The organism is Paenibacillus sp. GCM10027630, from assembly GCF_042676305.1.
Classification (GTDB): Bacteria; Bacillota; Bacilli; order Paenibacillales; family NBRC-103111; genus Paenibacillus_S.
Genome location: NZ_JBHTGY010000057.1, coordinates 230,685 through 271,821, shown reverse-complemented (window position 1 = coordinate 271,821; position 41,137 = coordinate 230,685). Strand labels below are relative to the sequence as shown.

The following is a 41,137-nucleotide window of genomic DNA, read 5'->3' as shown; positions in this document are numbered from 1 at the left end:
GACATCACCACTTTCCAAATTATTTACTATATTATATCAAATTAACGCGGTGAATTGGTGAATTATATTAAAGAAAAAAAAGACTGCCGAGACTTTCTCGACAGCAGGAGTTTTTCCAGTTAGCTTGCTTTAAAACGATTTCCAGGCTGGATTAACGGGAGGATTTCCATCTAACGTCTTTCATTCAGTAGTCACAAGAGAGTCCTGATCTCCCCTACAATGAAATTGAACATCTGTCCTCATTTCATGAATTACTTACACAGAATTAGCAAGAGCATTCCCACTTTAAAGTGCTGCAAAGAACTTAAACTTTCTACCCGGATGAAAAAGGGAGGCATTATGCCTCCCCCAGTAGCTCCAGCAGCTCTTGCTCGTTATCGATGACACGAATGCCCAACTCCTGGGCTTTGGTTAATTTGCTGCCGGCACTTTCTCCCGCTATGACGATGTCTGTTTTTTTCGAAACACTTCCGGTAATCTTCGCACCCATAGCTTCCAGCCGTTTGCCCGCTTCATCGCGGCTCATTAAGGTTAAAGTCCCTGTTAGCACAATGGTTTTGCCAAAGAAAGGATTATCCGTATTGGCGATAACCGGAGCTTCTTCACTTACGGGATTGACTCCAGCCTGGATAAGACGCTCTATACTGCTCTGCATAACGGGGTCACGGAAAAAGCCTACGATGCTTTCAGCAACAATGCCTCCAATATCGTTCAACGTAATAAGCTCCTCCGGTGTAGCTTCCATCAGCTTATTCAGGCTGCGGTAGTGGTCGGCCAGCACCTTGGTCGTTGTTTTCCCCGTATTAGGAATACCCAGCGCAAACAAGAATGAAGCCAGATCACATTGCTTGCTCTTCTCAAATGCAGCCAGCAGCTTCGTTGCTTTCTTCTCTCCAAACCGCTCCAGCTTGATTAAATCGTCAAATTGCAGATGATATAGATCTGCAGGGTCCCGCACATCCAGCTCTTGATACAGCTGTTCGGCAGTCATAATGCTGAATGTGTCGATGTCCATCGCGTCTCGCGAAGCGAAATGCGTAATCCTCCCAATCAGCTGAGGGCGACACTCCAGTCTGTTTAAACAAAACAAATGTGCTCCCTTCAGCTCAAGCAAAGATCCGCACGAAGGGCAATGTTCAGGGAATGGAATCTCTTGACCATCCTGCTCCTCCGTTACTTTGCCAAGAAGCTCGGGAATGACGTCATTGGAGCGACGAATATAAACTTGACTGCCTAATGCATGCCTCAAGCCTTTGCGCTCAATGTCACCGATGTTATTTAGAGTACAGTTTTGTACGGTGACTCCAGCTATATCTACCGGCTCCACCTTGGCCACAGGCGTTATTTTACCGGTGCGGCCTACCTCCCATGAAACGGAAAGCAGCGTCGTTACAGCTTCTTCCGCCTCAAATTTAAAGGCTACAGCCCATCGCGGAAATTTATCCGTGTAACCCAACACCTCGCGCGTACGCATATCGTTAACCTTCAAAACCAGGCCATCTATCAGAAAATCAAACGTGTGACGCATAGAGGCTGTGTTATCCAGTTCTTGCACAACAGCTTCAATTGAATCATAGAAATGAATGAACGGACTAACCCTGAACCGGCTGCTGCGCAAAAACTCGACCATTTCCTGATGGTCCTTAAATGCTAGGCCATCCGTATAACCGACATTGTAAAAATAAGCGTTAAGCTTCCTTGATGCCGTCACCTTAGGATTAAGGTTACGCAGTGCACCAGCCGCTGCATTGCGCGCATTTTTCAAAAGGTCTACTGCCGTTTTATTGTATTCCTCCAGAACGGACAAGTTCATGATCCCTTCGCCCTGAATTTCAACAATGCCGTCACGATAAGGTATCTCCATTGGAATAGAGCGGATTGTTTTGACTTGGGCCAAGATACCTTCCCCAACCGTCCCGTTACCGCGTGTAGCCGCTTGTACCAGAACCCCATGATCATAGGTAAGGTTTAAGGTAAGGCCGTCAAATTTAAGCTCCATGACAAAGGTTGGCGCAGGCAGCTGCTCCTCAGGATGCTGGGTATTGTACTCGTTAACCAGCTTCTGAACACGGTTGTGCCAGAGCATTATTTCCTCATGGTTCTGCGCCTTATCCAAACTCCACAGACGTGCCCTGTGTTTATGCTCATCAAAGCCTTTCAGCAATTGATCGCCAACTCGCTGTGTAGGGGAGCTAGGGAAAATCACGCCCGTCTCCCGCTCCAACGCCACAAGCTTGTCGTACAGCTTATCCCATTCGGCATCAGCGATGCTCGGTTGGTCTAATGTATAGTATGAATAGTTATGATGGTTGATTTCTTCGATGAGGGCTTTCATAGCCTCAATGGCATCCTGCATAAAGAAAACCGTCCTCTCCTAAATAAAAGCATTGGCGAATAACAGTGTACAACTGCTGTGTTAACCTACTACAGGGCTGCTAGCTTTGCTTCGTAATCGGAGCAAACTTGGCGAGAAGTCTCTTCACTCCGACAGGCGCAGGAAACGCGATCTGCAGCTCGGTATCGTCGCCGGTGCCCTTCTTGGCGACGACAGTGCCGGTGCCCCACTTGCCATGGGCGACTTTATCGCCCATCTTGAATTCGGGCACCGATCCGGCGGCAGCGCCGCCCGCACTTACCACAACCGGCCGGGCTGCGCCGGTTGGAGCTGCGCTTCCGGGAGCTGAGGCCCGGAAGCTAACGGTTTTGCCGCCGGAGGCGGGAGCCGAGGCACTTGCGCTGCCGAAGCTGCCTGTGGAGCCGTAGCGGCTCTCACGGCCGGCTGAGGCACCGCCCGAGCGGCCGCCGATGGTGCGGCCAGGCGAAGCCAGCTCCAGCAGCTCCTCGGGGATTTCCGTAAGGAACCGCGAGGGAGCGTTCATGTTGGTGCGCCCGAACAAGGTGCGCATTCTGGCGCAGGTGAGGTAAAGCTCCTGCTCAGCACGGGTGATACCCACATAAGCCAGCCGGCGCTCTTCTTCGAGCTCCTCATTATCATTGGAGGCACGACTGTGAGGGAACACACCTTCCTCCATACCAATAATAAAGACAACGGGGAATTCCAGCCCCTTAGCGCTGTGCATAGTCATCAAGACGACAGCATTACCACTGTCCGCCTTATCCTCTTCTGTTTTGTTCAACGAATCGATGTCCGCAATCAACGCCAGATCGGTAAGGAAGGAGATAAGCGTTTTGTCCTCGTTGCGCTTCTCAAAATCCAACGTAACGGACAGAAACTCATCGATATTTTCCAGCCGCGCTGTTGATTCAATCGTTTTTTCACGTTGAAACTCGAGCCGGTATTGGGTAAGCTCCAGCATTTTTTCAGTCAATTCCGTTACAGACAAATAATCGACCATACGGTTCAGGTTGTCGATCATTTCGCGAAAGTCAGCCAGTGCATGCTTAGCCTTCGCTCCAATCTCCATGCCGTCTACTTCTTCTAAAACTGTGAACAAGGAGACGCCTCTGCGTGCTGCTGCATCCGCCAGCCGTTCAACGGTCGTATCGCCTATGCCCCGTTTCGGTACATTTACAACCCGCACAAAGCTAATGTCATCATTGGGGTTGGAAATAAGCCTCAGGTAAGCAAGTATATCCTTAATTTCTTTACGATCATAGAACTTGACGCCGCCAACGATTTGATATGGAATATCCGATTTAATCAGTATTTCCTCTATAATACGCGACTGAGCATTGGTCCTGTAAAGAATGGCATGATCTTCATATCTTTTGCCGCTAGCTACATGTTTATTAATCTCACTTGTAATAAAGTACCCTTCTTCATGCTCGGAATCAGCTTGGTACATACGTATTTTGCTTCCGTCACCCTTGCTCGTCCACAGATTTTTCGCTTTGCGGCCAGCATTGTTAGCAATTACTTTGTTGGCTGCATTCAAAATCGTGGAGGTAGAACGGTAATTCTGCTCCAATAAAATAGTTGTCGCCTTCGGATAGTCCTGCTCGAAATTGAGGATATTGCTAATATCCGCACCCCGCCAGCGATAAATCGACTGGTCACTGTCTCCGACGACGCATATGCGGTTGTGCTTGTCCGCCAGCATTAAACAAAGCATGTATTGAGCACGGTTCGTATCCTGGTATTCGTCAACATGGATGTATTGGAACTTGTTTTGGTAAAATTCCAACACCTCGGGCTCTTCCTTAAATAGACGAATCGTCGTCATAATCAAGTCGTCAAAATCCAGCGAGTTATTGTGTCTCAGCTTTTTCTGATACAGCTTGTACACTTTGGCCACGACACCATCGAAGTAGTCCCCGATTGTACCTTCAACCATCTCCGGAGTTTTCAACTCGTTCTTGTAGCCACCCATTGCGGCCTGAACGGCTTTGGGCTCAAACTTCTTGACATCGATGTTAAGCTCCTTCATGCAGTTCTTAATTACGGATAATTGATCACCGGAATCAAGTATGGTGAAATTGTTTGTAAAGCCGATGCGGGAAATATCCTTGCGCAAAATACGCACACACATGGAGTGGAAGGTGGATACCCAGATGTCCCGGCCATTCGGGCCGACCAGCTTGCTCACCCGTTCCTGCATTTCACGTGATGCTTTGTTTGTAAAGGTGATTGCCAGTATGCTCCATGGCGCAGCCTTTCTTGTTGCAATTAAATAGGCGATCCGGTGCGTCAGCACTCGGGTCTTGCCGCTGCCCGCTCCAGCCATTATTAGAAGCGGACCGTCGACTGTCTCGACAGCTTTCTTTTGCTGAGGATTCAAAGAATCTATAGATGCAAATAAATCGATGGTTTCATTCATAATATCTAATCCCTTCGATAACGGTTTCTCATATGAGTTTATTATTAATAAAACAATGAATGGAATGATTATAGTAAAAATGAATTCGTTTTAAATGGATTTGACTGCCTGCACCGTGGCTAACGCCTGTTCAAACTGCTCATAAACCACATTTCCGACCACAACGGTATGGGCTGCCTTGGCTGCTTCCCGCGCTTTATCTGGACCGTCAATGCCGCCCCCGTAAAAAAGTCTTGAGCTGTGCAACAAATCTCTGGCGCGCGATACGATGTTCATATCTCCAAACACCCCGCTGTATTCCAGATAAACAATTGAACAATGAAATAACCGATCCGCCATTCGCACGTATGCCTCGACGTCCTTCGTATCAAGCTGGGTATCAGCTTCTGTAATTAATGCGGCAGTGGAGTCCCCATTCAGCATAATATAGCCTTCGGTCCTTACTTGCTGCCAATCCAGAATAGCTCCATATTCGCGAAGCGCTTGATGATGATGCCCTACGATCCATTGTGGATCCCGCGCGTTCAATACAATAGGTATAAAAAATAAATCATAGCCCGGGACAATAGCTTCTTGATTGGAGACCTCCAGCACACAAGGCACTTCATATCTACGGATTCTCGCAAGCAAATCAACCGTATTATCATAGGTAACACCTGAGGACCCGCCGACCAGAATTGCATCCGTTCCTGATAAACAAAGACGGTCCAGCTGATCGTCTGAAAGCTCCCGGTCAGGATCCAGCTTAAAAACATGCTTCCATTGCTTCATATCCAATAACAAAAGGCCGTGCCTCCCAGCAATACTTAGTCACTCTATTTTAATGAAGCGACGTATCATTTTTGTTCTCTAAAAATTAGTCTAAGCTACCCCTGAATCTGTGTCAAATTTGTTTTGGGGGAACACTCCTTCGCATTATACACTCTCTTTCATCAATGGGAAACAACGGAAAAATGTGCTAATTCATAATGCCGGATATCCTTTATCCTTTCATCTGTCGAGCAGATAACCTTGGAATCGCTAATACATGCTTGCTCTTACTGTTTTATAAATTCTATTAAAAAAGGTCCCTACTCTTGAATATTTGCAAGAGTAAGAACCACCGCTTTAAATGAATTAGAACATGAACACAGCCGCCAAGAGCACCCCTATTATACGACCGCTCTAGCTTTATCCTTTTTTAACCTTTGAATTAAATAAGCAATTTCCAAAATCAGGGCAACCCGGCCATTCCCAAGAATTGTAGCTCCAGCGATAAAAGGAATTTTCCCCAGAAACGTCCCTAGCGTTTTGATCACAATTTCCTGATTTCCCATCAGCTCATCAACCGCTACCGCCAGCTTCTTTTCTGCTGAGCCCACTATTACAACAGGGATGAATTTACTTTGAACCTCCCCTTTTGAATAGTGAAGAGCATCACACAACCATACAAGAGGGATAACCTGATTGCGGATTACAATGACGCTCTCCCCTTGTACGGTCTGAATCTCTTCCATAGGAACACGGACAATCTCAATTACGTTATTCATTGGGATTACAAAATCACGGTCGCTGACCTTCACCATCAGACCTGTAATAATCGCAAGTGTTAACGGTATGCGAACTGTAAAACAAGTACCTACATCAGGAGTGGACTGAATATCTATTAGTCCATTAAGTCTCTCGATCTGATTGCGGACAATATCCATTCCTACACCGCGGCCGGACACCTCGCTAACTGAAGCCGCCGTCGAGAATCCCGGCTGGAAGATTAAATACATTGCGCTGTGATCAGAAAGTCGGCCCGCTTCCTCCTCCGAGATGATCCCCTTGCGCAAAGCAGAAGCTTTAATACGCTCCGGAATGATCCCCGCTCCATCATCTTCTACAGTAATAACAACCTGATTATCCTCATGATACGAGTTTAAACGGACACGGCCTCTGGCTCTCTTGCCTTTACTTAAGCGCGTCTCTGCAGATTCAATACCGTGATCAACCGCATTGCGGATTAGATGAATTAAGGGATCCCCTATTTCTTCAATAAGCGTCCGATCGAGCTCCGTTTCCATCCCTTCTAACACTAACTCGATTTCTTTGTCCAGCTTCTGGGAGAGATCCCGAACCATCCTCGGAAAACGGTTGAATAGATGCTCGATTGGCAGCATTCGTGCTTTCATGACGCTTTCCTGTAGCTCTTCCACGATACTGGACATATGATCCGTTATGTCGCTAAGTCTCTCCACAAATTCTTCGTTCGCAAACCGATGAGACACTGACTGCTTAAGCTGGGAGAGAGAGGTCTGGTCAATGAGCAGCTCTCCCACCAGATTCATAAGATGCTCCAACCGCTCTACACTCACACGAATAGTTTGGGGCGCCTGCTTACTTTTTTCTTCTAATACGGCTTCCTTGGGGCCAGGCAAAGGCTGGCTCTCCTTTTTACTTAACGGCTGCTTGTAGGATTCCACCTTAGCAGACCTGACATCCGTTAGAATTGACGCCTGATTCTGCACGTCTTTAATATCCAGAGAAGTGCTTATCAAAAATACGGATTCCGAATAGCCATCTTCCGCTGCTGCTCCTTCTTGTTTAAATAAGGCAGATGGCTCCGATACAATAATAGCTCCGTATTGGGCAGATATTTCTTGAGCAATCAGATGGAAGCGTGCGGCTTTCATGGGGCAATCGTCCGCCAGGCTTAGCTGGATTTTCAACAGGTGCAGCCCTGATTCCACCGCTTCCTCCAACCGCAGTGATTGTTCCAAGGTAAGCTCCGGCAAATTCCTCCATTTGGGGAGAAGAACTTCTGTACCTTTGGTGAAATTCTGAAGGTCGTATAACAGTTTGGAAATATCCGAATAAGTATGGCCCCGCATATATTCATCCCGCAACGCTTTCAATACATCCAAAGCACCAAACAGCAAATTAATAAGACGGGAATCTACCTCAAGCTTATTTCCCCTAACCATATCCAACAAATGCTCAACCTCATGAGTTAAAGATTTCATCTCCTCAAAGCCCATGGCAGCTGAAGAGCCCTTAATGGTGTGAGCGGAACGGAAAATGGATTGAACTATTTCTTCCGATGCGTCCTTTTCCATAGAAAGCAAATCTTGCTCCATACGTTCAAGCTGATCCACCAGTTCTTCAATAAACGCTTCCCGGTAGGCTGATAGGTCTTCCATTAGTACCCGCCTCCTTTTAGTCGCGCAGCAGCACTTCATCCAGTTTTAAAATACCGACCAACTTCTGCTCCCGAAGTCCAATCCCGAGAAAATAGGCTCCGCTTACGCCTGCTACATGTTCAGGCGGAGGCTGAATATCAGTAAATGTAGTTACTTTGTTCACTTGGTCCACAATGATTCCAACCGATTCTTCCTGGTGCTTAACGACCACAATACGTGTAGCCTTGGTAAAGGTCTGTTCAGGCAAACCAAACAAATTCCGAAAACTGATTATGGGGACAACCTTCCCCCTTAAGTTGATTACGCCCTTCACATACTGTTTGCAGTGAGGGATTTCAGTGATGGTCTGCATCTTGATGATCTCATGAATTTCTTCAATTCTGACGGCATAAGCTTCAGCTCCGACAGTCATCTCAATGTATTGGTCCTGTTGTACCGTTGCCATAGGATCACATCCGCATAGTTAAATTTTAAAAATGGAAATGGAGGAATTAAGCTCATCCGCAAGCTGCGCCAGCGACTGACAAGTTGCTGCGGTTTCTTCCGACGCTGCCGCCGATTCCTGACTGGAAGCGGATATTAACTCTACAGATTGCATAACCTCGGCTGCTTGCGCCGCTTCTTCTTCACAAGCCGCCGCAATCTCATTTACCTTCTGGGAGGAATCATTCACCATTCTGATAATATTCTGAAAGGCAACGCTTGTTTGTGAGGACTGAGTCACACTGTCTGTAACAGCCGTTACACTTTGTTTCGTATTAGACTGCATAACTTTAATGATGGCCGATATTTCTTTGGTCGCTTCGCTGCTTCTCTCAGCCAGCTTGCGGACTTCATCGGCTACCACAGCAAACCCTCTGCCTTGATCGCCTGCTCTAGCCGCTTCTATAGCTGCATTCAGCGCAAGTAAATTGGTTTGATCGGCAATATCGTCTATAACTTCAATAATGTCGCCTATTTTCAAAGAATCCTCTTCCAAACGGGCCATTGTCTGACTTACAGCCTGCATTCCCACGACGGATGCTTGCACCACAATATCACCTTCATTTGCTGTCTTTACCGTTATGTTCGATAATTCAGCAGCTTGCTCAGCGCTTTCGGCAACCGAATTAATCGCCACACTCAGCTCTTTAAACAATTCCGTAATGGATTGGGCCGAATGAGCTTGATTCGTACTGCTGCCGGCAATTTCTTGTGTGCTTGCAGAAATTTGCTCAGAGGCTGCCGCCACGCTTTGGGAGGATTGTATAACGCCTCCAATAAGATTGCGCAGGCTATTGATCATTTGATTAATAGAAGCAGCTAACTGGCCGACCTCGTCCTTCGTATCAATGTTGGCTTTCTCTTGCAGATCACCGTGAGCCACCTTCGCCACCAAGCCTACAATTCGAGATAGCGGCCGCGCAATCGATTGGGCTATCCCATACCCCATCAATATACTAATTAAGAAGGCTGCAATAACCATAATGATTGTCATCATTCGCGCAGATGCATAAGCTTCAGCGGATTGGGTATTCGTCCCTTCAGCCAGCTTCACATTAATATCTATCAGCTTTGATAAGCTCTCTCTGACCTTACTTCCTGCAGCTGTTAATTCTGAGCCTTGAAACTTTATGTAATCCGTTTTGTCCTCTTTATCAGCCAGCTTCATGGCAGTCTCCAGCGTTTTCAAATAAGCCGTAAATACAGTATCAAAATTTTTGAGTTGATCTTTCTCTGGTTGGGTAAGCTTTGTACTGCGGTAAACTTCTATTTGCTCCTGTATTTCCTTCATGTATGTTTGAATATCTGTCTGAAATTTATCTCTATCCGACATAGTAGCAGCCAAGCTAATGTCACGTGCTGCAACACGGCCATTTTGATAGCTATTTAAACCTGACGATAACCTTTGGATTGATGTAAGATTATTATTATACATTTCCTGGATATTGTTGTTCATCATGCTTAGATTTGAAATCGCATACATTCCGACAACTGCTACAATAATTGCTACGGTTACAAATGCGGAAATTAATTTTACCGACGTCTTCAAGTTCATAAACCACTTCATAGTATCACCCTCTGTAAAATAGTTGTTTTGCCGCAAATGATTTCTACGTACGCCTTACTCGATAAATCCACCGGTCTTCTTCTGGTTAGTTGGCTAGTTGGTTGGTGTGCTCGGGCATCATCCTTTGCAGCAAATCCATATTTCGACTAAATTCGACATTTTACAGCAATTTTAGATAAATATTATCACGCTAAATCGTTATTTTCAAGTCCCGAATTAGTCATTTGGACCTAATTTATTATTAAAAATTTATCTTTTTTTATTTATCATTTATTGCTTCGAACTATCCGACAGTCTACAACAACGATACCCCCCTGCAATATGCAAGGGGGTATCGTTTGTCGTATTGGAAATCCCAATGTTAGATAAAGCTTTTACCCGTCGATTCAGCGGATCGGTTCTGATTCTGAGAGGATGCCGATGTCAAAGTGCTTTCATTCTCATCGGACCCATGCCAATTGAAGCTGTTACCGCCCCGCGCACCCGTAGACGAGCTAAATGTATCCTGTGCGTTTTTGGAGAAGGATGTATCCGCGCTGCTGCTGTACTTATTTGTGTTGTAATCTTGATTAGCCGCAGCCGAGATTGACGCTTGGCCAATTCTGGCCGTTGAGGAGCTGCTGAAATCTTGCCCTCCTGTAAAAGAGCTCTTCGCACCTGAATAATCGTTAGCCTCACTTTGTGAGCCTGATGATTGATTTTGGCTGTACCCGGTATTCGTATTTTGCGAAAAACCAAGTCCGGAGTTATGGATGGCTTGATTAAAGTTCTGATTGAAGCCCGGAGTGCTGCTGATGCCTTGGCTATAGTTTTGTCCATAGCTCTGTCCCTGGCCGCCTTGTGCCGGAAGGGATTGAGTGTATGGCTGGTAAGATGGCGCTTGAGTCGATTGCTGATAAGGCTGCGAGGACTGGAAAGCGGTATTAACATATTGCTGCTGCTGCTGGAATCCGCCCGCTCCCGCAAAATGGCTCTGCAGCGATTGTTGGACAAAAGACTGAAGCTGTTCCGCCTTTTGAATTTGCTGTTGAAGCTCTTGCTGAATTTCCTGCTGATCCGCAGCTTTAATCGGACCGTAACCACTTAGCTGAGACAATACCGTAAATAGCTCCGCCTGATCCTGCATCGTGTGCTGTGCAATCGTCTGGAAAGTTTGGCGAATGGCCGGATGCGATGATTCCAAAGCAGCGGTTGTATACTCACGCGCCGTTCGCTTTAATTCGGACAGCACCAGATTACCCCAGTCCTGATCTTTAAGCTGTGTATTCTGAGTTTGATTACTTTGCTGATTATATGAGTTGGTAAGTGTTTGCTGATACATAGCTGCACCTCCTGTGCGATTAGTGAGTCAATTGCGATTGCTGCTGCAATGTTCTAAGAAGTTGATCCGTATGCTGCAGACGGTCTTGTGCAAGCTGAATCAGTACCTGCTTCAACTGAGGGGATTGACTGTCGGCTGCGGATTGTACGGCTAGTTTGGCCAACAGGTCCTCATTTTTTAAGCAGTCTGTTATGTATGCCAGTTCTTTGGAGCTGACCATATTTCCTTGTTGCTGCTGTTGCTGTTGTTGTGTATACATCGATTTACCTCCTTTCGTGTTGTCAAAAGTAGGTTGTCCAGTTTGTGGAAGCCCTATGCATAATTTCCTTTTCCTTCTAAGCAAGTTATATTCCCAAGCTATCTTATAGTAACCATGCAAAAATGAGGGTTAAGTTTGGCATGCACAATGTTAAATCAAGCACATTAGTCTTGTAAAACCGCGCTACTAGCGCATTGTTTAGCAAGAAGTTAAATCCAGTGTCTGGCTTGAACCCGCGATAAGATAGATAATATGGCAAGTGACTAAGATAAATTTAGAGAAAAAAGGTGGAGAAACCAATGAACAAACAAAAAACTCTGGCGTCCCTAAGTGTACTTGCCATGGCCGGCTCGATAGTTGCAGGCTGCGGCGGTGGAAAAGAATCAGCAGCAGGCAGCACCATTTCAGATACAACTCCATTCCCAGTTTCAATAGCATTGACGCAAGTAGGAGATATTCCGAGCGATGGGAATGAAATCAATCAAGCCATTGAAAAATACACAAATACAAAGCTTAATATTCAATGGATTCCGAACTCAGCTTATGACGATAAGGTTAACGTTATGATCGCATCCAGCGAAATGCCTAAGCTGCTTAAGGTCCAGTATGTACCTAATATCATCAGCAACATGCAGTCTGATTTGTTCTGGGAAGTTGGTCCTTATTTGAAGGATTACAAAAACCTGGCTGCTCAAAGCGAACAGTTTTATGACAACATTAAAGTGGATGGAAAAGTATATGGCGTTCCTGTTTTCTCCGAAATTGCCCGTGCTGCGATCGTTTACCGTAAGGATTGGCTCGATAACCTTGGGTTGAAGGTTCCTAAATCCGTTGACGACTGGTACAATGTAGCCAAAGCTATGACGTTAAACGACCCGGATAAAAACGGTAAAAATGATACTTACGGCGTCGTCTTGTTTAAAAGGTATAACGAAGGCCAAACTTCTTTGACCACCCGCTTTGCAGTTGGTATGGGAGCGCCTAACAAGTGGGAAATCACCAAGGATGGAAATGTCCTCCCAGAATTCATGTCCCCAGAGTATACCGATGTTTTGAAAATGTACCGCAAGCTTTATGATGAAAAGCTGCTTAATCAAGACTTTGCCGTTCTGGACTCAACAGAAGCCGATAAAATGTTTGATTCCGGCCGTGTAGGCATCAAAATTGCCGTTGCCACAACAGCTAAGAGCCAACAAGACCGCCTGTCCAAAGTCGATCCTAAAGCTGTGGTTGACGTAGCTCCTCTCGAAGGGCCGAAGGGCATACGCGTAGCAGGTCAAACAGGTAACTCCGGCATTTATGTAATCCCGAAATCCTCTGTAAAAACAGAAGCCGAAATGAAGCGTGTTCTTAAATTCCTTGATCAGCTAATGGATCCGGAAATGGCTACATTGCTAATGCGCGGAATCGAGAACAAACACTATGTGAAAACATCGGATAACCGTACGGAATTTACAGATTTCACTGCTTTCCAACGTGAGGTTAAGCCTTACCGTGATAATTTCCCATATATCGAAGGTTATAACGTTCTTCCACTTAAAGACGTAGCTATCGGGGAAAAAGGAACTAAGCTTACTCAAGAAAACATGAAAAGTGCAGTTCCGAACCCGGCCTTGACGTTCATTTCAGCTACGTACAGCGAGCGCGGCAAAGAGCTGGAGCAAATGATTTATGACGCTCAAACCAAATACATCATGGGTAAAATAGATGATGCCGGTTATCAAGCTGAGATCGAGAAATGGAAGAAATCCGGCGGACAGAAGCTGATGGATGAGTATAAAGCTGAAAACGCCAAACGTACGAAGAAATAGGAAAAGTGATATTATAAAAAAGAGTGGGGCACCGATTGGCGGTGTCCCTTTCTATCATTAGAAAGAGGAGAATCTATGCGACAGTTAACAGTGGCCCTTGATGGCAGCGGCGATTTTAATTGTGTACAAGAAGCTATTGATGCAGTGCGGGTTCATTGGCAGAGCGACACCCGTATACTCATTAAAAACGGAGTATATCGGGAGAAAATCATTATCCCCGATAACAAAACAAGGATATGGTTGGTAGGAGAAAGCCGCGATGGCACCCTTCTTAGCAATAATGAATATGCCCGTATTGTGGGGACTGATGGAAAAGAGATTGGAACTTTCCAAACCCCTGTATTAACGATGGCAGGGGATGACTGCCGGTTGGAAAACTTAACCGTTCAAAATACAGCCGGATACGGCCATGAGATCGGACAAGCGCTCGCGCTTTATATAGCAGGAGACCGCGTTAACGTGCATAATGTCTCGCTGCTAGGCAATCAAGATACCTTGTATACGTGCAAAGGGAGGAACTACTTTCGGGGCTGCTATATTGAAGGACACATCGACTTTATATTCGGCTCAGCAACTGTTGTGTTCGATGAATGTGAAATACACAGCCTACGGGATGGCTACATTACTGCCGCTTCCACCGAGCATTACAGGCCTTACGGCTACGTGTTTCTGAAATGCCGTTTGACTGGGGCTGCAGATAACGGGACCGTATTCCTGGGACGGCCATGGCGTCCACACGCTCACACAGCATTTATTAATACCTGGATGGGGGCTCATATTCATGCAGAGGGCTGGGATCATTGGGATGATCCCAACAATGAGTCAACCGTGCGGTATTACGAATACGGCAGTACAGGTCCCGGAGCCAATCAGTTTTCCCGGGTTGGCTGGTCCAAGCTGTTGACGCAGGAAGAAGCCGAGCAAATGACCCCAGCGCATATACTGGCGGGTATCGACGGCTGGAATCCGAACGAATGAAAAGCCAGGGATAAATAGTCGCATTTTTCAGGGACGAAACAGGCTGCTATCTATATAACCTAAAAACATCCCGACTCCAACGAAACAGGAGATCGGGATGTTTGATTTGGATCGAAACGATTACTTGGTTGGCAGCTCCATTGGAGCAGCCGGTATAGGACTCGCAGGAGGTGCTTCCGTCCCCGGTGGCTGCGGCAGCTCTTTATTGGCCAGCTCCTGGATGGAATCTAGAGGCAGGGCATAGGCCCACTCTGCGCCCTCTTTTACGAACCATACATTATCTTGCTCGACTTTACCCAAATATACAGTCGTTATCTCCTTTTGGGAGGCATCTACCGATTTGACCTCTACCCTCAGCTCAGGCGAACTCATATTGATGCCGCTTGACGGACGGGCAGGCTGTTCGGTGGAAAGAAATTTCAGTCTGTTAAGATACTGACCTACATCTGTTCCCTTCACGACTTTGTCATCTAGTTTCCAGTCGGACTCGAATGATTTTTTGTCGGCATCCGTTTTCGTAATCGCCCATTTCTCACCCTTCCAAGCCACGCTTAAGCTGCGGACCTGGTCATACTCCAGCGTAACCGGGCTTTTCTCCATGAAATCAAGCTGAGTCATAGCGAGCGGCTTGGTCTGGGAATCGCTCAGCTGGAAGACTTCCGGAGATCCGCTGAGCATCGCATAGCTAAAACCTTTTATAGCTACCGGAGCACCTACACTGATCGTATAAGAGGTGCCGTTATTCAGGCTCACCTTGAACTGTTGGCTTGGCTTATCCAGTCCAAATTGCGCCAGATCAGCTGCATTAGCATCAACCGTCTTGTCTTTGCTAAGCGCGTTGAACGATTCCACCCAGCCATCGGCACCATAATCATTAAGGGGCAGCGGGGACGGCTTGTTCATTGTCCATTTGCCATCTTTACGCTGCAGCTCGATTTCGCTATCCTCAGCTTTAATCGAAAAGCTCGCCACCTCGTCCTTGTTGACCTTCACAAGCGAAGCAGCAGGAGCCTTGCTTTCCTTGAAAAAGTCTTTGCTGGAGGCGTACCAGAAGCCACCTATACAAATAATGACCAGCAATAGTGTCGGAATCAGCCGTTTCATCCTTTTCTCCTCCTCCACCAAATCGTACCTCCGACGATCAGGAAGAGCAGTGGGAATAACAGCACAGTACCATAAAATATTGAACTTGCCTGACTTCCTGTGATCATCGCCTGCTTGATCGCGTCTCCCTCACGTGGACGGATCGTAACCTGATCCTTCTGCTCTTGCAGCCAGCCAACGCTGTTAAGCGCGAAATCGCGGTTGCCTTGCTGTTGAATCACATTGTCAACGAGGAAGGATGAACCGCCCAGCACAACAGCTTTCGGCTTGTTCTCTTTCGTTTCCGCGACATAGCCAAGGTTTAGCGGGCCCTTGATATCCTTCTCATCTTTGACTGTACGGCTCTTCGTTAATGTCTCAATATCCGTTTCTCCATAAGCGTTCTCTGTAGTCTTCAGGATCACCGTAGTTGTGTAATCAGTCACAGGCTGATCCGAGCTCAAAGTTACTGCCAGGTTCATCATAGTCAATAAATTGTAATCCTGAAGCTTTCTCGTAATGGCATGGGAACCATACTCCGGAATGATCGTCAATGGGTCGAATAATTGGCTCTGCTTGGGCTCAATAGCAATGGCATGCTGATCCTTAATGCCATACTGTGCCAGCAATCCATCTATATTTTTCCATTGCGTTGCCATGTCTTTGTTAAAGCCCAGTGCCGCATAAAGCTTGCCTTTCCCCTTCAAATATTCCTTAATGACGTCACTTTCTTTATCACTAATGTCATTCTGCGGGCCTATGAGGAACAAAACCTCTGCATCGTCGGGAATCTTGCCTTCACGAAGCAAATTCAATTCCTTCACTTCATAATTTTCGCCTTCCAGTCCACTGCGCCACAGATTCAGCTGATTCAACGGAATCTCGTTATGACCGGACAGGAAATAGAGCTTGCTTTTTTCCTTGACGTTTAAATTAACCAGAGCTTGAGTCAGCTTCTCTTCCCCGCTGAACTTGTACTCGCCCTGCTGCTGTCCAGGGATAAACATGTCAGCATAATACAACGTTTTCTTCACTGTTCCGCTCTCTACCACAAGCGTTCCGGACGGATCGACATCATATTGTTTAGCTAAAGCAGGCTGTTTGACAATATCGTATTGGTCGAACACGATTTTGCTATTGCGCTTCTTATATTCCTGTACCAACTCATCCACTTGGCGTTTAATATAAGGGTCCGTCTGGTCACTCGTTAAAGAGATCATATGCACATCTTTATCTAGCGCCTTCAAGGTTTCCGTTGTTTTATCGGATAGCGTAAACTTTTTATTTTGCGTTAAATCGATCTGCAAACTTTTCGTGGAGTTTAGAAAAATCGTCAGAACGATAAAAATACCGATCACTGCCAGTGACAATACAACGGCATTCGTACCGCGAATCCACTTATTCAATACAGTCCCCTCCTTATCTCCAGCGCTTTCTTTCAAGCACTTGTATGCTTAATATGATAAACACGATGATCAAGGTCACATAAAACAGGACATCGGAGAAATCGAGAACACCCTTTTGTAAATCAGTGCTCCGGTTAATAATGGAAAACGTTCCGAGATAGTCCTTGATTTTACCGCCTACACTATCGCCCAGCCACTCAATAGTCCAAAACATCAGCAATATCGCAAACGCTGTAATCCCGGAAACCATCTGATGCGCAGACAGCGATGAGGCGAACAAGCCTACAGCCATCATAGCTGCGCCTACTAAAAACATGCTCAAGTAGGAAAGCCACAGCACCGGTTGATCCAAGGTTCCATAAGCGCTCATAATCCATGGATACAGAAGGCAGCCGACAACGAGAAGAAGCTGTACTACTAACGCAGCCAAGTATTTACCCAAAATAATTTCAGTAATACTGACAGGAGATGTTAATAGCAGCTCATCCGTCCCTTGACGAAGCTCATCGGAGACCAAGCGCATAGTTAGCAGTGGGATAATCAGCAAAAACACAAAGGTTACGGTACCCACAACCGGACGGACATCAATGACGTTGGGAGGGTACAAAAAGTTGGCACTGAAAAAGTAGCCCGAGATCAGGAAAAAGAAAGCAAACGCCGCGTAAGCGGTCGGGGAGTAAAAATACATTTGCAGCTCTTTTTTGCAAATCGCCCAGGTTCTACGCATGAGGAGTCTCCCCCTTATCGTTAGTATCTATTAAGTCGGACGAGCCGGGAGAATCAGAGGATGAGCTTGAAGCCCCGCTCCCAGTCGCGGTATCCATCGTTTCGTTCGTGGTCAGCTTGAGGAAGATGTCTTCCAGACTCAAGCTTTCCTTCTTCATCGCGAGGATCGGATACCGCAGCTCAGCCATGCGGTAGAAGATGGCCTCGCGAATGTCCGCGCGGTCCGCCGCGGACACGAGGACCTTGACGGTCGGCGCCACAGCACCGTCCGCCTCTGCAGGCCACGCCGCAGGCTCGGCCTGCTCTTGCGCGCCCACGCTTTGCTCGGGCGCGTCTTGCTCCGGCTGCTGCGATAGCGCAGCCGTTGCACTTGCTGCCGCGCCAGCAGCGGCAGCGGGCTCCTCCGCCAGCGGCTTCACGCTGGCGACCTGCGGCAGGCCGCGAAGCTCGGCCAGGATGGCCTCGCGCGGCCCTTTCACTTCAAGCGAGACTTCGAACGTCTCGCCCATCGAAAGCGCCAGCTGGTCAGGATGCCCGTCCAGCACGATGCGCCCCTGATTAATAATTAACACGCGATTGCACAGCGTGTTAATCTCAGGCAAGATATGTGTGCTGAGCAGCACCGTGTGGTTCTCCCCCAGTTCGCGAATGAGCTGACGAATTTCAATAATTTGCTTCGGATCGAGACCCGAGGTCGGTTCATCGAGCACCAGCAAATCAGGATTGTGCAGGATAGCCTGCGCGAGTCCCATCCGCTGCTTGTAGCCTTTGGACAGTCCGCGGATAACTTGCCGCTCCCGTCCTTGCAGACCAAGCCGCTCGATAACCTCGCCAATGCGATGCTTCTGCTCCTTCACCGGTATGTCACGCAAATCTGCAATAAACTGCAGATAAGACTGCACCGACATTTCAGGGTACAACGGAGGTGTTTCCGGCAAATAGCCGATCTTCTGCCTTGCTTTCTTCGGATGATCCGCCATCGATAGCCCATCAATTGCGATGGAACCATGGGTCGGATTCAAATAACCCGTAATCATCCGCATCGTGGTTGTTTTACCCGCGCCGTTAGGCCCCAAAAATCCAACAATCTCGCCACGCTTCATGGAGAAGTCGATGCTGTGAACCCCTCTTTGGTTTTCGTACAATTTACTAACCTGTTTTACTTCAAGCACGTCTTACAACCTCCATTCGAAACAAAATGTTCTACTATAAGCCATGTCCATTTTGATAGCAGCTTAACCACCCACAAAATATACAAGAGAAACAATAATGTAAGATTAAGCCAATCTGAAAATCAGCTTAAAATTATGTGTCTAAATCGTGAACAATATGAGGCGTAGAAAAACTGTACAAAAAGTTCTCAGAAGAGTCTATTCCAAGCTTTGGGCTGCTTCTGCATATCGACTTGTTCTCGAGTATTTATACTTGATCTTTTTGTAAGTTATCAAGTACACCCTTCACCCGTTTTATAGACATTTCTCGGGAATAGAGAATACACTATTTATTTAGCAGGAGCTCTTCTGGACACTACAAAAAATCTGAGACATTATAATAGCTGGAATTTCTCAGGTTAATGGCTCCGGCTAACTGCCTTTCTACCCCTATAACTTGAAATCCTCATGCTAATTCCGTCCTATTCGGTCAATTAGTCAAATCATGGAGGGATTAGCAGGAGATTTTCCTGCTAGATTGACCCTTAGGACTATTCTAGTTAAACTAGCTGGAGGATTTCCTGTTAACCCATTTTTTTCTGGTTGTAATCACCGAATCATAGTTCTCTATGTTTTAATAAAGCCGCTGCCTAGAAAAAACATATTATCTTTTATATCTTGAGGATACGCGGCTAGCTATACCTTTCTCAAAAAGAGTATGTTTATCAATACTGCTGCCAAACTGCATACCCACTTCAACTTTCTGCTCAACAAAAAAAGACGCCACTTTTCAGCAGCATCCACTTGATTCTATATACTAATTTCGTTTTAATCATATTTCAATCGGCCATACCTGCTAACCTCGCAAAATCAAATATTTATTGTCAGCTCACACAATTGGGGTTCGACCGACCGCCATGCAACGCCGCAACGCGCCCCCGGGATTCGCGCGCGTTGGAAATTGCTTGCTCACTTCGTCCGCGCTATGCGAATCATATCTTTGCGCTGGTATACACTGCAGATCATCCCCACCGCCGCCAGTTGTATGAGTAAATGGCTACCGCCATAGCTTATAAATGGAAATGCAATCGAAACGATTGGCAGAATTCCAAGCGACATTCCAATATTCCAAACAAATTGAATAGTGAAAAGTGAACCTAAACTGGTGATTAGCATTTTACCGTACGAATCCCGGATTTGTGAGGCCATCCTCGCCAGCTGCACTACAAATAATATAGCAGTAAACAATACGAACGCTCCTGCAAACCAGCCTAAACTGTAAATAATATAAGTAAAGACAGTATCGGAATAGGCGTAGGGCAGCGTTCGGTTAAAAGAAGCAAAGCCATGTCCCCACCAACCGGCTGAGCGGATAGCATTATCGATTTGTATGTACATCCAGCCTGCATCCGGGGAGACCGCATCACGGTGAAGAAAAGCCTCCAGTCGCTCTCGTCCAAAGGGACGTATCAGAATGAAGCTGACAGCTATGCCAATCAAAGCAGCAGCTTGTGGAACAATGAATCGCCAGCTTCGGCCGGATACAACTAATAGAAGCAAATAAGCCACAGTATAAGTAATAAGTGCAGAAGTAGCTGGGGCCAGTACGTATAATAATACCGGTAACCCTATAAACAAAATAACTTGCAGCACATATTCATACTTACGTTTACTTGCACCTTTATGTGCTAACATTCCAGCAACCGCTATGAGAAGTAAATAAGGGCTCGTTCCAACTATATCGATAACTAAAGGACCTACTGACAAATAACTACGGGCGCCATTAACCTGCGGTCCCCAACCGATGGCAAAAATCATAAGTAATAGAGTGCCCCCATATAACACTGACGAATAGCCCAGCAGCTTGCGGTAATCGACCCGAGTCAACACTAGCAATATAAGTAGCCCAATACCAGTAAAAATGGCTTTGCTCATGAACATACGTTCATTGCTCATAGGGGTCGACTTTGACGCGTAGCTGAGATCTAAAGCGTACATAGTTACCAAAGCAACCGCTATTAATACCGTCAGCCAACTGAGCAACCCCCAAGGGATGCTTGGTTTATGGATCTGGTTAAGTCCCGCGGCAACTGCAGTAGAATCCCCCATCTGTTCGATAGCGAGGCGAGCGGCTGCTTCCTCATCCATCCCCAGCTCCCGTTTCTCCCATACCAGTTCTTCCAGATGCCCCTCCAACTCCAGCCGAATTTCCTTACGAAGCTCCCTGGCTTTAATTTGCTTGCAAACCTCATTCAAATACTCAAGCACCACAGGATGCTGGTCCCTCATACTTGCCCCTCCCCCAACACACGATCTACCGCATTGCGAAACAGCCGCCATTCCTGCTTTTTCTCGTGAAGCTGCCGTCTGCCGGAATCCGTAAGCCGGTAATATTTCCGTTTACGGCCTTCAGCCTCCTGCCAGTAAGCCTCAACCCACTGCTCCGCTTCCATCCCGTGGAGGATAGGATACAGTGTACCTTCCTTAAGAGCAAACGTGCCGTCCGAGCTTCTCTCCAATTCTTTAATCAGCTCGTATCCATACAGATCCTGCTTGTCCAGCAGGGTTAAAATAAGTGTACCTGTACTTCCTTTGAGAAGCTCTTTACTCACTTTCAAAACCGGCCACCACCTTTTCTAGTTCATACATAGAATTGATATGCATCGTATATCTATGTATAGGATTATAAACGAATTCACCCTTCGTTGGCAAACGTTAGTTTCTACCCTATCCGGATAAGCTTACGAGCTATACATAAGAAAAGCTTCTGATCGAAGCCATTTCGATGAAGATACATTCGTGTCTAAGCTGTATTTTCTTGCAATATCAGGCTTGTTCAGCTCCGCTGAAAACTTTAAAGTCTGATATTAAAAGAAAAACCGCCAGTTCACACAATCCTTACAGTCCTTTTATGTGCATACTCGTATGTGTGTGCTTGAGGAGGGAATCCGGTGTGGGATTCCGACTGCTCAGTGGCGTGTCTTCATCCTTTTAGCGCCGCGAGCTGCAAATCACTTTCTTAGACGGAAGTGAGGTGCGCTATTTCATTGATTTAACGTTATTATCCAAGTGAAACGGAACTAGGATCCCTTATTTGCTTCAAATATCGCATTTCTGTCTATTAAAGTCAGAATAACGTATCGTAGTTCCGCGACTTCATGAAATGGGATGGGTTTTCAACAAATAGAGCATTGACGTTCCGTTAGTCAACAGAATTCATGTTAAATGGATCCAAAGACATAGTCATAGTATACAATGGATGAAAATGTTCATCATGTCCACCTCCGCAAGAGAGAGCCTTCCCCTATACTATATTTAGAGTTGGCTTTCCGTACCGGATTGAAGACCCATAGGCTCATCGTAATCTATTGGCTTCCTTACGTTCGAGTCCAACCTCTACCTTACCCAAAATTGAAATAGGGGTAAGCTTCGCTCACCCCAAAAAATATGCTAATAAGCAGCTTACAAGATTTGCTCTTGTAAGCTGCTCTATTTTTCAATCAGATGATCTCGATTACTTCACCAGCTGTCCTCGGGTCACACCCAGTTGATTGGTGGCTTTCAGCTTTTTCCACACTTGCGTACCGCTAATTTCACCGCGAAGCGCACGCTGGTATAGCGAAATGACTTCATGCACCTTATCAGCCGTTTCCTCCAAAAACTCTATTCGGAATGACGCCACTCCCAGCTCCATAAAGTTGCTTACATATTCGGCCCCGGACTGGTCAATCGCATTGTAAACAGTGTTGCGGCAGCCTTCATCAACTCTTACAGGATGCGACATGCCTACTCGGTCTTGCAGCGATACACGGTGGTCCTCACAAGGGCGACCGCAGTTCGTATAGTCCGTGCCCTCGCTTAAGAAGGTACAGTAGACGCAATGCTCCGTATGGAACATAGGCATATGCTGATGTATGACGACTTCCAATTGGGAGGTGTCCGTTCTTCCAAGCAGGTCAACCATCTGCTGGATATTCAGATCGTACGACGGTGTTACTTTGTTCAAGCCCGCATCGAGGAATAAAGCCGCCGTTTTATGGTTAGCCACATTGAGCGAGAAATCACCAATTAGTTCCGGGTGTTTCTCATCAGGATGCTCTAGCCGCTGCTTCAAATAGTAGTAGACAGCGCCTGTATTGCGGACCAGAACGGCGTCTGGCTTCAGGTTCGTGATGTTTTTGAAATAGCCGGTTTCTCCCGGCATATGAATACGCGGAGTCGCCAGCGCAATCCGCTTGCCGGCATTTCGTGCGGCTTCGATTGCAGCCGGGAATTGCTTGATAAACTCAAAGTCGGCATAGACCATGTCGACCTCCGTCTCCAGCGCGGCATGCACCTGCTCCAGTGTACGGCACAGCGCAGTCAGCTTCACAGCCGGGACTTCCGGCAGCTGCGCCGAAGCCGTAGCCGTACGTGCAGGCACATCCGCATATGCGTTAACGCGGTGCTTGACGTAGGCTCGCGGCTGGCGGCGCTTCGCTTCCAGCAGTTCCACCGCGCGACGGCGCATCCCGTTCAGCTCACGCATCGGCACGATCAGCTCTCCGTTCAATTGCACATCAAGCTGTGCAAGCTCGAACACGGTGCCGCCTAAACGGCCGAATTGATCCTCGAACAGTGCAGCGTCCATCGGACGCTTCTCCGCTTGCACAAGAGGCAGCTCGGACTCAATAAGCTCAGTATGGCCCGTCTGATCGTCGGTCCACCAGCTTTTAAGCGGCTGTCCCAGCACTCCTGTTACACGAACCGACACAGGGAATGTCCAGTAAGGCTTATCCGTCTCGAATGACTGGCGGAGCCTTTTATCCAGATGCGGGTCGTTGGTTTTCCAAATCCGGTCGCCTACATGCAGCCTTCCTAAATCAACATCGTTGCGTCCAGGTACAATTTCGATCAAGCCGCCTGGTGCCTCACCCTCCAGCTTGACTCCCTTGCGGCGAATGTCGTAGACACGGCCGCCTTCTTCTTTTTTCGTTGGGTCGCCCGCGTCAAAACAAATCCCATCTCCACGCTTCAACGGTGCTTCCAGCTCACATATTACGCCATCACGCAAAATTTGCTTCACGCGACCCAGAAACACGCCCCGGCTTTTGGGATAAGTACCCTCGACCAGCTTCTTATTATCAGTACCCTTCAGGAAGCCGTAGGTAAACCCGCGAGAGAAGCTTTGCTCCAGCTCACGCAGCTCTTCTTTTGTTGGTCTTGCGTCCCCATTCTCAAAATAACGGTCGATCGCATGGCGGTATTTACTGACCACGTTAGCGACATATTCAGGACTTTTCAATCGGCCCTCGATTTTAAAGGAAGTCACTCCCGCTTCGATCAGCTCCGGCACCAGCTCTAGCGCAGCCAAATCTTTTGGTGACAGCAGATAGGCGATATCTCCCATTGGCTTTTGTACGCCATCTATCATCAGATCATACGGCAGACGACAGGCTTGCGCGCATTCCCCCCGGTTGGCTGAGCGTCCGCCCCACATTTCCGAGGTTAAACATTGACCCGAATAAGAGACGCATAACGCACCATGCACGAATACCTCCATAGGCAGCTTCGCTTGATCCCCAATTTGCTTGATCTGCTTGAGGTTATTTTCCCGACCCAAAACGACTCTTTCGATGTCAAAAGGCTTAGTAAACTCCACCGCTTCAGGCGATGTAATCGTCATCTGAGTAGAGCCGTGAATCGGAAAATCCGGAGAAATTTCGCGGATCATACGAACCAAGCCCAAGTCTTGAACAATTACAGCATCTACGCCAGCGTCAATACAGGCCTCGATCAGTTCTTTGGCCTCCCGCAGCTCTTCTTCAAACACCAGAATATTGAATGTCAAAAAACCCTTCACTCCATACAAATGCAGGAACGACATAATATCCGGCAGCTCATCCGTATGAAAGTTATTAGCTCTTGCTCTAGCATTAAATTTTTCTACGCCAAAAAAAACCGCATCAGCCCCATTTGCAACGGCAGCCCGCAGACAATCCCAATCTCCGGCCGGAGCCAAAAGCTCCACATCTGTTTTTAAAATTTTCGTCATGCTAATTCCTCCGAATACTCTTCCATTAATGATTCTTATAGTTTAACAGAAACAGGACCGGTAAAGCCAATGAAACCGAAATTTGGAAACCAGCTTCGTTATTCGTCTATCATCCTAACCGACATTAAATCTCATATTTAGGCATAATATGCTGGAAAATACCTTTTCTTGTCTATTGTACAGGAATGAATTATAATTTGATCCACATACTAGCTGCTTGATATTAAGGAGAGGAGCTCCTTACGATGCTAAATGACTTTGTAATGAATGCAGCTTTGTTAATTGCTTCTTTCTTCATTATAGGGCAATTATTTAGAAATAATCCTCTGCAACACACCTCACTGTTAAAAACACAATCACTCATTGGTATTTGCTACGGCCTTCAAGGGATTCTGCTAATGGTATATACAATCCGACTTGATGCCTTAACTATCATGGACCTGCGTCACATTTCGATTATGATAGCTGCTTTGCAGGGCGGGCTGCCAGCGGCACTCATCAGCTCATTTATTATGGCGATCGCTAGAATTGGACTATTCGGTATTAGTTTCTCCTCTGTTGCAGCTGCGACTTGCATGCTGTTAATCGGTATCGGATGCGGCCTGCTGCTGAATCGGGTAAAGCCTGCTAGACTGAGTTTCCCTCTATTAAATGTGGCTTGCCTTCTTGTTATCTCTGCTACTATCTACATTAACATGTCCTACGCCGGTCTAAGCATATCCGGGCTTTCATCGTTATTGATATTTCATTGGCTGGCAGCACTTCTATGCGGACAGCTAGCTTACTATCTCTACCTATATATATATCGAATGAACACCGTATTTTTTAAACTTCAGGAAAGTGAGAAACGGTACCGTTCGCTTATCGAAAAGTCTCCTGACGCTACTATAGTCCATAACGACAGCTCGATTTTGTTCATCAATGGAAAAGGATTGCGACTGCTAAATGCGGCATCTTCCAAAGAAGTGATCGGAAGGTCTCTCCAGCAATTTATCCATCCCCTCTATCATAACCAAACACAGCAACAGCCCCTGGAACATCTAAAAGCGACGGCTGAAGCGGAACTGATAGAACAGAAATATATTCGGTTAGACGGTGTAGAAATTGATGTTGAAGTATCCATGTCTTCTATTGCCTATAATAATCAGCCTGCTTATGTAACAACAATAAGAGATATAACCGATCGTAAAATTACCGAACAGAAGCTGCAGCAAGCAATGACGGCGTTACAACGCCTATCCAACCTGGATGGATTAACCGGGATAGCTAACCGTCGCTCCTTCGATGCGTTTCTTGAAGAATCCTGGATAACCGCAATGAAAAAGGACGAGCCACTCTCCGTAATTATGTTCGATGCAGACGAATTCAAAGCCTACAACGATACTTACGGGCATCAGGGGGGAGATGATTGCTTACGCAAGTTGGCTGAACATACGGAACAAGCACTCACTCACCACAACTACATGGTTGCACGCTATGGAGGGGAAGAATTCGCCGTCATCCTTTGCAACACAGACTCGGACGCTGCCTATCATATCGCTGAGCAAATACGCAGCTTCATCGAAGCATTAGCGATTCCGCACAGCAGCTCCAAGGTTTGCAGCCTCGTAACCGTTAGTCTTGGGGTGGCAACTATTACGCCCCCATTCTATATATCCCCCAAAGAGCTGGTAGGACAAGCGGATTCCGCTCTATACCGTGCCAAATTGGAAGGCAGAAACCGAGTGGTGGTGCACGATGCTTAAGCCAAATGGATGGCAAAACTTCGCTGTCTGTTTGGAGTCAATCCGCGTCGATGTGCCTATGCCAGGCTTGCTGTTAGGCCGACAAAAGTTAACAAAGCCCGACATCCATGCTATAATGGCAGGGTAGTCCAACCAAGCTATTTTCTAAATTGAGGGATATCCTTGAAAGTTTCTATTACCAGAATTACAGGCGGCATCATTGCTGTCCTGCTGATCTTTGTATGTGCGCTAACACTGTTTGACAAAGAACTGTCCATACGGATGCTATATGTTTCGAACGGCGACAGCTTCGACCCTGCAGCCTATGGCCAATTACATCAATCACTGGTCGCCAACCTTGAGCTTGAACGACGACCAATGGAGAAGCTGACGCTCCGACAATTACAAAAATATCATTCTATCTATCTGGATCCCTCTCTTCATGAAGCCTTATCTAAGCAGCAGTTGGAATTGCTGCAAAGCTATGTGGCTAACGGAGGGCATCTGTTCTTGGAAAATCGTTTGGCTGCAGACTTTCCGCTTTCCTTTATCGGCGCTAAGCAGTTGGTGGATATCGTTCCGCCGGCAGCAATGATCGCGAGCAACGGAAAGAAAGCTTCAGATGGAGCCTCAGCCTTCACATATCCTGAGGTAGAGCTGAATTTGCAAGCTTTGCAGCAGCTGTTCAAGCAATTTATGGATAATTACATTTCCCATGACGGACTGGCTGATCTCAAGCAATACTCCTGGGGAACAGGAATCATTCCATCTACAGCGGAACCGATAGTTCTATTGTATGATTCAGCGCTGTCCGCATTGAACCGTTATGGCAAAGGAACCGTGATGCTCAGCAGTGCTCTGCTTCCCAACCGGTATCATATTACCGGCTACGATATGAGCAGCGGCATGGACCCAAGCCTTGGCTTTGCCAAAATAGCGGATGAGGCTAATAACGCCAAGAAGCCTGCACCCGGCGCTCTGTACTTTGACCGCAGACAATTGCCGCTAGAGCCCTATTTCGACTTTACATACGCTGCAGGAAGCGCGCTATTCCGCAGCGAGTATGCTGCATTCGTATCTAAAGAAATGCTCGGTTACAGTGTAAAGAAGGTTCTGGGCCCTTATGGTCGACCGGCCATGGCGCATCAGAACCATTTTGAAGCGATTGAAGCGATTCGAGATGGAGAAGGCATCCAGTGGGCTGAGCTTCTGAAGAAATACAATCAGGTGCCTTCCTTTACACTCGTTCGTTCCGCTTTTCATTGGGGGCGCTGGCAGGAATCCGTCTCTGTTCATCTGAACACCGGCAGCAATGAGAAGCCGCAGTTTCACGGAGAAACACCGAATTCTTTCTACTCCAGCGGCACCCGCATAATGAGCGGCGATAAGCCGGTTCAGTTGGCTCTATATCCAGATTACCGCTCGCTCGGTGATCCTATTCAAGAGCCACATCGCGCCTATCCGGCGCTGGCGGATCTGAATGGCGACGGCCGGCCCGAGCTTCTCGTAGGGTCGGCGGATGGAAGCATATACGTTTACTCTAATCTCGGAACGCAGCCGGACGCTTATACCGGGCAGATGCTGACCGGCAACGTCACTGCACCCGATGCCTTCGGTAAACGGGAGCCCTTGCGGCTGAGCGACGGTCAGCCGCTGCAAACCGGAGCCTACGCCAGCGTCGCGGCGTATGACCTCAACGGCGACGGCCGGCCGGACCTTGTCCTTGGCCGCGCCGATGGTACGCTCGCCGTCGCCTACGGCCAGGCCGGCGGCACGTTCACTGCGCCCGTCCCGCTGCTGGCGGGCGGCAAGCCGGTGCGCGCTGTAGCCCCGGTGGCTCCAGCGCTGGGCGACGTCACCGCCGACGGCGTTCCCGACCTTGTGGTCGGGGATGCCGCAGGCGGTGTGACGCTTTACCGCGGCCACCGTGCAGCGCGCGCGGGTTCCTCCGGCGACGCTGCCGCGGAGCCGCTTACCTTTGACGCGGGCAGCCTGCTGTTCACGCTGCCTGTCCCATTCGCCGCGCCGTCTATACACGACGTGAACGGCGATGGCCGACCTGATCTTGTGGTCGGCAACAACGAAGGCGACCTGCGCGTGTACCTGCAGCAGGCCGATGGCTCATGGCTGCCTTCCGGTGTACTGGAAGGCGCCACGACGAACCAACTAGGCAATCGAGCTCTCGTTGGCGGACATAATTCAGTTCCCTTATGGTACGACTTGAACCATGACGGCAAAGACGATCTGATCGTCGGACAATTGGAATTCGGCCTGCCTACTACTGTAGACGATCCGAAGTTCCCTTACGCCGAACAGTTGAAGGCGTTTGTTCAATATAATAAAGATAACTACCTGGAGCTGTTTCCGCATATTTTCGTCCATAACTTTACAAGTGAACAGCAAGAAAAAGACGAAATAGCCTTGCAGCGCAAATCTTTCGACAAACTAGGCATTCCATGGAACATGCCTGGAACCAATCAGCATACCTGGCGGATCAATAACCCGGATCGCACGCAAACATTGCGTAACGAACGGGATGCCGGTATCTGGTATAACTTTGGCTTTAAGCCGTCCAGTGCTCCCGACGACCCTCGTCTGGGCTTAGCCTACAATTGGGGCATGCCGTTTCTTATGACGGACCCGGCAACCGGACAGCCTTCCAGCCCGCCAATGCTGCTTAGCACACCGGCGCCTGTGCTAAGGCTTGACCCAACTTACTCGACTGAGGATTTGTTTCAATCGTACATTGACTTAGATTTGCCGATTGATTACTTTGAGCATATTGAATATCATTTCCCTACTCGTGTTGGGGAGCTGCTCGAATTCGTCAAATACTTGGATCAAATCCGCAATAAGTACAGCTATAATTTTATGACGGAATCACAGATGGCACGTTCGTATTTAAACACATTAACGAGTCGTGTCACAATAACGAGGCCATGGACGGATGTAGTGTTCGACCGATTAAAGAGTATCGTGGGTATCCACACAGAACCATCGATTTACATTAAACCAATAACGGATAATGTACCGCAGCAAGCAGCGGAATATAAAGGAACACTAGGTCTGTCCATCGAACGCGGACAAGCTTATGCACAGCGTTCCCTGCAAACAGACTCTGATATTTCCGATTGGCGCAACAACAAGCTTTATCTTGGAGTGCCGGAGACTACAAAAATCCGCTTCTTAGCCAAGAAAGCAGCTGCTGCTGATGCTTCTTCCAACAATGCTTCAACCGCTACAGATGCAGCACCTGTCCACATCGTTCAATCGCCTGATTCGGCTGAACCGCATATGCTCCGTTCGAATGTGCCTTATAAGTTGAAAAAGAATAAGAACAGCTGGACCTTGGAGCTCAACGCAAACGGTATGCAGCAGGTGCAGCTGCGGAGCTCGAAGCCGCTTGTGATCGAAGGTGAGCAGCTGCAAATCAGCCAACAGGAAGCCGAACAAACGTACACTATTACGCACTTCGGAGCTGCTACGACAATCACTATACGTTTTTAAATCGGCCATTAAGAAAACCTCTAACGAGGCCTTTCAAAGATGAGCGACCGCGATTCATTTATAGGTTTTATTGTAATATCAGAATAAGGAGGCTTAACCCATGCAAGACCTGCTGGAACAGCTTGAACTACATATCCGCACACGTTATGAAATTGAGGCGGATGATGATGATTTTACGGTTGATGTACATTTGTTCGACTACGGTTATATTGACTCAATTGGCGCTACTGCGTTGATCGCCCACATTGAGAAAACCTATAGCATCCAGGTGACGAATCAAGACCTGATGCTGTATTCTATGAATACAGTGCGAGAAATCGCCGATTTCATCCACAAAAAGATTGCGAGGTAATCAATTATGGAATGCGTCGTATCCCTTGAGGGACTGGCATCCAGCCAGCATGGCCAGGTGAAGTACGCCGCCGCCTTCATCGATGAGAATATCCGGGACATCCGGATTGATAATAACTCCATTTATATCACTCACGAATCCGCCAAAAGCAATGAAGCTATCGAAGCTCAAGTACGCCGCCTGATCGAGCGTTTCTCCCATGGCGATTTCGGATTTAAAGAAAACATATTGTTCGAGAACAAGGTCGCCACTCCTTACGAAGGCGATATCATCTCGGAGCTTGTAGACCGCAAAATCATTAAGATTCTGGAGCCCGGCTTGTTCATTTTCCGTGAGCCCTTCTCAAGCTTGATGCGCTTCCTGGATTATTCGTTTGTTACGAAAGTCGCCAACCGTTTCACCGAGGTGAAGGAAGAATCCTACCCGGCCGTGATTCACTGCGATACACTCAACAAGACGAATCATTTCACATCGTTTCCCGAGCATATTCATTTCTTGACTCATCTTCGTGAGGATTTGGATATTATCGAGTCATTCTCCCAATCGATTCGCGATGCAGGCGGCTGGAAGCAGGATGCGCCACTGGATCTTAATGCGAATATGCCTACACCTAAATTTACAATGAATCCTTCTACATGCTATCACTGCTATGAAGGCTTACAGAACGAGACACTTGAAGGCGATGGCCTCGTAGTAACTGCAATCTCCAAATGTCACCGTTTTGAATCACGTAACCACAGCGACTTCGGCCGTTTGCTGGATTTCAGCATGAGAGAAATCATATTCGTAGGTAAACCGGAGTTTGTAAAAGAAAATCGTCTGCGCTCTATCGAATATATTAAAGAGCTCGCAGTTGAATGGAATGTAGACAGCTTATTTGAGATTGCCAACGATCCGTTCTTCACGAACGATTTCCAAACAAAGGCATCCTTCCAACGCAATCAGGAAATGAAATATGAGCTGCGTTTGAACATACCTTACATTAATAAATCAATCGCCTGCAGCTCTGTTAACTTCCACAGCAACACGTTCGGCACAGCCTTTAATATTAAAATGGGCAAGCGCAACGCGGTTACAGGCTGCGTAGGCTTCGGTATCGAACGCTGGGCATTCGCTTTCCTTGCGCAATACAGCTTAGATGAGGCAGCTTGGCCTGCTGCTTTCCGTGAGCAATACCATGCGTGGCAGCAGAAATCTCTGTAAGTATGAAATCTTAAAAAAATGTAGGTTCCCCTATGAAACTGATATCTTTTTTCCGTAAAAACAGCTTTGTGCTGCTGCTACTAGCCGCGTTTGTACTGTCGGATCTTCTCATTACCTCGTGGGACCCGATGGTTACTTCGCGGCGCTTTTATAAGAACGATTTTACCAAAACTCTATATCACCATCAGTGGCAGGACAACGGTTCCGTATTTTACGGCAATTCCTCGGTAACGGGCGCCTTTGTGGAGAAAGACTCCAAGTCCGGGCTCGTTGAAATGGGCCTCTCCTACGGGAAACTCACTGATCTGAAAGCCATTCTGGAGCAGAAGCTCTACCATTTCGAAGGACCGCTTGTTATAGGTATTGATGTACATACGATGCTCGATAGCCTTGAAACAGATCCAACCTACCAATGGTTCAAGCCATGGTATCAGCCTTATGTGTATACATACCGTGACTACTTCCGCGATTCGGGGACAGAGCTAGCACGTCAGCTCTACAAAGGAGCGGTGGAGCTTAACCGTACACAGCTATTAGCCTATGAGCCTCGTTGGATCGATAAAGAACTCTATTTCGGTCATAAAACCGATGCAGAGCTCAAGACCAAATGGAATGATTACGAGCAGCGTTTCGGCTGGATGAACCAGCGTGACTATAAGGATAATCTGCAGGCCCTTGAATGGATTTTACAATATGCTAAAGATAACCAGCTCCCGCTGCGTGTAGTTTGGATGCCATGGAATAAAGGGTATGCACTTCCTAAGTATATGCCTGGACTTCAAGAAGACGTGAATCGCCGTCTTACGGCTTATCAGGTACCCGTACTTGACCTGCTGCAAAAGTATGATCCAAAATATTTTCATGATCTAGTCCATTTGAGTCGCCAAGAGGGCGCTCCTGTATTTACGAAGGAGGTTGACGCATGGCTCCTTTCGCTCGCAAAATCCTCCAAATAATCATCTATACAGCCATGCTGATCATGGTTTTGATTTATTTTACCGGTAAGGGACTATTTATTTACGAAGGATTCTAGAGGTACGTTTGCACACTTTCCTAGAAGCCCCCGATTTTTTCACTAAGGGAGTATCGCTATGTGGTATTTGAACATGAACGCGGTAGTAGCGATGATCGGTATGGTCCTTATTCTGGCCCTAACCCGTTGGTGGCCGCATAATAAGCGTATATTGCTGCTCGCGTTCAATCTTTGTTTCTTGCTGGTGTTCAGTAAGAAGCTTTTTGTCTTTTATGTGGTCTATACTCTGCTGAACTATCTGGGCTTCCTCTTTTTATGCCATGTCACCTCTTGGCGCAAGGGATGGTTTATTACTCTCATCGCGCTGAATGTAGCAGGGGTTTGCTGTTTAAGGCTGTTTGGTATGAAGGTGTTCGAGAATCCGCTCTTCGACGTGGTCATTCTGCTCGGACTCGTTTACAATGTGCTGAAAGTCATTGATGCTTATTATTTCGCCTACTTTTTCGGCAAGGAAGCCCGAACGCCTGCACTCGATTACGCTAACTACATTTTGTTTGTGCCAACCTTTACTTCCGGCCCCATTCTTAAGTTTCGCGACTTTATGGCGGACACCAAGCAGCCTTATAAGCTAAACTCGGGACAGGTCGAGGATGCAGTCAAACGAATCATTCTGGGCATGTTTAAAAAGATTGTGCTCGTCACCTGGATGACCGACTTGTTTAACCAGATGCAGCAGCAGGAGCTGCACACCCATGAATCATTGTTTCTGATGATTTGGTTCTATGCGCTTATCTTCTTCGACTTTTCCGGTTACTCGGATATTGCAATCGGATTTGGCCGGCTGATGGGCTACAACATTCCGGAAAATTTCAAGAAACCATTCCAGTCACCCACGCTTACCCAGTTTTGGCGCAATTGGCATGCAACACTTGGCGATTGGTTTCGTGACCATATCTTTATGTTCTTTTCCCGCAAAACCCCAAGCAAAGCAACCGCAGCCTGCTTATCCATCCTCATTATGGTGCTGATCGGACTGTGGCATGGTTTCAGCTGGCTTTACTTTTTGTACGGCTTGTACCACGGCATTGTAATGGCCCTTGAAAATCTGTTAGGAAAATCTACGGTCAACAAGAAAAAGGTCAGCAAAACCTATTTCTTTACCCGCTGTGCACTTACTCAATTGATTGTTACTGTTTCTGTTATCATTTACAGCGGCAGTGAGGAAACTGTGTTTAAAATTTACCGTGGCCTATTCAATTGGCCCTTCTAATTTCACATTAAAAAGAGGAAGTTCCCATGCCGTATGTTACGGAATGAGTGCTTCCTCTTTTTTCATGCCCATTTATCTCAATGTCTTATGTCTTAACCAAGCCTAGCCATGCAGAGCCAAGCAAACTCTATCTGAAGTTGGACTAGCCTTAGAATATAGATACGCTTCATTCCCAACGACCTCTATACGCTCCAATTGCTCTAGATCGAATACGGTTCCGGGCCCCCCAGTCATTTTCCTCGTTTGCAGTACTTGAATGAGCCTGGGAATCATTTTATGATCGCTTGATAAGAACGTTACCGGAATTTCCATATTTTCAAGTTTGATTCTCACGCCGATTCTCCTTTCTCTGTGGATTTTACATTTTCGATCTTTGAAATTTGATGCGTTGCCGTGAACAACGATTCCGAACGGTCGCTTATATGGGCTTGCAAGGTAGAACAATGGATTTGACTTTGGCTGGCCGTTATAAACACTTCTCCGAGATATTGATAGACCTGATTGTGATCCTTCTTGTGAACATGGACCTTACCGGTTTTCGAATCAATATTAAGGGAAATATGATTAGATAATTCAACCAAGCAGGAGGACTTTCTAAAGCCATTAGGGAAACGAAGCCATTGGCCTAAAGCGGTTTCTACAATTTGAGTTTCCTTATTGTGCATATTGGTTCGTCCTCTCATCCAAAAATATGTAACCCTTTGCAAAACAGCCCTTTGACAAAGTTAAGTCTCGGATTCGCGGATACACCTCTTCTCTTGTGAAATATACTTCCCTTTCATTGTAGCCCTTCTTGTCTGCAAAGAAATGGGAATAATGTCGAGACAACTGTCGAAGCATTTAATTTAAAAATGAACTAAGTTGCCTTGTCCGCATCTTATACTTTGAGAAGTAACCAAACAATGCTATACTTTGGGAGAGTCGCGTACACGCGTACATTTTTATCGGAGGTGTCTTATGAAGTTAGGCGTATTTTCTGTATTATTCGGGCAAAAGTCATTGGAAGAATCGCTGGATTATATTGCTTCAAAAGGCTTGGAAGCAATTGAAATCGGCACTGGCGGCTACCCCGGCAATGCTCATTGCAACCCGGGAGTTCTATTAGCCGACGAAGAGAAATTGAAGGCGTTCAAAAAAGCGGTCGAGTCCCGCGGTTTAACCATCAGTGCTTTAAGCTGCCATGGTAACCCTTTACACCCGCAAAAACCAATTGCACAAGAACATCATGATGTCATCATCCAAACCATACAGCTGGCTGAGAAACTTGAAGTTCCTGTTGTTAATACGTTCTCAGGCTGCCCCGGAGACCATGAAGGCGCTAAATATCCGAACTGGCCGGTTGCTCCTTGGCCGAATGATTATCAAGAGATCCTCGACTGGCAGTGGGCTAACAAGGTCATTCCTTATTGGACCGAGACTGGCAAATTCGCTTCTGACCGGAATGTAAAGATCGGTCTTGAGCTTCATGGCGGTTTTTCCGTACATACTCCAGCAACACTGTTGAGGCTTCGTGAGGCTGCAGGTGAAGTAATTGGTGCTAACCTTGATCCAAGCCATATGTGGTGGCAAGGTATCGATCCGGTGCAAGCTGTTCAGATCCTTGGACGTGCCGGCGCTATTCATCACTTCCATGCTAAGGATACCTCGATTGATCCGATCAACATCAATAAACACGGTGTTACCGATATGCAATCTTATGCCATGATGCTTGACCGTGCTTGGCAGTTCCGTACTGTAGGCTACGGCCACGATATGAAAACATGGGCGGATATCATCAGTGCGCTTCGATTAGTTGGCTATGATTATGTAGTGAGCATAGAGCATGAGGACGGCTTAATGTCCGTTGATGAAGGCTTTACTAAAGCGGTTGAGAATCTGCAGCAAATACTGATCAAGGAACCACTAGGTCAAATGTGGTGGGTTTAATCATTTTAAAAAGCCGAGGAGCAGTTTGCTCCTCGGCTTTTTAAACATTAGAATGTTCTTTTCAACACCAACGCATGAAGCAGGGTTGCCCATGCTGCATCCCTCCATACGCACATATGTAGATTTTAGACTAAAGCGCACCGATTTTGAGTTCAATCGGGTAGACCCCGTTCGGGACTTTCATCCTAGAGATGACGCCCGTGCTGGGCGTACACAAAAAAGCCCTAAGACCATCATTGTGGCCCAGGGCTTCATTTACGTGCGATGTAGCTTGCGACAAGCGCAAGCATCCGATCTTCTACAGTTTATCCATCCAATTGAGTACCATAACGGTATCCATAATCAAAAACACCAACAAGCTAACGCCGCCAAAACCGATAGCAAATAGATTTTTCTTAGGAGCAATCAGCAACCGAACAACACCAATAGCAATAATAATCGTGAACAACAGCACGAATGGATCAAAGCCGGTAAATTTGCTCGCTGCTTGCGCTGCCTCTTCAGCTAAAAACATCGAGAGACCTCCTCTAGTATACGAAAATGCTTAGTTTCTATCTTATCTTGACTGGCTTTGAAGTGCAAGTAATTCAGCAAAGTGTAACAAGTTTGTCAACATTTGCGTATGTTTCATCCCTTACTTTGCCTTATTTAAGGATTCCCCAAATTTCATATTATAAATCGAAATCATTGTTACACTACAACATCTTCCATCTGTTTAAGCCGTTGAGCATAGTCAGCAGAGCGAGCTTTGTCTCTTTCAAGAATTGGCTTCAAGTAGCGACCTGTATAAGAGCCTTCTACCTTCACAACTTCCTCTGGTGTGCCTGTAGCTACAATTGTACCGCCTTTACTGCCGCCTTCCGGTCCCAGATCGATCATATAATCGGATGTCTTGATGACATCCAGGTTATGCTCAATTACAAGCACACTATCGCCATTATCAACCAGCCTATGCAGAACCTTAAGCAGCCTATCGATATCGTGAATATGCAATCCAGTCGTCGGCTCATCGAGAATGTAAATCGTCTTGCCGGTACTCCTGCGATACAGCTCCGCAGCAAGCTTCACGCGCTGCGCTTCACCACCGGACAGTGTTGTTGCCGGTTGCCCCAGATCCATGTAGCCTAAGCCTACATCGAGCAAAGTACTTAGCTTGCGGTGAATACGCGGAATGTTTTTGAAAAACTCGCAAGAATCCTCAATCGTCATTCCAAGCACTTCGGAAATGTTTTTCCCTTTATACTGCACCTCTAACGTTTCCCGATTGTACCTTTTTCCCTTACAAATCTCACATGGAACATAGACATCAGGCAGAAAGTGCATTTCGATCTTAATAATTCCATCCCCGCGGCAAGCCTCGCATCGTCCGCCCTTTACGTTAAAGCTGAAGCGGCCCTTTTTATAACCGCGTACCTTGGCTTCATTCGTATTGGAATATACGTCGCGAATATCATCAAACACTCCTGTATAGGTTGCAGGATTAGAACGTGGCGTCCGACCAATTGGCGACTGATCAATATCGATAACCTTATCTACATGCTCCAGCCCAATGAAATCACGGTATTCACCGGGACGAACCTTGGCACCATTGAGTTGTTTGGCCAATGTTTTGTACAAGATCTCATTAATTAATGTGCTTTTGCCCGATCCTGATACCCCAGTTACACATGTAAACACACCTAAAGGAATCTTTATGTTAACATTACGCAGATTGTTTTCCTTCGCACCTTTAATTTCAAGCCATTTTCCATTAGGCTTCCGGCGTTCCGCAGCAATTGGAATGAATTTCTTCCCGCTTAAATATTGTCCGGTCAAGGAGCCCGCATCGTCCATAATTTCTTGCGGCGTTCCTTGAGAAACCACAGTACCTCCATGGATACCCGCTCCAGGACCAATATCAATAATATAATCTGCTGCAAGCATCGTATCTTCATCATGCTCAACGACTATCAACGTATTCCCCAAGTCGCGCATATGCTCCAACGTTTTAATCAAACGGTCATTATCCCTTTGATGTAGGCCTATGCTTGGCTCATCCAGGATATATAATACACCCATTAAGCTTGATCCGATTTGTGTGGCCAATCGAATCCGCTGAGCCTCGCCGCCTGACAAAGTACCTGCTGCACGGTGCATGGTCAGGTAGTCCAGCCCTACATTGACGAGAAAGCCGAGGCGAGCATTAATTTCCTTCAAAATCAGATGCGCTATCTGGACCTCTCTATCGGTCAGTGACAGCCCTTCAAACCATTCCTGCGAATCACCAATGGAAAGGGAAGTTACATGGGCAATATTTTTCCCATTGATCGTAACTGCCAATGTTTCGGGCTTTAAGCGCTGCCCTTTACATTTACTGCAAGGCTTCGAGCTCATGTAGGTTTCAATATGCTCGCGAATGCCATCAGAGAACGTATCCCGATAGCGACGCTCCAAATTATTAATAATGCCCTCAAAAGGAACGAGCGCTTCCTTCCTATGTCCCATGTCGTTCTCATAACGAAAACGGACCTTCTCACCACCAGTACCGTTCAACAGCTTCTTTATCTGCTCCGGCTGCAGCTCGGATACGGGCTTGTCCGTCGGAATTTTGTAATGCTCACAGACGGCAGCTAAAAACTGCGGATAATAGTTGGATGTGCTGCCAGCCCAAGCCTCAAATGCACCCTCCTCGATAGAAAGCGTCGGATTTGGCACAAGCAGGTCTGGATCAACTATCATTTTGCTTCCCAATCCGTCGCAATCAGGGCATGCGCCGAATGGGCTGTTGAAGGAGAACATTCTTGGAGCCAACTCCTCGATGCTGAATCCGCATTCGGGACATGCGAGATTCTGGCTGAACAGCAGCTCCTCCTTCTCCAATATATCTACGATAATTCTGCCGTTAGCCAGCTTCAGCGCAGTTTCCAATGAGTCTGCCAACCGGCTTTGAATATCGTCTTTCACAACAATCCGGTCAACGACCACTTCGATCGAGTGTTTCTTGTTTTTATCAAGCTCAATTTTATCGGATATATCCATAGTCTCGCCATTTACACGAACCCGAACAAATCCTTGCTTCTGGATATCGGCCAACAATTTGGAATGCTCGCCTTTGCGCCCCGAGATGATCGGAGCTAATATTTGCAGCCGTGTCCGCTCCGGATATTCCATAATCCGATCGACCATCTGCTCTATCGTCTGTGACGTAATCTCTAACTTATGATCTGGACAATGGGGACGGCCGATTCTAGCAAATAGCAAGCGAAGATAATCGTAAATCTCCGTCACAGTACCCACAGTGGAACGCGGGTTACGGCTTGTGGTCTTCTGATCGATAGAAATGGCAGGCGATAAGCCTTCAATTGAATCTACATCAGGTTTATCCATCTGCCCTAAAAACTGTCTTGCGTATGCAGACAACGATTCGACATACCTGCGCTGGCCCTCGGCATAAATCGTGTCGAAGGCAAGCGATGACTTACCAGAGCCACTGAGCCCTGTGAGCACGACAAAACGATCCCGAGGGATCGTAACGTCTATATTCTTCAAATTATGCGCTCTCGCGCCTTTGATTACGATATTATCTCTGACCACGTGGTTGCCACCATCCTTTATATATCACAAGAGAACCCTTCATCGGAAGATTCTCTGTCTCATAACGCTATTATCCATTATATCCAACCGTAGGTCTGCTTCTAACTCTATCTTACAGTTCCGTTCTTAACTCCATCACCGCGTCGCGAAGCTCAGCAGCACGTTCAAACTGCAGATTTTTGGCCGCTTCCTTCATCTCCGCTTCCAGACGCTCGATCAGCGACATCCGATCCTTCTTGGACATCTTGCCCTGTTTCAAATCAGTTAAGTAATCAGCCTTCTGTTCGGCTACCTTGACCGCTTCAATGACATCCCTGACCTTCTTCTGTATTGTTTGCGGAGTGATTCCGTGTTTCTCATTATAAGCTATTTGAATATCGCGGCGACGGCTCGTTTCCCGAATCGCTTTGTCCATCGAATCGGTGATTTTGTCACCGTACATAATTACCCGACCGTTCGAATTCCGCGCGGCCCGGCCAATCGTCTGTATCAGTGAGCGCTCAGCACGCAAGAAGCCTTCCTTGTCGGCGTCCAATATCGCTACGAGGGATACCTCCGGCAAATCCAACCCTTCCCGCAGCAGGTTAATGCCTATTAATACATGAAATACTCCCAATCGCAAATCACGCAAAATGGCCATCCGCTCCAATGTCTTTATATCGGAGTGAAGATACCGTACCTTGATCCCGATTTCCTTCAGATAATCCGTCAAGTCCTCCGACATCTTCTTCGTCAAAGTAGTCACAAGGACACGTTCATCCTTGCTGATTCGGTCATGGATCTCGGCCAGCAAATCATCAATCTGCCCCTTCGTCGGCCGTACCTCAATGATCGGATCCAGCAGGCCAGTTGGGCGGATTATTTGCTCTACCATCTCAGGACAATGCTCCAGCTCAAAAGGTCCCGGGGTAGCCGAGATAAACACAGCCTGCTTCACCTTGCCCTCAAATTCCTCAAATCGAAGCGGCCTGTTATCCATCGCCGACGGTAGACGGAACCCGTGTTCTACCAGCACTTCCTTACGTGCTCGGTCTCCATTATACATACCCCTAATCTGTGGCAGCGACACGTGAGATTCGTCCACCATCACTAGCATATCCTCCGGAAAGTAGTCGAACAGTGTATACGGCGTCGCTCCCCGTTCACGGAATGTCAAGGGTCCCGAGTAATTCTCAATACCGGAGCAAAAGCCCATCTCCTGCATCATTTCGATATCATACCGCGTCCGCTGCTCCAGTCGTTGGGCTTCCAGCAGCTTGCCTTTCTCGTTGAGCTCCTTCAATCGTTCTTCCAGCTCTCGCTCAATGTTGATAAGTGCGCGCTTCATCGTATCCTCATGGGTAACGAAGTGAGATGCCGGGAAGATGGCGATATGCTCGCGTTCGCCAAGGATTTCACCGGTCAGCACATTAATCTCCGTAATGCGCTCGATCTCATCTCCGAACAGCTCCACTCTTACAGCTTGCTCGGCATGCGAGGCAGGGAAAATCTCTACTACATCGCCACGGACTCGAAACGTGCCGCGGACAAAGTTCATATCATTGCGCTGATACTGGATATCGATCAGGCTGTGCAGGATGTCATTGCGCGACCGCTCCATACCGACACGTAACGACAGCACCAGATTGCCGTATTCAATCGGCGAACCTAAGCCGTATATGCAGGAGACGCTCGCTACAACAATGACGTCCCGCCGCTCGAACAACGAGCTGGTTGCCGAGTGGCGCAGCTTATCGATCTCCTCGTTGATGCTTGAGTCTTTCTCTATAAATGTATCCGAAGAAGGGATGTAGGCTTCTGGTTGAAAGTAATCGTAATAACTGACGAAATATTCCACAGCATTGTTAG

Annotated in this window: 29 protein-coding genes (1 of these 29 running past the window's edge); 9 read left to right on the top strand and 20 right to left on the bottom strand. The window is 47.0% G+C overall.

Features of this window, described 5'->3' with window-relative positions; genetic code table 11:
- Positions 1-337: 337 nt before the first annotated feature.
- The 8 genes from ligA to ACFQ0C_RS28935 all read right to left on the bottom strand — a co-directional run bounded on the left by ligA (position 338) and on the right by ACFQ0C_RS28935 (position 11,572).
- Complete coding sequence (gene ligA, locus ACFQ0C_RS28970; protein ID WP_379371888.1) at positions 338-2,356, bottom strand: NAD-dependent DNA ligase LigA; 2,019 nt, start codon at positions 2,354-2,356, stop codon at positions 338-340.
- A 79-nt stretch (positions 2,357-2,435) separates the two neighbouring features.
- On the bottom strand, positions 2,436-4,778 hold the full coding sequence (gene pcrA / locus ACFQ0C_RS28965) for a DNA helicase PcrA (RefSeq protein WP_379371886.1): 2,343 nt from the start codon (positions 4,776-4,778) through the stop codon (positions 2,436-2,438).
- 90 nt (positions 4,779-4,868) lie between these two features.
- The gene (gene pcrB / locus ACFQ0C_RS28960; protein WP_379371884.1) at positions 4,869-5,561 is read right to left on the bottom strand and encodes a heptaprenylglyceryl phosphate synthase; all 693 of its coding nucleotides are present in this window, start codon (positions 5,559-5,561) and stop codon (positions 4,869-4,871) included.
- A gap of 368 nt (positions 5,562-5,929) precedes the next feature.
- On the bottom strand, positions 5,930-7,942 hold the full coding sequence (locus tag ACFQ0C_RS28955) for a chemotaxis protein CheW (RefSeq protein ID WP_379371882.1): 2,013 nt from the start codon (positions 7,940-7,942) through the stop codon (positions 5,930-5,932).
- A 16-nt stretch (positions 7,943-7,958) separates the two neighbouring features.
- Positions 7,959-8,387, bottom strand: a complete 429-nt coding sequence (locus tag ACFQ0C_RS28950) for a chemotaxis protein CheW (protein WP_379371880.1) — start codon at positions 8,385-8,387, stop codon at positions 7,959-7,961.
- A gap of 18 nt (positions 8,388-8,405) precedes the next feature.
- Positions 8,406-9,992 (bottom strand): methyl-accepting chemotaxis protein, encoded by a 1,587-nt coding sequence (locus tag ACFQ0C_RS28945; protein WP_379371878.1) that lies wholly within the window; start codon positions 9,990-9,992, stop codon positions 8,406-8,408.
- A 361-nt stretch (positions 9,993-10,353) separates the two neighbouring features.
- Positions 10,354-11,313, bottom strand: a complete 960-nt coding sequence (locus ACFQ0C_RS28940) for a spore coat protein (RefSeq protein ID WP_379371876.1) — start codon at positions 11,311-11,313, stop codon at positions 10,354-10,356.
- A gap of 19 nt (positions 11,314-11,332) precedes the next feature.
- On the bottom strand, positions 11,333-11,572 hold the full coding sequence (locus ACFQ0C_RS28935) for a hypothetical protein (protein ID WP_379371874.1): 240 nt from the start codon (positions 11,570-11,572) through the stop codon (positions 11,333-11,335).
- A gap of 299 nt (positions 11,573-11,871) precedes the next feature.
- Here ACFQ0C_RS28935 and ACFQ0C_RS28930 point away from each other — a divergent pair, with 299 nt between their 5' ends.
- Both ACFQ0C_RS28930 and ACFQ0C_RS28925 read left to right on the top strand, forming a co-directional pair.
- Complete coding sequence (locus ACFQ0C_RS28930; RefSeq protein ID WP_379371872.1) at positions 11,872-13,383, top strand: extracellular solute-binding protein; 1,512 nt, start codon at positions 11,872-11,874, stop codon at positions 13,381-13,383.
- Positions 13,384-13,458: 75 nt separating this feature from the next.
- Positions 13,459-14,361, top strand: coding sequence for a pectinesterase family protein (locus tag ACFQ0C_RS28925; RefSeq protein ID WP_379371870.1), 903 nt, complete (start codon positions 13,459-13,461; stop codon positions 14,359-14,361).
- Positions 14,362-14,481: 120 nt separating this feature from the next.
- Here the strand turns inward: ACFQ0C_RS28925 and ACFQ0C_RS28920 are convergent, their stop codons facing one another.
- The 7 genes from ACFQ0C_RS28920 to ACFQ0C_RS28890 all read right to left on the bottom strand — a co-directional run bounded on the left by ACFQ0C_RS28920 (position 14,482) and on the right by ACFQ0C_RS28890 (position 24,761).
- Positions 14,482-15,465 (bottom strand): DUF4340 domain-containing protein, encoded by a 984-nt coding sequence (locus ACFQ0C_RS28920; RefSeq protein WP_379371868.1) that lies wholly within the window; start codon positions 15,463-15,465, stop codon positions 14,482-14,484.
- On the bottom strand, positions 15,462-16,850 hold the full coding sequence (locus tag ACFQ0C_RS28915) for a GldG family protein (RefSeq protein ID WP_379371866.1): 1,389 nt from the start codon (positions 16,848-16,850) through the stop codon (positions 15,462-15,464). The genes ACFQ0C_RS28920 and ACFQ0C_RS28915 overlap by 4 nt, the downstream gene beginning before the upstream one ends.
- Positions 16,851-16,863: 13 nt before the next feature.
- On the bottom strand, positions 16,864-17,577 hold the full coding sequence (locus tag ACFQ0C_RS28910) for an ABC transporter permease subunit (RefSeq protein ID WP_258214037.1): 714 nt from the start codon (positions 17,575-17,577) through the stop codon (positions 16,864-16,866).
- The gene (locus ACFQ0C_RS28905; protein ID WP_379371863.1) at positions 17,570-18,748 is read right to left on the bottom strand and encodes an ABC transporter ATP-binding protein; all 1,179 of its coding nucleotides are present in this window, start codon (positions 18,746-18,748) and stop codon (positions 17,570-17,572) included. The genes ACFQ0C_RS28910 and ACFQ0C_RS28905 overlap by 8 nt, the downstream gene beginning before the upstream one ends.
- 948 nt (positions 18,749-19,696) lie before the next feature.
- Positions 19,697-21,016 carry an FtsW/RodA/SpoVE family cell cycle protein gene (locus ACFQ0C_RS28900; RefSeq protein ID WP_379371861.1) on the bottom strand — a complete coding sequence of 440 codons (1,320 nt, stop codon included), beginning with the start codon at positions 21,014-21,016 and terminating at the stop codon, positions 19,697-19,699.
- Positions 21,013-21,345: a PadR family transcriptional regulator gene (locus tag ACFQ0C_RS28895; protein ID WP_258214034.1), complete on the bottom strand. Its 333-nt coding sequence runs from the start codon at positions 21,343-21,345 to the stop codon at positions 21,013-21,015. The genes ACFQ0C_RS28900 and ACFQ0C_RS28895 overlap by 4 nt, the downstream gene beginning before the upstream one ends.
- Positions 21,346-22,241: 896 nt before the next feature.
- Positions 22,242-24,761 carry a U32 family peptidase gene (locus ACFQ0C_RS28890; RefSeq protein WP_379371859.1) on the bottom strand — a complete coding sequence of 840 codons (2,520 nt, stop codon included), beginning with the start codon at positions 24,759-24,761 and terminating at the stop codon, positions 22,242-22,244.
- Positions 24,762-25,006: 245 nt separating this feature from the next.
- On the opposite strand from ACFQ0C_RS28890, the gene ACFQ0C_RS28885 reads away from it, so the two are divergent.
- From ACFQ0C_RS28885 to ACFQ0C_RS28860, 6 genes are all read left to right on the top strand, one after another.
- Positions 25,007-26,506, top strand: a complete 1,500-nt coding sequence (locus tag ACFQ0C_RS28885; RefSeq protein WP_379371857.1) for a sensor domain-containing diguanylate cyclase — start codon at positions 25,007-25,009, stop codon at positions 26,504-26,506.
- Positions 26,507-26,668: 162 nt separating this feature from the next.
- Complete coding sequence (locus ACFQ0C_RS28880) at positions 26,669-29,992, top strand: FG-GAP repeat domain-containing protein (RefSeq protein WP_379371855.1); 3,324 nt, start codon at positions 26,669-26,671, stop codon at positions 29,990-29,992.
- Positions 29,993-30,092: 100 nt separating this feature from the next.
- Positions 30,093-30,344, top strand: a complete 252-nt coding sequence (locus ACFQ0C_RS28875; protein ID WP_379371853.1) for an acyl carrier protein — start codon at positions 30,093-30,095, stop codon at positions 30,342-30,344.
- Between the two features lie 6 nt (positions 30,345-30,350).
- The gene (locus ACFQ0C_RS28870) at positions 30,351-31,547 is read left to right on the top strand and encodes a class-II aminoacyl-tRNA synthetase family protein (RefSeq protein WP_379371851.1); all 1,197 of its coding nucleotides are present in this window, start codon (positions 30,351-30,353) and stop codon (positions 31,545-31,547) included.
- 32 nt (positions 31,548-31,579) lie between these two features.
- Positions 31,580-32,503 (top strand): hypothetical protein, encoded by a 924-nt coding sequence (locus tag ACFQ0C_RS28865; protein WP_379371849.1) that lies wholly within the window; start codon positions 31,580-31,582, stop codon positions 32,501-32,503.
- Between the two features lie 135 nt (positions 32,504-32,638).
- On the top strand, positions 32,639-33,790 hold the full coding sequence (locus ACFQ0C_RS28860; protein ID WP_379371847.1) for an MBOAT family O-acyltransferase: 1,152 nt from the start codon (positions 32,639-32,641) through the stop codon (positions 33,788-33,790).
- A gap of 102 nt (positions 33,791-33,892) precedes the next feature.
- On the opposite strand, the gene ACFQ0C_RS28855 is transcribed toward ACFQ0C_RS28860, so the two are convergent.
- Both ACFQ0C_RS28855 and ACFQ0C_RS28850 read right to left on the bottom strand, forming a co-directional pair.
- The gene (locus ACFQ0C_RS28855) at positions 33,893-34,123 is read right to left on the bottom strand and encodes a hypothetical protein (RefSeq protein ID WP_379371845.1); all 231 of its coding nucleotides are present in this window, start codon (positions 34,121-34,123) and stop codon (positions 33,893-33,895) included.
- The gene (locus ACFQ0C_RS28850) at positions 34,120-34,455 is read right to left on the bottom strand and encodes a hypothetical protein (RefSeq protein ID WP_379371843.1); all 336 of its coding nucleotides are present in this window, start codon (positions 34,453-34,455) and stop codon (positions 34,120-34,122) included. Before ACFQ0C_RS28850 ends, ACFQ0C_RS28855 begins: the two co-directional genes overlap by 4 nt.
- 292 nt (positions 34,456-34,747) lie before the next feature.
- On the opposite strand from ACFQ0C_RS28850, the gene ACFQ0C_RS28845 reads away from it, so the two are divergent.
- A complete protein-coding gene (locus ACFQ0C_RS28845; protein WP_379371841.1) occupies positions 34,748-35,716 on the top strand; it encodes a sugar phosphate isomerase/epimerase family protein in 969 nt (322 codons plus the stop codon).
- Positions 35,717-36,014: 298 nt separating this feature from the next.
- Here the strand turns inward: ACFQ0C_RS28845 and ACFQ0C_RS28840 are convergent, their stop codons facing one another.
- The 3 genes from ACFQ0C_RS28840 to uvrB all read right to left on the bottom strand — a co-directional run.
- Positions 36,015-36,230: a hypothetical protein gene (locus tag ACFQ0C_RS28840; protein WP_171653343.1), complete on the bottom strand. Its 216-nt coding sequence runs from the start codon at positions 36,228-36,230 to the stop codon at positions 36,015-36,017.
- A gap of 176 nt (positions 36,231-36,406) precedes the next feature.
- Positions 36,407-39,289 carry an excinuclease ABC subunit UvrA gene (gene uvrA / locus ACFQ0C_RS28835; protein WP_379371838.1) on the bottom strand — a complete coding sequence of 961 codons (2,883 nt, stop codon included), beginning with the start codon at positions 39,287-39,289 and terminating at the stop codon, positions 36,407-36,409.
- Positions 39,290-39,401: 112 nt separating this feature from the next.
- Positions 39,402-41,137 carry the 3' portion of an excinuclease ABC subunit UvrB gene (gene uvrB, locus ACFQ0C_RS28830; RefSeq protein WP_379371836.1) on the bottom strand. The gene runs 262 nt beyond the window's last position, so only the last 1,736 of its 1,998 coding nucleotides appear in the window; its start codon lies beyond the right edge, outside the window; its stop codon occupies positions 39,402-39,404.

Excerpts from the sequence above, each read along its gene's own strand:
- ACFQ0C_RS28930 (WP_379371872.1), top strand. The coding sequence starts at position 11,872 with ATGAACAAACAAAAAACTCTGGCGTCCCTAAGTGTACTTGCCATGGCC.
- ACFQ0C_RS28860 (WP_379371847.1), top strand. The coding sequence starts at position 32,639 with ATGTGGTATTTGAACATGAACGCGGTAGTAGCGATGATCGGTATGGTC.
- ACFQ0C_RS28865 (WP_379371849.1), top strand. The coding sequence starts at position 31,580 with ATGAAACTGATATCTTTTTTCCGTAAAAACAGCTTTGTGCTGCTGCTA.
- ACFQ0C_RS28935 (WP_379371874.1), bottom strand. The coding sequence starts at position 11,572 with ATGTATACACAACAACAGCAACAGCAGCAACAAGGAAATATGGTCAGC.
- ACFQ0C_RS28950 (WP_379371880.1), bottom strand. The coding sequence starts at position 8,387 with ATGGCAACGGTACAACAGGACCAATACATTGAGATGACTGTCGGAGCT.
- ACFQ0C_RS28890 (WP_379371859.1), bottom strand. The coding sequence starts at position 24,761 with ATGACGAAAATTTTAAAAACAGATGTGGAGCTTTTGGCTCCGGCCGGA.
- ACFQ0C_RS28875 (WP_379371853.1), top strand. The coding sequence starts at position 30,093 with ATGCAAGACCTGCTGGAACAGCTTGAACTACATATCCGCACACGTTAT.
- ACFQ0C_RS28955 (WP_379371882.1), bottom strand. The coding sequence starts at position 7,942 with ATGGAAGACCTATCAGCCTACCGGGAAGCGTTTATTGAAGAACTGGTG.
- ACFQ0C_RS28885 (WP_379371857.1), top strand. The coding sequence starts at position 25,007 with ATGCTAAATGACTTTGTAATGAATGCAGCTTTGTTAATTGCTTCTTTC.
- ACFQ0C_RS28900 (WP_379371861.1), bottom strand. The coding sequence starts at position 21,016 with ATGAGGGACCAGCATCCTGTGGTGCTTGAGTATTTGAATGAGGTTTGC.
- ACFQ0C_RS28845 (WP_379371841.1), top strand. The coding sequence starts at position 34,748 with ATGAAGTTAGGCGTATTTTCTGTATTATTCGGGCAAAAGTCATTGGAA.
- ACFQ0C_RS28925 (WP_379371870.1), top strand. The coding sequence starts at position 13,459 with ATGCGACAGTTAACAGTGGCCCTTGATGGCAGCGGCGATTTTAATTGT.
- ACFQ0C_RS28870 (WP_379371851.1), top strand. The coding sequence starts at position 30,351 with ATGGAATGCGTCGTATCCCTTGAGGGACTGGCATCCAGCCAGCATGGC.
- ACFQ0C_RS28940 (WP_379371876.1), bottom strand. The coding sequence starts at position 11,313 with ATGTATCAGCAAACACTTACCAACTCATATAATCAGCAAAGTAATCAA.
- ACFQ0C_RS28850 (WP_379371843.1), bottom strand. The coding sequence starts at position 34,455 with ATGCACAATAAGGAAACTCAAATTGTAGAAACCGCTTTAGGCCAATGG.
- pcrA (WP_379371886.1), bottom strand. The coding sequence starts at position 4,778 with ATGAATGAAACCATCGATTTATTTGCATCTATAGATTCTTTGAATCCT.
- ACFQ0C_RS28910 (WP_258214037.1), bottom strand. The coding sequence starts at position 17,577 with ATGCGTAGAACCTGGGCGATTTGCAAAAAAGAGCTGCAAATGTATTTT.
- ACFQ0C_RS28840 (WP_171653343.1), bottom strand. The coding sequence starts at position 36,230 with ATGTTTTTAGCTGAAGAGGCAGCGCAAGCAGCGAGCAAATTTACCGGC.
- ACFQ0C_RS28920 (WP_379371868.1), bottom strand. The coding sequence starts at position 15,465 with ATGAAACGGCTGATTCCGACACTATTGCTGGTCATTATTTGTATAGGT.
- ligA (WP_379371888.1), bottom strand. The coding sequence starts at position 2,356 with ATGCAGGATGCCATTGAGGCTATGAAAGCCCTCATCGAAGAAATCAAC.
- ACFQ0C_RS28945 (WP_379371878.1), bottom strand. The coding sequence starts at position 9,992 with ATGAAGTGGTTTATGAACTTGAAGACGTCGGTAAAATTAATTTCCGCA.